The 56857-nt window shown below is 73.3% G+C and carries 53 protein-coding genes and 1 riboswitch (2 of these 54 running past the window's edge); of the genes, 38 read left to right on the top strand and 15 right to left on the bottom strand.

All coding sequences use genetic code 11. The annotated features are described in order from the left end of the window. The 13 genes from AB0F03_RS11485 to AB0F03_RS11425 form a co-directional block, all read left to right on the top strand. On the top strand, positions 1 to 4706 hold the 3' portion of the coding sequence (locus AB0F03_RS11485) for an amino acid adenylation domain-containing protein (protein ID WP_361989097.1). 2701 nt of this gene lie to the left of the window's left edge; 4706 of the gene's 7407 nt are visible here — the last part of the coding sequence; the start codon falls outside the window, past its left edge; the stop codon is at positions 4704 to 4706. Positions 4707 to 4756: 50 nt separating this feature from the next. After that, positions 4757 to 4963, top strand: coding sequence for an MbtH family protein (locus tag AB0F03_RS11480; protein ID WP_361989094.1), 207 nt, complete (start codon positions 4757 to 4759; stop codon positions 4961 to 4963). Positions 4964 to 4971: 8 nt separating this feature from the next. Next, the gene (locus tag AB0F03_RS11475) at positions 4972 to 5931 is read left to right on the top strand and encodes an ATP-binding cassette domain-containing protein (RefSeq protein WP_361989163.1); all 960 of its coding nucleotides are present in this window, start codon (positions 4972 to 4974) and stop codon (positions 5929 to 5931) included. Next, entirely contained in the window at positions 5928 to 6791 is an 864-nt protein-coding gene (locus AB0F03_RS11470; RefSeq protein WP_361989091.1) for an ABC transporter permease, read from the top strand. Before AB0F03_RS11475 ends, AB0F03_RS11470 begins: the two co-directional genes overlap by 4 nt. Positions 6792 to 6990: 199 nt before the next feature. Further along, positions 6991 to 7242, top strand: coding sequence for an acyl carrier protein (locus tag AB0F03_RS11465; protein WP_361989088.1), 252 nt, complete (start codon positions 6991 to 6993; stop codon positions 7240 to 7242). A 5-nt stretch (positions 7243 to 7247) separates the two neighbouring features. Beyond that, on the top strand, positions 7248 to 8504 hold the full coding sequence (locus AB0F03_RS11460; protein ID WP_361989086.1) for a beta-ketoacyl-[acyl-carrier-protein] synthase family protein: 1257 nt from the start codon (positions 7248 to 7250) through the stop codon (positions 8502 to 8504). Continuing rightward, positions 8501 to 9628 carry a beta-ketoacyl synthase N-terminal-like domain-containing protein gene (locus tag AB0F03_RS11455; protein ID WP_361989083.1) on the top strand — a complete coding sequence of 376 codons (1128 nt, stop codon included), beginning with the start codon at positions 8501 to 8503 and terminating at the stop codon, positions 9626 to 9628. The genes AB0F03_RS11460 and AB0F03_RS11455 overlap by 4 nt, the downstream gene beginning before the upstream one ends. Further along, complete coding sequence (gene fabG, locus AB0F03_RS11450) at positions 9625 to 10353, top strand: 3-oxoacyl-[acyl-carrier-protein] reductase (protein WP_361989080.1); 729 nt, start codon at positions 9625 to 9627, stop codon at positions 10351 to 10353. The genes AB0F03_RS11455 and fabG overlap by 4 nt, the downstream gene beginning before the upstream one ends. Continuing rightward, on the top strand, positions 10353 to 12071 hold the full coding sequence (locus AB0F03_RS11445; RefSeq protein ID WP_361989077.1) for an NAD(P)/FAD-dependent oxidoreductase: 1719 nt from the start codon (positions 10353 to 10355) through the stop codon (positions 12069 to 12071). Before fabG ends, AB0F03_RS11445 begins: the two co-directional genes overlap by 1 nt. Before the next feature lie 124 nt (positions 12072 to 12195). Continuing rightward, entirely contained in the window at positions 12196 to 13239 is a 1044-nt protein-coding gene (sbnB, locus tag AB0F03_RS11440; protein ID WP_361989074.1) for a 2,3-diaminopropionate biosynthesis protein SbnB, read from the top strand. 128 nt (positions 13240 to 13367) lie between these two features. Beyond that, the gene (locus AB0F03_RS11435; RefSeq protein ID WP_361989071.1) at positions 13368 to 13823 is read left to right on the top strand and encodes a MaoC family dehydratase; all 456 of its coding nucleotides are present in this window, start codon (positions 13368 to 13370) and stop codon (positions 13821 to 13823) included. A gap of 146 nt (positions 13824 to 13969) precedes the next feature. Next, a complete protein-coding gene (locus tag AB0F03_RS11430) occupies positions 13970 to 15292 on the top strand; it encodes a sensor domain-containing protein (RefSeq protein WP_361989068.1) in 1323 nt (440 codons plus the stop codon). Next, positions 15256 to 15900, top strand: a complete 645-nt coding sequence (locus tag AB0F03_RS11425) for a response regulator transcription factor (RefSeq protein WP_361989065.1) — start codon at positions 15256 to 15258, stop codon at positions 15898 to 15900. The genes AB0F03_RS11430 and AB0F03_RS11425 overlap by 37 nt, the downstream gene beginning before the upstream one ends. A gap of 81 nt (positions 15901 to 15981) precedes the next feature. Here AB0F03_RS11425 and AB0F03_RS11420 read toward each other — a convergent pair whose 3' ends face one another. After that, positions 15982 to 16587, bottom strand: coding sequence for a hypothetical protein (locus tag AB0F03_RS11420; protein WP_361989062.1), 606 nt, complete (start codon positions 16585 to 16587; stop codon positions 15982 to 15984). Between the two features lie 241 nt (positions 16588 to 16828). On the opposite strand from AB0F03_RS11420, the gene AB0F03_RS11415 reads away from it, so the two are divergent. The 10 genes from AB0F03_RS11415 (at position 16829) to AB0F03_RS11370 (ending at position 29595) form a co-directional block, all read left to right on the top strand. Further along, positions 16829 to 17683, top strand: coding sequence for a bifunctional methylenetetrahydrofolate dehydrogenase/methenyltetrahydrofolate cyclohydrolase (locus AB0F03_RS11415; RefSeq protein ID WP_361989059.1), 855 nt, complete (start codon positions 16829 to 16831; stop codon positions 17681 to 17683). Further along, positions 17673 to 18146: a DUF3017 domain-containing protein gene (locus tag AB0F03_RS11410; protein WP_361989056.1), complete on the top strand. Its 474-nt coding sequence runs from the start codon at positions 17673 to 17675 to the stop codon at positions 18144 to 18146. Before AB0F03_RS11415 ends, AB0F03_RS11410 begins: the two co-directional genes overlap by 11 nt. 142 nt (positions 18147 to 18288) lie before the next feature. Further along, the gene (locus tag AB0F03_RS11405; protein ID WP_361989053.1) at positions 18289 to 19860 is read left to right on the top strand and encodes a DUF2690 domain-containing protein; all 1572 of its coding nucleotides are present in this window, start codon (positions 18289 to 18291) and stop codon (positions 19858 to 19860) included. Between the two features lie 349 nt (positions 19861 to 20209). Next, the gene (locus tag AB0F03_RS11400) at positions 20210 to 21199 is read left to right on the top strand and encodes a malate dehydrogenase (protein ID WP_361989050.1); all 990 of its coding nucleotides are present in this window, start codon (positions 20210 to 20212) and stop codon (positions 21197 to 21199) included. 171 nt (positions 21200 to 21370) lie between these two features. After that, positions 21371 to 22174 (top strand): hypothetical protein, encoded by an 804-nt coding sequence (locus AB0F03_RS11395; protein WP_361989047.1) that lies wholly within the window; start codon positions 21371 to 21373, stop codon positions 22172 to 22174. A gap of 39 nt (positions 22175 to 22213) precedes the next feature. Continuing rightward, positions 22214 to 23734 (top strand): aldehyde dehydrogenase family protein, encoded by a 1521-nt coding sequence (locus AB0F03_RS11390; protein ID WP_361989044.1) that lies wholly within the window; start codon positions 22214 to 22216, stop codon positions 23732 to 23734. Between the two features lie 42 nt (positions 23735 to 23776). After that, positions 23777 to 25309: a GMC oxidoreductase gene (locus AB0F03_RS11385; RefSeq protein WP_361989042.1), complete on the top strand. Its 1533-nt coding sequence runs from the start codon at positions 23777 to 23779 to the stop codon at positions 25307 to 25309. After that, positions 25306 to 26694, top strand: coding sequence for a glycine betaine/L-proline ABC transporter ATP-binding protein (locus AB0F03_RS11380; protein ID WP_361989039.1), 1389 nt, complete (start codon positions 25306 to 25308; stop codon positions 26692 to 26694). Before AB0F03_RS11385 ends, AB0F03_RS11380 begins: the two co-directional genes overlap by 4 nt. Next, positions 26694 to 28640 carry an ABC transporter permease subunit gene (locus AB0F03_RS11375; protein ID WP_361989036.1) on the top strand — a complete coding sequence of 649 codons (1947 nt, stop codon included), beginning with the start codon at positions 26694 to 26696 and terminating at the stop codon, positions 28638 to 28640. The genes AB0F03_RS11380 and AB0F03_RS11375 overlap by 1 nt, the downstream gene beginning before the upstream one ends. A gap of 1 nt (position 28641) precedes the next feature. Beyond that, complete coding sequence (locus AB0F03_RS11370) at positions 28642 to 29595, top strand: ABC transporter substrate-binding protein (protein ID WP_361989034.1); 954 nt, start codon at positions 28642 to 28644, stop codon at positions 29593 to 29595. Positions 29596 to 29601: 6 nt separating this feature from the next. On the opposite strand, the gene AB0F03_RS11365 is transcribed toward AB0F03_RS11370, so the two are convergent. Then, positions 29602 to 30327, bottom strand: coding sequence for an isocitrate lyase/phosphoenolpyruvate mutase family protein (locus AB0F03_RS11365; protein ID WP_361989031.1), 726 nt, complete (start codon positions 30325 to 30327; stop codon positions 29602 to 29604). Positions 30328 to 30418: 91 nt separating this feature from the next. Beyond that, entirely contained in the window at positions 30419 to 30919 is a 501-nt protein-coding gene (locus AB0F03_RS11360; RefSeq protein WP_361989028.1) for a carboxymuconolactone decarboxylase family protein, read from the bottom strand. Between the two features lie 46 nt (positions 30920 to 30965). On the opposite strand from AB0F03_RS11360, the gene AB0F03_RS11355 reads away from it, so the two are divergent. Continuing rightward, positions 30966 to 32366 (top strand): PLP-dependent aminotransferase family protein, encoded by a 1401-nt coding sequence (locus tag AB0F03_RS11355; protein ID WP_361989026.1) that lies wholly within the window; start codon positions 30966 to 30968, stop codon positions 32364 to 32366. A gap of 22 nt (positions 32367 to 32388) precedes the next feature. On the opposite strand, the gene AB0F03_RS11350 is transcribed toward AB0F03_RS11355, so the two are convergent. Further along, a complete protein-coding gene (locus tag AB0F03_RS11350; protein WP_361989160.1) occupies positions 32389 to 33216 on the bottom strand; it encodes a hypothetical protein in 828 nt (275 codons plus the stop codon). A gap of 117 nt (positions 33217 to 33333) precedes the next feature. On the opposite strand from AB0F03_RS11350, the gene AB0F03_RS11345 reads away from it, so the two are divergent. From AB0F03_RS11345 to AB0F03_RS11325, 5 genes are all read left to right on the top strand, one after another. Beyond that, positions 33334 to 33741 carry a hypothetical protein gene (locus AB0F03_RS11345; protein WP_361989023.1) on the top strand — a complete coding sequence of 136 codons (408 nt, stop codon included), beginning with the start codon at positions 33334 to 33336 and terminating at the stop codon, positions 33739 to 33741. A gap of 12 nt (positions 33742 to 33753) precedes the next feature. After that, a complete protein-coding gene (locus AB0F03_RS11340; RefSeq protein WP_361989020.1) occupies positions 33754 to 34938 on the top strand; it encodes a glutathionylspermidine synthase family protein in 1185 nt (394 codons plus the stop codon). A 168-nt stretch (positions 34939 to 35106) separates the two neighbouring features. Continuing rightward, positions 35107 to 35196: riboswitch (ZMP/ZTP riboswitch) on the top strand. A 32-nt stretch (positions 35197 to 35228) separates the two neighbouring features. Further along, positions 35229 to 36683, top strand: a complete 1455-nt coding sequence (locus tag AB0F03_RS11335; protein ID WP_361989017.1) for a glycine hydroxymethyltransferase — start codon at positions 35229 to 35231, stop codon at positions 36681 to 36683. Positions 36684 to 36785: 102 nt separating this feature from the next. Then, entirely contained in the window at positions 36786 to 37799 is a 1014-nt protein-coding gene (gene trpS / locus AB0F03_RS11330; protein WP_361989015.1) for a tryptophan--tRNA ligase, read from the top strand. Between the two features lie 150 nt (positions 37800 to 37949). Further along, on the top strand, positions 37950 to 38534 hold the full coding sequence (locus AB0F03_RS11325) for a 2'-5' RNA ligase family protein (RefSeq protein ID WP_361989013.1): 585 nt from the start codon (positions 37950 to 37952) through the stop codon (positions 38532 to 38534). Positions 38535 to 38541: 7 nt separating this feature from the next. On the opposite strand, the gene AB0F03_RS11320 is transcribed toward AB0F03_RS11325, so the two are convergent. After that, positions 38542 to 39297, bottom strand: a complete 756-nt coding sequence (locus tag AB0F03_RS11320; RefSeq protein ID WP_361989010.1) for a decaprenylphospho-beta-D-erythro-pentofuranosid-2-ulose 2-reductase — start codon at positions 39295 to 39297, stop codon at positions 38542 to 38544. Between the two features lie 85 nt (positions 39298 to 39382). On the opposite strand from AB0F03_RS11320, the gene AB0F03_RS11315 reads away from it, so the two are divergent. After that, positions 39383 to 40291, top strand: coding sequence for a YihY/virulence factor BrkB family protein (locus AB0F03_RS11315; RefSeq protein ID WP_361989008.1), 909 nt, complete (start codon positions 39383 to 39385; stop codon positions 40289 to 40291). Here the strand turns inward: AB0F03_RS11315 and AB0F03_RS11310 are convergent. After that, the gene (locus tag AB0F03_RS11310) at positions 40239 to 41474 is read right to left on the bottom strand and encodes a D-alanyl-D-alanine carboxypeptidase (RefSeq protein ID WP_361989005.1); all 1236 of its coding nucleotides are present in this window, start codon (positions 41472 to 41474) and stop codon (positions 40239 to 40241) included. The two genes, AB0F03_RS11315 and AB0F03_RS11310, sit on opposite strands and share 53 nt — an antisense overlap. 91 nt (positions 41475 to 41565) lie before the next feature. Here AB0F03_RS11310 and AB0F03_RS11305 point away from each other — a divergent pair, with 91 nt between their 5' ends. Both AB0F03_RS11305 and AB0F03_RS11300 read left to right on the top strand, forming a co-directional pair. Beyond that, the gene (locus AB0F03_RS11305; protein WP_356818531.1) at positions 41566 to 41805 is read left to right on the top strand and encodes a hypothetical protein; all 240 of its coding nucleotides are present in this window, start codon (positions 41566 to 41568) and stop codon (positions 41803 to 41805) included. Positions 41806 to 41980: 175 nt separating this feature from the next. After that, the gene (locus AB0F03_RS11300; RefSeq protein ID WP_361989001.1) at positions 41981 to 43525 is read left to right on the top strand and encodes an ABC transporter substrate-binding protein; all 1545 of its coding nucleotides are present in this window, start codon (positions 41981 to 41983) and stop codon (positions 43523 to 43525) included. On the opposite strand, the gene AB0F03_RS11295 is transcribed toward AB0F03_RS11300, so the two are convergent. From AB0F03_RS11295 to AB0F03_RS11255, 9 genes are all read right to left on the bottom strand, one after another. Next, positions 43526 to 44146, bottom strand: coding sequence for a Uma2 family endonuclease (locus tag AB0F03_RS11295; protein WP_361988998.1), 621 nt, complete (start codon positions 44144 to 44146; stop codon positions 43526 to 43528). It abuts the gene before it with no gap. A 90-nt stretch (positions 44147 to 44236) separates the two neighbouring features. Further along, positions 44237 to 44977, bottom strand: coding sequence for a TetR family transcriptional regulator (locus tag AB0F03_RS11290; protein ID WP_361988995.1), 741 nt, complete (start codon positions 44975 to 44977; stop codon positions 44237 to 44239). Positions 44978 to 45020: 43 nt separating this feature from the next. Then, positions 45021 to 45431: a VOC family protein gene (locus AB0F03_RS11285; protein ID WP_361988992.1), complete on the bottom strand. Its 411-nt coding sequence runs from the start codon at positions 45429 to 45431 to the stop codon at positions 45021 to 45023. Between the two features lie 87 nt (positions 45432 to 45518). Further along, complete coding sequence (locus tag AB0F03_RS11280) at positions 45519 to 46892, bottom strand: FG-GAP and VCBS repeat-containing protein (protein WP_361988989.1); 1374 nt, start codon at positions 46890 to 46892, stop codon at positions 45519 to 45521. A gap of 122 nt (positions 46893 to 47014) precedes the next feature. Beyond that, positions 47015 to 47794 carry a succinate dehydrogenase iron-sulfur subunit gene (locus AB0F03_RS11275; RefSeq protein WP_361988986.1) on the bottom strand — a complete coding sequence of 260 codons (780 nt, stop codon included), beginning with the start codon at positions 47792 to 47794 and terminating at the stop codon, positions 47015 to 47017. Continuing rightward, positions 47794 to 49548 (bottom strand): succinate dehydrogenase flavoprotein subunit, encoded by a 1755-nt coding sequence (gene sdhA, locus AB0F03_RS11270; RefSeq protein WP_361988983.1) that lies wholly within the window; start codon positions 49546 to 49548, stop codon positions 47794 to 47796. The genes AB0F03_RS11275 and sdhA overlap by 1 nt, the downstream gene beginning before the upstream one ends. Positions 49549 to 49567: 19 nt before the next feature. Next, the gene (locus AB0F03_RS11265; protein WP_121787255.1) at positions 49568 to 50062 is read right to left on the bottom strand and encodes a succinate dehydrogenase hydrophobic membrane anchor subunit; all 495 of its coding nucleotides are present in this window, start codon (positions 50060 to 50062) and stop codon (positions 49568 to 49570) included. An 8-nt stretch (positions 50063 to 50070) separates the two neighbouring features. Continuing rightward, positions 50071 to 50451, bottom strand: coding sequence for a succinate dehydrogenase, cytochrome b556 subunit (gene sdhC / locus AB0F03_RS11260; RefSeq protein WP_361988979.1), 381 nt, complete (start codon positions 50449 to 50451; stop codon positions 50071 to 50073). A 190-nt stretch (positions 50452 to 50641) separates the two neighbouring features. Next, the gene (locus AB0F03_RS11255; RefSeq protein ID WP_361988976.1) at positions 50642 to 51190 is read right to left on the bottom strand and encodes a 2-oxo-4-hydroxy-4-carboxy-5-ureidoimidazoline decarboxylase; all 549 of its coding nucleotides are present in this window, start codon (positions 51188 to 51190) and stop codon (positions 50642 to 50644) included. A gap of 190 nt (positions 51191 to 51380) precedes the next feature. Here AB0F03_RS11255 and AB0F03_RS11250 point away from each other — a divergent pair, with 190 nt between their 5' ends. The 6 genes from AB0F03_RS11250 to AB0F03_RS11225 form a co-directional block, all read left to right on the top strand. Next, a complete protein-coding gene (locus AB0F03_RS11250; protein WP_361989158.1) occupies positions 51381 to 53024 on the top strand; it encodes a glycoside hydrolase family 20 protein in 1644 nt (547 codons plus the stop codon). Positions 53025 to 53163: 139 nt separating this feature from the next. Beyond that, positions 53164 to 53751 (top strand): hypothetical protein, encoded by a 588-nt coding sequence (locus AB0F03_RS11245; protein ID WP_361988973.1) that lies wholly within the window; start codon positions 53164 to 53166, stop codon positions 53749 to 53751. Positions 53752 to 53966: 215 nt separating this feature from the next. Beyond that, positions 53967 to 54308, top strand: a complete 342-nt coding sequence (locus AB0F03_RS11240; RefSeq protein ID WP_361989155.1) for a hypothetical protein — start codon at positions 53967 to 53969, stop codon at positions 54306 to 54308. Positions 54309 to 54444: 136 nt separating this feature from the next. Beyond that, on the top strand, positions 54445 to 55086 hold the full coding sequence (locus AB0F03_RS11235; protein WP_361988970.1) for an RNA polymerase sigma factor: 642 nt from the start codon (positions 54445 to 54447) through the stop codon (positions 55084 to 55086). 117 nt (positions 55087 to 55203) lie between these two features. Continuing rightward, entirely contained in the window at positions 55204 to 56037 is an 834-nt protein-coding gene (locus AB0F03_RS11230) for a hypothetical protein (RefSeq protein WP_361988967.1), read from the top strand. Between the two features lie 310 nt (positions 56038 to 56347). Continuing rightward, positions 56348 to 56857 carry the 5' portion of an RNA polymerase sigma factor gene (locus tag AB0F03_RS11225; RefSeq protein WP_361988964.1) on the top strand. The gene runs 153 nt beyond the window's last position, so 510 of the gene's 663 nt are visible here — the first part of the coding sequence; the start codon lies at positions 56348 to 56350; its stop codon lies off the right edge, out of view.

The following is a 56857-nucleotide window of genomic DNA, read 5'->3' as shown; positions in this document are numbered from 1 at the left end:
GGGCCGACGAACAGGTCCAGCTGCGCGGCTTCCGCATCGAACTCGGGGAGATCGCCACCGTCCTCGGCCGGCACCCACGGCTCGCCGAGGTGGCCGTGGTGGCCCGCGAGGACCGGCCCGGCGACCAGCGCCTGGTCGCCTACGTCGTCCCGCACGAACCGCACGCCGTCCCGCACGGACCGGACGGCGGCCCGCGTGACCCGCACGCCGTCCCGCATGACCGGGACCGCGGTGCCTCCGACCGTGAACTGGCCGCCGAAGTGAGGGCGTTCGCCGCCGAGCGGCTGCCCGAACACATGGTGCCCGCCGCCGTCGTACGGCTGCCCGCCCTCCCCCTGACCGCCAACGGCAAGCTCGACCGGCGGGCCCTGCCCGCACCCGCGTACACCACCTCCGCCCGTGCCCCGCGCACCCGCGAGGAGGGCGCCCTGTGCGCGGTGTTCGCCGCGGTCCTCGGACTCGAACGCATCGGCGCGGACGACGACTTCTTCGCCCTCGGCGGGCACTCGCTGCTCGCCACCCGCATCGTCAACCGGGTCCGTGCCGAACTCGGCGCGGAACTGGAGGTCCGCGACCTGTTCGAGGCGCCCAGCCCGGCCGCGCTCGCCGGCCGGCTGCGCGCCGCCGCGCCGGACCGGCCCGCGCTGACCGCCCGGCCGCGCCCGGCGGTCGTCCCCCTGTCGTACGCCCAGCAGCGGCTGTGGTTCGTCGAGCGGCTCGGCGCCCCCGGCGGCCTCTACGCCATCCCCCTCGCGGTCCGGCTCACCGGCCCGCTCGACGTCCCCGCGCTCCACACGGCACTGCACGACCTCGTCGCCCGCCACGAGGCACTGCGGACCGTGTTCCCGGCGCGCACCGACCCCGGTGCCGGGGCCACCCCCGTTCCCGGCACCGGTCCGGCGGGAGGCGTCGGACCGGCCGAGCAGCGCGTGCTCGCGCCGGCCGACGCCGTCCTGCCCCTGCCCGCCGACCACGTCACCGAGGCCGGGCTGCCCACGGCCCTGGCCGCGGAGGCGGCCCGCGGTTTCGACCTGGAGACCGAGATCCCCCTGCGGGCCCGGCTGTTCACGCTCGGCCCCGGCGAACACGTCCTGCTGCTCGTCCTGCACCACATCGCCGGCGACCGCTGGTCCCTCACCCCGCTGGTCCGGGACCTGACGGCCGCCTACGCGGCCCGCAGCGCCGGCCACGCGCCCGCGCCGGCGCCGCTGCCGGTGACGTACACCGATTTCACCCTCTGGCAGCGCGACCTCCTCGGAGCCGAGAACCGGCCGCACAGCGAACTCGCCCGCCAGCTGGCGTACTGGACGGCGGCCCTCGACGGGCTGCCCGAGGAACTGGCGCTGCCCCGGGACCACCCGCGCGGCGCCCGCACCAGCCACCGGGGCGGCACCGTGCGCGCCACCCTGCCCGAGCGGCTCGCCACCGAGCTGCGGCGGCGCGCCGCCGAGTGGAACGCCAGCCCGTTCATGGTGCTCCAGGCGGCCTTGGCCGCCCTGCTCACCCGGCTCGGCGCGGGCACCGACATCCCGCTCGGCACCCCCGTGGCGGGCCGCGGCGACGAACGCCTCCACGACGTCGTCGGCATGTTCGTCAACACCCTCGTGCTGCGCACCGACACCTCCGGCGACCCCGGCCTGCGGGACCTCGTGGACCGGGTGCGCGAGCGGGACCTGGCCGCCTACCGGCACCAGGACGTGCCGTTCGAGAAGCTGGTGGAGGTCCTCGCCCCGGAGCGCTCGATGGCCCGGCACCCCCTGTTCCAGGTGATGTTCGCCCTCCAGCAGGAGACGCCCGCCCTGACCGCCGGCCCCGCCGGCCCCGCCGGGCTCACCGTACGGCCCGAGGAAGTGCCGTCGGCCACCGCCAAATGGGACCTGTTCTTCCAGTTCTCCGAGGCGGGCCCGGACGTGGAACTGGCCCTGGAGTACAGCGCCGACCTGTTCGCGTCCGGCACCGCCCGGCGCATCGCCGACGCCTGTGTCCGGCTGCTCGGCGCCGCCCTGGCCGACCCCGAGCGCCCGCTGTCCCGGCTGGACCTGCTCGGCGCCGACGAGCGGGACGCACTGCTGGCCCGCGGCACCCGCCGCACCGGCACCCCGGCCACCACGGTCACCGACCTCGCGGCCCGGCGGGCCGCCGCCGCCCCGGACGCCGTCGCCCTGGTCCACCGGGACGCGGCAGGCCACCTCATCCGCACCAGCCACGGCGAGCTGCACCGCGCCGCCGGCCGGCTGGCCCACCTGCTGGCCGCGCGCGGCGTCGGCCGCGGCGACCTGGTCGCGCTGTGCCTGGAACGCGGCCCGGCCACCGTGACCGCGCTGCTCGCCATCGCCCAGGCCGGCGCCGCCTACCTGCCCCTGGACCCGGCCTACCCGGCCGCCCGGATGCGGGACATGCTCGCCGACGCCGGGGCCCGGCTGCTGCTCACCCAGGACTCCCTCGCCGCCCGCTGCGCCGAGGCGGCGGGCCCCGGCACCGAGCCGCTCGTGCTGGACGCCCCCGCCACCGGGGAGGCCCTGGCCGCGCTGCCCGCTCACGCGCCGGACGTGCCCGCGCCCCGCCCCGACGACCTCCTCTACGTCATCTACACCTCCGGTTCCACCGGCCGCCCCAAGGGCGTCGCCGTCTCCCACCGGGCCGCCGTACGCCTCGTGCACGGGCTGCCCGAGCTGGAGTTCACCGCCGACGACACGTTCCTGTACTTCGCGCCGGTGGCGTTCGACGCGTCCACCTTCGAGATCTGGGCGCCGCTCGTGCACGGCGCCCGGCTCGCCGTGTGCCCGCCGGGGCCGGCCGACCCCGAGGCGCTCGGCGTGTTCCTGCGGGAGGCCGGGGTGAGCGTCGCCTTCCTCACCACCCAGTTCGTCAACGCCGTCGCCGACACCCGGCCGGGCGCCCTGGCCCCGCTGCGGGCCCTGCTCACCGGCGGCGAGGCACACTCCCGGGACCACCTCGACCGGCTGCGGGCCGCCCTGCCGGACACCACCGTGCACAACGTGTACGGCCCGACCGAGACCACCACGTTCGCCACCCTCCAGGACACCGCGGACGCCATCGACGCCCCGGCGGGCGTGCCCATCGGCCTGCCCGTCGGCGACACCTGCGCCTACGTCCTCGACGAGACGCTGCGACCGGTGCCGCAGGGCGTGGTCGGCGAGCTGTACCTGGCCGGACCCGGCCTGGCCCGCGGCTACCTGGGCCGGCCCGCCCTGACCGCCGAGCGGTTCACCGCCTGCCCGTACGGGGAGCCCGGCGCGCGCATGTACCGCACCGGCGACCTGGTGCGCTGGGACGTCCGCGGCCGGCTCGACTACGTCGGCCGCGCCGACCAGCAGGTGAAGATCCGCGGCTACCGCATCGAACCCGGCGAGATCGAACGCCGCCTCACGGCCCACCCGGCGGTCGCCCGGGCCGCCGTCGTCGCCGCCGCCGACCCCGGCGACCGTGCCGACCCGGCCGGCCGGCGGCAACTGGTCGCCTACGTCGTCCCTGCACCCGGCGGCCCCGCCCCCGGGCCGGAGGAACTGCGCCGGCACCTGTCGCGGTCGCTGCCCCCGTACATGGTGCCGGGCGCGTACGTGCCGCTGCCGGACCTGCCGACGACCGTCAACGGCAAGCTCGACGTGGCCGCCCTGCCGCCCGCCCCGGCCCGGCCCGCCGGCCCCGCCGCCCGTGCGCCCCGTACCGACGCCGAACGGCGGCTGTGCGCGGCCGTCACCGAGGTGCTCGGCGTGCCGGCCGGCCCCGACGACGCGTTCTTCGCGCTCGGCGGGGACAGCCTGAAGGCGATCCGGCTGGTCAACGCCGCCGCCCGGGCCGGGCTGCGGATCGGCCTCGCCGCCGTCTTCGAACACCGCACGCTGGAGGCGCTGGCCGCGAGCGCCGCCGCCGACGGTGGCACCGTCGACCTGCTCGGACCTGTGCTGCCCCTGCGCACCACCGGCAGCCGGCCGCCGCTGTTCTGCGTGCACGGCGGGCTCGGCTTCGGCATCCCGTTCGCGGCGCTCACCGAACACCTCGACCCCGGCCAACCCGTGTACGCCCTCCAGGCCCGCGGCCTCGCCGGCACCGGCCCGCTGCCCGGGACCGTCACCGAGGTCGCGGCCGACTACCTGACCCGGATCAGGGCCGTCCAGCCGCACGGCCCGTACCACCTGCTGGGCTGGTCCTACGGCGGCATCGTCGCCCACGAGATCGCGGTCCTGCTGCACACGGCCGGCGAGGAGGTCGCCTACCTCGCCAACCTCGACGCCTACCCCGACGACGGCCGCGGCGCCCACCCCACCGACGCGGAGTTCCTCGCCGACTTCCTCACCGAGGCCGGTGCCGACGCAACCGGCCCGGACCGGCTCGACCCGCCGGCCGTCGCCGCCCACCTCCGGCGCACCGGCGGTCCGCTCGCCGGCCTCGGCCGGGCCACCCTGGAACGGCTGCTCGCCGTCATGCGCAACCACCTCGACCTGGTCCAGCGGCACACCCCGAGCCGCTTCGACGGCTGCCCGGTGACGCTGTTCCTGGCCGCCGACGGGCTCACCGGGGAGGAACGCGCCCTGAAAGCCAAGAGCTGGGAGCCGTACCTGGGCCGGCCCGCCGAGCTCCACGAAGTGCCCTGCGGCCACCAGCAGATGCTGCGGCCCGCACCGGCCGCGCTCATCGGCGCCGCCGTGGAACACCGGCTGCGCGCCCTGGCCGCCGCCCGCTGACCCGCTACCGCAGACCGTCCCACCCACCGTCCGAGATCTGGAGACCCGCCATGGCCAATCCCTTCGACAACGAAGACGGCACCTTCCTCGTCCTCGTCAACGACGAGGGGCAGCACTCCCTGTGGCCGTCCTTCGCCGCGGTGCCCGACGGCTGGCGCGTGGCCCTGGACGCCACCGACCGCGCCACCGCCGTCGCCCACGTGGAGAACCACTGGACCGACATGCGCCCGCTCAGCCTCCAGCGGCAGGCGGACTGACCGTGGCCGTGTCCGACACCGCGATCCTCGCCGAGGGCCTCAGCAGGACCTACCGCTCCCACACCGCGCTGCACGGCATCGACCTGGCGGTGCCGGCCGGCACCGTGCTGGGGGTCCTCGGACCCAACGGCGCGGGCAAGACCACCACCGTCCGCATCCTCGCCACCCTGGACCAGCCGTCCGGCGGGCGGGCCGTCGTCGCCGGGTACGACGTGCAGCGCCAGGGCCGCGAGGTGCGCCGCCGCATCGGCCTGGCCGGACAGTACGCCGCCGTCGACGAACTCCTCACCGGGCGGGAGAACCTCGTCCTGCTGGCCCGGCTGCTGAGGTTCGGGCGGCGCGGCGCCGTCCGCCGGGCCGCCGAACTGCTGGACCGGTTCGAGCTGACCGAGGCCGCCGACCGGCCCGCGGGCACCTACTCGGGCGGCATGCGCCGCCGGCTCGACCTGGCCACCTGCGTCCTCGGCGACCCCGAGGTGCTGTTCCTGGACGAACCCACCACCGGCCTCGACCCGGCCAGCCGCAACGTCCTGTGGGACGTGGTCCGTGACCTGGCCGCCGGCGGCGTGACCATCCTGCTCACCACCCAGTACCTGGAGGAGGCCGACCAGCTCGCCGACCGCGTCGCCGTCATCGACGCCGGCCGGGTCATCGCCGAAGGCACCCCGGACGCCCTGAAACGGCAGGTCGGCACCGACCGGCTGGAGGTGACCGTGGCCCGCCCCGAGCACCTCGCCGACGCGGTCGCCGCACTGGCCGTGCTCGGCGGTCCGGCCCCCGTCACCGACGAGGCCGCCCGCCGGGTCTCCGTACAGCTCGGCACGGACGGCCTGGACGACCTGGCCCGCGCCGCGCAGGCCCTGCGCGACAAGGGTGTGCCCACCGTCGACTTCGAACTGCGCAAGCCCACGCTCGACGACGTCTTCTTCGACCTCACGGGCACGGGCCGGAAAGAGGAGCCCCAGTGACGGCCACGGCCACCACCCCGACCGCCACCGAACGGCCGGCCGCCCGCCCCGGGCCGGCCGGTCCCGTCCGCGGCCACCTCGGCGACACGCTCGCCCTGGCCGGCCGCCACCTGACCCACCTGCGCCGCTCACCGGGCCGGCTGGTGCTGGTCACCATGAACCCGCTGGTGATGCTGGTCGCCGTCGGCTATCTGTTCCGCAGCTCCATGCACATCCCCGGCGGCGTCGCCTACGAGGACTTCATCATGGCCGGCATCGCCATCCAGGTCGGCCTGACCGGCGTCGGCCCCACCGCCATCGGGGTCGCCCTGGACCTGCGGCACGGACTGGTCGACCGGTTCCGTTCCCTGCCGATCGCCCCGTCGTCCGTGCTCCTCGGCCGCACCCTGTCCGACCTGCTCGTCGGCGCGGTCAGCCTGACCGCGGTCAGCCTCGTCGGACTGGGCGTGGGCTGGCGTCCGCACGAGGGCGTGCTGCGCACCGCCGCCGGCTTCGGCGTGCTGCTCGCCTTCGTGTACGTGATGACGTGGGTCGGCATCCTGCTCGGCACCACCCAGCGCAACATCGAGGCCATCGACGGCACCGGCGCCCTGGTGCTCGTCATCCTCAGCTTCCTGTCCAACGCCTACGTGCCCGTCAGCGGCCTGCCCGGCTGGCTGCGCCCCGTCGCCGAGTGGAACCCGGTCACCTCGGTCGTCACCACCTGCCGGCAGCTGTGGGGCAACGACCCCGGGGTGGCGGCCACCGGAGGCTTCCCCGGGCATCACCCGGGCCTGGTGACCGCCGTGACACTGACGGCGCTGCTGCTGGCCGCGGTGTGGGGCAGCGTCCGCGGATTCCGCCGCGCGGGCAGCCGCTGACACCGGCGCATCCCTCGGGCAACCGCCGTCAGCGGTCCGTCAGTTGGCGGTCACTGGGCAGTCATCGGCGCTGACTAGGTTTCTGACCGAGCCGCCTGGCTGCCCCTTCTTCCCGCGCAGCCGCACCGCTCTCGCGCACCGCTTCTCCCGCCTTCTTCCCGCCTCACCGACCGGCAATCCGAAAACGGAGGACCGAGCCATGACCACGGCCGCTCCCGAGCGCCTCACCCGTATCCGGGAAATCATCGCCGAGAACATCGACGTCGACCCCGGGCGTCTTTCCGACACGGCGCTCTTCATCGACGAACTCGGCGCCGACTCCCTGAAGCTCATCGACGTCCTCAGCGCGCTGGAGATGGAGTACTCCATCGTCATCGACATGAACGAACTGCCGAACATGGTCAACGTCGAGGCCACCTACCGGGTCGCCGCCGCAGCCGCCGGCTGGTGACGCCCATGTCCACAGAGCAGTGCACGGACCGGACCGGCCACCGGCGGGTCGTCGTCACCGGCTTCGGCGTGATCTCCAGCATCGGCACCGGTGTCGAGGAGTACACCGCGGGCCTGCGGGCCGGCCGGTCCGGCGCCCGGCCGATCACCCGCTTCGACACCGAGGGCTTCGGGCAGAACACCGCCTGCGAGGTCCCCGACTTCGAGCCGGAGCGCTGGATCCGCAACCTGCCGCTCGACCACGTGGGCCGCGCCGGCCGGTTCGCCGTCGCCGCGGCCCGCATGGCCGTCGAGGACGCCGGACTGGACGAGGCCGCCCTCGCCGACCGGGCCGCCGTCATCACCGTCGGCACCACCGACGGCGAGTCCCACGACATCGCCGTCCTGCTGGAACAGGAACTGGCCGCCGGTGACCCCGAGGCGATGGACCCGGTCCGCGCCCGCCGCGTGTACGCCGGCCGGCTGTCCACCGCGATCGCCCGGGAACTGCGCATGCCGAACGTGGAGGCGACCACCGTCACCACCGCCTGCGCCGCCGGTAACTACTCGATCGGCTACGGCCTGGACGCCATCCGCTCCGGCGAGGTCGACCTGGCGCTGTGCGGCGGCGCGGACGCCGTCAACCGCAAGGCGTTCGCCCTGTTCAAACGGTTCGGGGCGCTCAGCCCGGACGTGGTGCGCCCCTTCGACAAGGACCGCACGGGCATCCTCACCGGCGAGGGCGCCGGCATCCTCGTCATGGAGAGCCTGGAGTCGGCCCTGGCCCGCGGCGCGCACATCTACGCCGAGGTCCTCGGCTACGGCCTCAGCTGCGACGCCGCCCACCCCACCGCACCCAACCGGGAGGGCATCGCCCGGGGCATCCGGCTGGCCCTGGACGACGCGGGTGTCAAGGAGCGGGAGGTCGACTTCATCTCCGCGCACGGCACCGGCACCCGGGCCAACGACAGCACCGAGACAGCGGCCATCCTCGACGTGTACGGGGACGCCCCGCCGCGCACGGTCGCCGTGAAGTCGATGCTGGGCCACTCGATGGGAGCCGCCAGCGCGCTCGGCGCGATCGCCTGCGGCCTCGCCATCGAGCACGGGTTCATCCCGCCCACCATCAACCACCGCGAGACCGACCCGGAGTGCCCCCTCGACGTCGTACCCAACAAGGCGGTCGAGGCGGACGTACGGATCGTGCAGAACAACTCGAGTGCCTTCGCCGGCAACAACGCCGTGCTGATCCTGGGCACCTACGGGGAGAAGGTACGGCCATGAGCAACGCAACTGCCGTCCCGCGGGCCGCGCTGCCCCCGGACACGCCCGTCATCACCGGCTGGTCGGCGGTGTCACCGTACGGCGTGGGCCGTGCCGCGTTCGCCGCCGGCGTGCGAGCCGGAGCGAAGACGGCGGTGAAGGCGGACGCCGCTCTCGGCACCCTGCCGTCACCGGACGTCTGCACCGTGCCCGGCTTCGACGTCCAGGAGCTGCTCGGCAAGCGCGGCACCGCCAAGATGGACCGGCTCACCGCGCTCGCGCTGGTCACCTCCGACGGGCTGCTGCGCGACGCCGACGGCACGCCGGCGGTCCCCACCGACGACCGCACCGGCGTCGTCCTCGGCATCACCATGGGCAGCCTGGAGAACGTCACCGACTTCCTGCGCCAGTCCTACACCAACGAGCGGCCCTTCTACGTCGACGCCGGCCGCATCCCGTTCGGCAGCCTCAACCACGCCGCCGGCGCCTGCGCCATCCGGCACGGACTGAAGGGCCCCAACACCACCGTCGCCGGCGGCCGGGCCGCCGGACTGCTCGCCCTGAACTACGCCCGCCGGCTGCTCGGGCAGGGCCGGGCCACCAAGTACGTGGCCGGGTCGGCGGAGGAGTTCTCCGCCGCGCACGCCTGGTACGAGGCGACCGCCGCCCAACCCGGCGACCCGGCGCCGCTGCTCGGCGAGGGCTGCGGACTGTTCCTCGTCGAGCCCGCCGGCCGCGCCGCACAACCGCCGCTGGCGGCCGTCCTGGGCATCGAGACCCGCGTCGACATCGACGACGACCCGTTCGCCGCGGTCGGCGCCTGCGCCCGCCGCGCCCTGGACCGGGCCGGGGTCGGCGCCGACGAGGTCTGGGCGGCCGTACCCTGTGCGGCGCCGAGCGCCGCCGGCCGCGCCGAGCACGAGGCGCTCGCCGCGCTGGTGCCCGCCGAGGCACTGGGCCGGGTGCCGTCCATGGAACTGCTCGGCGACGCCGGCGCCGCCACCGCGTCCTTCCAGATCGCCGCGGTGCTCTCCGTCGCCGGGGCCGAACCGGCGGCCCGGGGCCGGATCGCGCTGGTGACGGCCGTGGACCGGGACGGTGCCGTGGCCGCGGCCGTGCTGCGACTGCTCGGGGAGGACGCGTGATCGCCCTGGTCAGCGGCGGTTCCCGGGGCATCGGACGGGCCGTCGTCCTGCGGCTCGCGCAGGACGGGCACGACGTGTCGTTCTGCTACCGCTCCCGGCAGGACGCCGCCGAGGAACTCGCCAAGGAAGCCGCCGAGGCGGGCACCCGGGTGCTCGCCGTGCGCTGCGACGTGGCCGACCCGGCGGACGTACGCGAGTGGTACACCCGCACCGAACGCGAACTCGGTCCCGTCGACGCCGTCGTCACCTCCGCGGGCATCACCCGCGACCGGCCGCTGGTGCTGATGGGCCAGGACGACTGGGACGGGGTGCTGCGCACCAACCTCGACGGCGTCTACCACGTGTGCCGGTCCGCCGCGTTCTCCATGAGCAAACGCCGCACCGGCGTCATCGTCAACCTGTCCTCCGTGGCGGGCATCCACGGCAACACCGGCCAGGCCAACTACGCCGCGTCCAAGGCCGGGATCATCGGTTTCACCAAGTCACTCGCCCGGGAACTGGGCCCGCGGGGCGTGCGCGCCAACGTCGTCGCCCCCGGCCTGATCGAGACCGACATGGTCGGCGGCATGCCGGAGGCGGCCCGCGAACGTCAGCTCAAGAGCGTGCCGCTGGGCCGGCTCGGCCGCGCCGAGGAGGTGGCCGACCTGGTGTCGTTCCTGGTGTCCGACCGGGCCGCCTACATCACGGGGTCGGTCGTGGAGATCCACGGGGGCGGCGTCTTCTGATGGGGGAGCAGATGCGGGGCACGGGGGCGGGGGCGGCGGAGCAGCGCTACGACGCCGTGGTGGTCGGCAGCGGGGTCGGCGGCCTGGTGACGGCCGGCTATCTGGCCGCCGACGGCCGCCGGGTCCTCGTCCTGGAACAGCACGACGTGGCGGGCGGCAACGCCCACGTCTTCCGGCGCCGGCGCCGGTACGAGTTCGACGTCGGCACGCACTACCTCGGCGACTGCGGCCCGGACGGCCTGCTGCCCGCCGTCCTGTCCGGGCTGGGCGTCGCCGACCGGGTGCGGTTCCGGCCGCTGGACAACGAGGGCGGCTTCGACCGGATCATCACGCCCACCGCACAGGTCGACGTACCGGCCGGCTGGGACCGCTACCGGGACCGCCTCGCCGCGGCCCTGCCCGCCGAGGCCGACGCCGTGCACCGCTTCGTCGACCTCGCCACGGCCGTGGCCGGCGCCGGCCGGGCCAGCCTGCTCGGCACCCCGATGGTCGAGCTGTTCCGCCGGTCGCCGCAGACCATGCGCTGGAACCGGCGCACGCTGGGCCAGGCCCTGGACCACTGCGGGCTGTCCGCCCGGGGCCGCACCCTGCTCGCCGCGCAGGCCGGCAACTACGGCGCCATGCCGGACCACGTCGGGCTCGCCGAACACGTCACGATGATGGACCACTACCTGCGCGGCGCCTACTACCCCGAGGGCGGCGGCCAGGCCCTCGTCGCCGCGTTCGTGGAGGCCCTGGAGGCGTACGGCGGCGAGCTGCGCACCCGCTGCCAGGTACGGCGCATCCTGGTGGGCGAAGGCCGTGCCACCGGCGTCGAACTCACCGACGGCACCCGGATCCTGGCCCCGCTGGTGGTGTCCAACGCCGACTACCGCAGCACCGTCCTCGACCTGTGCGGCGGCGAGGAGACCTTCCCCGCCGACCTGGTCGCCCGGACCCGCGCGGCCACCATGCGGGACGCGGTCGTCGCCGTCTACGTCGCCCTCGACACCGAGCTGCCCGGCCTGCCCAACGCCAACATCTGGTGGCACGCCACCGACGACATGGAGGGCGCGCACGCCGCGATGCTGGAGCACCACGCCCGCACCGGCACCCTGGACCGCATCCCCCAGCTCGCCTTCTCCTTCGCCTCCGTGAAGGACGCCGGCTCGCCCGCGGTGTGCCCGCCGGGCCACAGCAACTTCCAGCTGATGACGATCCTGCCGTCGGGGGACGGGTTCTGGGGCACCGGCGGCGGCCCCCTCGCGGGCGAGCCGTACCGCCGCCGTCCCGCCTACCTGGCCCGCAAGCGGGAGGTCACCGAGCTGGTCCTGGACGCCGCCGAACAGGTCCTCGGCCCCTTCCGGGACCGCGTCACCCATGTCGAGACGTCCACCCCGCTCACCAACGAGCGTTACATCCGCGCCAGCGGCGGCACCCCGTACGGCATGGCCACCTGGGGCCCGGGGCGGCAGCGGCCCGACGTGCGCACCGACGTCGAGGGGCTGTACGTGGTCGGGCAGAACACCCGGCACGGCAGCGGCATGGCCGGGGTCGCGGCCGGCGGCATGGCCGCGGTCTCCCACATCCTGGGCCGGCCGCTGCTCCCGGAGGTGTTCGCCGGCGCGGTACTCGGCGACCCGGCCCGGCTGCCCCGGCGCGAGGCCGGCTGGGACCCGCTGCGGGTGTCGCGGGGCCGGGCCCGACAGCAGGCCAAGGGCCTGGCCCGCATCGGCTGACCGGCCGCCGCCGGTTCGGCTCGCACCGGTCCCCCCGGGCCGGCGCCGCCGGCTCGCCCTCCCGGCCGTCGGCCGGTTCCGGCCGGCCTCCATCCTCCCGAACTCGTATCGGAGCAGTGTTCCCATGACCTCACAGGTGTCCCAGGTCCCGTCCTTCTCCGTGATCTCCGGTGCCCAGGTGCACCAGGTGCTCGACGGCGCCGAGGAGGAGGTCGTCTCCACGGTCGAGGCCGCCTACCGGCTGCACGGCGAGGCGCGGACCGTCAACCCCGACTCGTACTTCCTGCGCTTCCCGGACCGGCCGTCCTCCCGGATCATCGCGCTGCCCGCCTCGGTGGGCGGCGACGTCGACGTGCACGGCATCAAGTGGATCTCCAGCTTCCCGGAGAACGTGGCCGGTGGCCTGCCCCGGGCCTCGGCCGTCCTCGTCCTCAACGACGCGGACAACGGCTACCCGTTCGCCTGCCTGGAGTCCTCGATCATCAGCGCCGCGCGCACCGCCGCCTCCGCGGCCCTCGCCGCCGACCGGATCAGCCGGGCCCGCGGCACCCGGCCCACCCGGGTCGGCTTCATCGGCACCGGCCTGATCGCCCGCTACCTGCACACCTACCTGGCGGCCACCGGATTCGCCTTCGACGCCCTGGGCGTGCACGACCTGTCCGCGGAGCACGCCGAGGGCTTCACCGGGTACCTGCGGCGTGCGGCCGGCGACGCGGCGCGGATCACCGTGTACGACAAGCCCGAGGACCTGATCCGCTCCAGCGACCTCGTCGTCTTCGCCACCGTCGCGGGCGAGCCGCACGTGACCGACCCCGGCTGGTTCACGCACAACCCGCTGGTGCTGCACGTGTCGCTGCGCGACCTGGCCCCGGAGGTCGTCCTGGCCGCGTGGAACGCGGTCGACGACATCGACCACTGCCTGAAGGCCGGCACCTCGCCCCACCTGGCCGAACAGCTCACCGGCAACCGGGACTTCCTCGCCGGGACCCTGTACGACGTGCTGACCGGCGCGATCACCCCGCCCGCCGACCGGCCGGTGGTCTTCTCACCGTTCGGGCTCGGCGTGCTCGACCTGGCGGTGGCCAAGTACGTCTACGACCGGATCCGCGACACCGGCGAACTGCACACCGTGCCCGGCTTCTTCCACGAGCTGAAGCGCTACGGCTGACCCCGTGCGCGCCGGAGCCCGCCCGCCCCGGCGCGCACTGACGAACGGATGACGGCCCGCTGACCGAACGGCCGCGCGACGGGCGACCGCCTTGTCCGCCCCTCCGGCAGCCGCACAGAATCGACGCCATGAGATCTTTCGCCACTCTGGACGAGTTCTCCGCCGCCGTCGGCGAACACCTCGGCCACAGCCCGTGGTCGCGGGTCACCCAGGAGCAGGTGGACCAGTTCGCGGGCGCGACCGGCGACCTCCAATGGATCCACACCGATCCGGAGCGCGCGGCGACCGGCCCGTTCGGCGGAACCATCCTGCACGGCTATATGACCCTGGCCCTGCTGCCCACCATGATGCGTGCCATCTTCGACATCGAGAAGATCGAGATGGGCGTCAACTTCGGCCTGGACAAGGTGCGTTTCCCGCACCCGGTGCCGGTCGGCTCCCGGGTGCGGGGCGGCGCGAAGCTCACCGGGGTGCGGGAGACGCCCGTCGGCCATCTGGCCGCCGTCCGCATGACGGTGGAGGTCGAGGGGCAGCCCCGGGCCGCCTGCGTGGCCGACACGCTGTCGTTGTTCGTCGGCCCCTGACGGCCGCGGCCTCAAGAGGGGTGTTTTTACCACCGATTTCGCCACCCCTTCGCCACCACAATGAGGGGGAGGGCGCTTCGGCCCACGACGAACGTACGACACCGGCACCGCGTACGGCGGAGCGGGGCGAGGAAGGAGCGAGTCGCATGGACGACCGCACGATGCAGCTCGGCGGGGGCCGCCAGCCGGCGGCGATCCAGGGGTTCTCGGTGCCCGCCGGCATGACGGGACTGCGGCGGGCGATGGCGCTGTGCTGGATGTCGATGGCGGCTTTCGGCCGTTCCCTCGCCGTGTCCGGTGCGATCAGCCTGGTCGGTCCGGGCCTGGGCATGGTGCCACGGGCCATGGAGGGGGTGCGCTCCCTGGCCGCGCACCAGCGCGAACTCGCCCGGCGCTGGGCGGGGGTGGAGATCCCGGGCCCGCCCGGACCACTGCCGCCCGCGCCCGCGGGTGCCTCCGGTGCGGTCGCCCGCTACCGCTGGATCATGAGCGACCCGCAGACGCGGCGTGAGTACGTCTGGGTCCTCGCCGACCCGCTCGCCGGCGGCTTCCTGGCCTTCTTCCCGCTCGCGCTGATCCTCAGCGGCCTATGGGGCGTCTTCCTCGCCTTCTTCGGGGTTCCGCTGTCCACCGAGTGGGACGGCCTGTGGTACCAGTTCATCCCGATCGAGGGCCAGACGACGGCGGTCCTCGCCGGTGTCCTGGGGTTGCTCCAGCTGCCGCTGGCCCTGTGGGCGGCGCCGCGCGCGGTGCGCCGGCACGCCCTGTACACGAGGGCCATGCTCGCGCCGAGCGAGAGCGAGATCATGGCCAGCCGGATCCAGCACCTGGCCGCCACCCGCTCCGACGCGGTGGACACGCAGATGGCCGAGATCCGCCGGATCGAGCGGGACCTCCACGACGGCGCCCAGGCCCGCCTGGTTGCCATGGGCATGACCTTGGACGCGGCCGAGCACCTGCTGGAGACCAACCCCGAGGCCGTCCGCGCCCTGCTCATCGAGGCCCGCCAGTCCTCCTCCGCGGCCCTGGAGGAACTGCGCAACCTGGTCCGCGGCATCCACCCACCCGTCCTCGCCGACCGGGGACTCGCCGACGCCGTACGGGCGTTGGCGATGGTCTGCCCGGTACGCACCGAGGTACAGGTCGACCTGCCGGGCCGCCCGGAGATGCCGGTGGAGTCCGCCGCCTACTTCGCCATCTCCGAGATCCTCACCAATGTCGCAAAGCATGCGCGGGCCGACCGGGCGTGGATCGATCTTCGTTACGATCGCGGCATGCTCCACATCACCGTCACCGACGACGGTCACGGCGGCGCCGACGCCTCCCGCGGCACCGGCCTGCGGGGCATCGAGCGGCGGCTCGCCACCTTCGACGGCGTGCTGGCCCTGAGCAGTCCGGTCAACGGGCCGACGATGGTGACGATGGAGATCCCGTGCGTATTGTCCTCGCCGAAGACCACTTCCTCCTGAGGGACGGGCTGATCCGCCTGCTGGGGGCCTACGGCCACGACGTGGTGGCCGCCGTGGACAACGGCACCGACCTGCTCGAGGCGCTGGGCCGGGAACAGCCGGACGTCGCCGTCGTCGACGTCCGGCTGCCGCCGAACTTCACCGACGAGGGCCTGCGCGCCGTCCTGGCCGCGCGCAAGGAGAATCCGGACCTCGCGGTGCTCCTGCTCTCCCAGTACGTCGAACCCCTCTACGCCCGCGAGCTGCTCACCAGCGGCGGCCGGGGCGTCGGCTACATGCTCAAGGACCGCGTCACCAACGGTGCCCAGTTCCTGGACTCCATCCAGCGGGTCGCCGCGGGCGGCACGGCCATGGACCCCGACGTCATCTCCCAGCTGCTGGTCCGCAAGGAGCGCGACGAGTCCGTCGGGAGTCTGACCGAACGGGAGCGCGAGGTGCTCGAACTCCTCGCCCAGGGCCGCTCCAACGCCGGCATCGCGGCGGGCCTGTTCGTCACCGAGAAGGCCGTCGCCAAGCACATCAGCAACATCTTCACCAAGCTGGGCCTGCTCCCGACGGACGGCGACAACCGCCGGGTGCTGGCCGTCCTGACCTACCTGGACCAGTGACCCGGCGGCCCGGGAGACACAGCGGGCCGCGCCCCGTCCGGCCGGACGGGACACGGCCCCGGGGTGCCGGGCCCTGGCGGATCAGTACCGCGGGCGGTTGAACCACGCCGACGCGGCGCCGGTGACCATCGACGCCAGGATGATGCCGGCCATGGCCAGCGAGATCAGCCCGAAGAAGGTCGCGGAGCCGTTCCCCCCGTTGACCATGTTGGTGATGCCGCCGAGGATCATCAGACCCGCGTAGACGATCGTCGTGATGCGGATGCCGCTGCCACCGTTCTTGAACTTCACGCCCAGGAAGATCGACAGCGCGCCCAGACCGACCAGCAGGGCCGCGAACAGGTAGCCAAGACCGGCCAGGCCGTCGGTGCTGTCACCGGAGCCGACGCCGTTGGACACGTCCTGGACGGCGCCGACCGTCGCACCGATGATGAAACCGGCCAGGATCTGGAAACCGGACAGGACGAACAGCAGCACCCGGGCGGTCTTCATCAGGCCGGGCATCTCCATCGGGACGCCGTAGCCGGGCTGCTGGAACGGCGGCGCGGCCGGGTAGCCGTAACCGGGCTGGCCCTGCGGCGCGGCCGGGTAGCCGTAGCCGGGCTGGCCCTGCGGGGGCTGGGGCGGGTATCCGGGCTGCTGGCCCTGCGGCGCGCCGTAGGGGTTGTTCGGGTCGCCAAAGCTCATGGCGGTCTTTCCTCCGTTTGCTCAAGTGCGGGGACGACGCGCGGCACGGTGCGGAGGAAAGTTCTACAGATGCGGTCCGTCCCCCCGGTACTGCCCGCGGCACTGTGAGCTCATCGTCTTTTAACAGGCTCTTACTTGTCCAGCCGCAAGCCCCGGGCGTTGTGCAAGTGCAACATCGATGATCACGGGAAACACCCACCGGATTGGTACCGAGGCCGGGTCATCCGCGAGGATGGGACCCATGACCGCCCAGATTCTCGATGGCAAGGCCACCGCAGCCGCGATCAAGTCCGATCTGACCGCCCGCGTGGCGGCGCTGAAGGAGAAGGGCGTCACGCCCGGCCTCGGCACGATCCTGGTCGGGGACGACCCCGGCAGCCAGAAGTACGTCGCCGGCAAGCACCGCGACTGCGCCCAGGTGGGCATCGCCTCCATCCAGCGCGAGCTGCCGGCCACCGCCACCCAGGAGGAGATCGAGGCGGTCGTCCGCGAGCTGAACGAGGACCCCGCCTGCACCGGTTACATCGTCCAGCTGCCGCTGCCCAAGGGCATCGACGAGAACCGCGTCCTGGAACTCATGGACCCGGCCAAGGACGCCGACGGCCTGCACCCCACCAACCTCGGCCGCCTCGTGCTGAACGAGCCGGCCCCGCTGCCCTGCACCCCCAACGGCATCCTCACCCTGCTGCGGGCCCACGGCGTGGAGATCAAGGGCGCCGAGGTCGTGGTCGTCGGCCGCGGTGTCACCATCGGCCGCCCGATGCCGCTGCTGCTCACCCGGCGCAGCGAGAACGCGACCGTCACCCAGTGCCACACCGGCACCCGTGACCTCTCCGCCCACCTGAAGCGGGCCGACATCATCATCGCCGCGGCCGGGTCCCCGCACCTGATCCGCGCCGAGGACGTCAAGCCGGGCGCCGCCGTCCTGGACGTCGGCGTCTCCCGCAACGCCGAGGGCAAGATCGTCGGCGATGTCCACCCGGACGTGGCCGGCGTGGCCGCGTGGATCTCCCCCAACCCCGGCGGAGTCGGCCCGATGACCCGGGCGCTGCTGCTGGTCAACGTGGTCGAGGCGGCGGAGCGCAGTGCCGGCTGAGGACACCCGCGAGCCCGCGGAACCGACCGTGCGTGACGCGATCAGCGCCCCCGACGCCGAGGGGCGCCCGCGTCGCGTCACCCGCCGATTCCCGCTGTTCACGCGGGACACCGCCCGGCCGGAGGGCGGCGGCCGGGCCGCGCCCGGCGACGCCCCGGCGCCCGCCCGCCAGTGGCCCCTGCTCGTGGTGCTGTCGGCGGTCGCGCTCGGCCTGCTGCTGACCGCGCTGGACCTGTTCCGGGTCGGCACCCTGCTGATCGGCGCCGCCCTGCTGGCCGGCGCGGTCATACGCTGGGCACTGCCCAGCGTGGGCATGCTCGCCGTCCGCTCCCGCTTCACGGACATCGCCACCTACGGCATCCTCGGCCTGGCGATCGTGCTGCTGGCGATGATGGCCCAGCCCAAACCGTGGCTGGAGATCCCGTTCCTGAAGGACACCCTGCACCTCACGGTCACCAAATAGCGCCGTCCGCACGTCAGGTGGCCCGCGCCCCCCGGGGGACGCGGGCCACGCCCGTATCCCCTGCCGACGATCACGCCCAGGGAACTGGGATCCTTGGACGCGTGTACGGAACACGGGGGGAAGAGGGGAGGAGGGGGAAGCGATGCCTCGCTGGAAAACCCTGCCGAAGGACATGGATCCGCAGATCACGGAGTTCACCGAGCGGATGCGGCGGCTCGTGGACCACAGCGGCCTGAGCGTCGCGGAGCTGGCCGACAGTACGGGGTACAGCAGGACGTCCTGGGAGCGGTACCTGGGCGGCCGGCTCCTCGCACCCAAGGGCGCGGTCGTCGCGCTGGCCGAGACCACCGGCGCCCACACCGTCGACCTGACCACCCTGTGGGAGCTGGCCGAACGCGCCTGGAGCCGGGCGGAGTCGGGGCATGACAGCACGATGGAGGCGATCCGCGTCGCCCGGACCCGGGCCGCGCACGACGGCCTCACCCCGACGGCCGACCCGACCACGGGCACGGGGACCGGCGACGGCGGGACGGGGCGCCGCGGTGGCGCCGCCCCGGGGGGCCGCGGCGGTTCCGGTACGAGCGCCGGTGGCGGCCCGGGCGCTGGGGCGAGCGGTGGTTCCGCGCCGGGAGCCGACAGCGACGCCGGGACCGGAGCCCGTGACGGCTCCGGCGCGGCGGCCGATGGTGTTCCCGCGTCCGGCAGTAACTCCTGGGGGCTGGCCGGGTACCGGGGGCCGTCGAAGGCGACCGTCCGCCCGGGGAGCGGCTCCCCGACCCGCCCGGCCGGCCTCACCGGCCCGTCGGGCACCGCCGCCCTGACCTTGGGCACCGCGGCCCCGGGCACGCCCACCGGCACCCCGGGCACGCCCACCGGCAACCCGGGCACGCCCACCGGCACCCCGGGGGCCCCCGCCGCCCCGAAGCGGCCCGTGTCCACCGGCACCCCGGGCGCTCCCGCCGGGACGCCAGGCACCGCCGCCCCGAAGTGGCCCGTGTCCACCGGCACCCCGGGCGCCCCCGCCGGAACACCAGGCACCGCCGTCCCGACCCCGCCCACCGGCACCTCGGTCACCCCGAACGGCACCCCGGCCACTCCCATCCCGAACCCGCCGGGCACCCCCGGCCGTACGCGGGCCCCCCGCGGTGGGCAGCCGGCGACCGGGCACTCGGACCCGGCGAGCCCGACCGGCCCGGCGAGCGCCTCGAGCCCCGTGCCCCCCAAGCGGCAGCAAGTGCTGATGTTCTTCGCGGGGATGGCCGGCGTGCTCGTCATCATCGCCGGTGTCTTCCTGCTGACCCACCGGGACGGCGGCGGTCACCGGGGCAAGGGCGCGGCCCCGTCGGCCCCGTCGGCCCGTACCCGGCCGAGCCTGCCGCCGGGCGTGAAGTGCGCCGGCTCCGCCTGCACCGGCAAGGACGCCGAGGCGATGGGGTGCAGCGGCGACCTGGTGACGACCGCGAAGTCCGTCACCCTCGGCACCACCGTCCTGGAGGTCCGCTACAGCAGGACGTGCGGCACGGTCTGGGGCCGGATCACCGGCGGCGCGCCCGGCGACACCGTGCGGCTCACCGTGGGCGGGGTCCGGCAGTCGGGTGACATCACCGCGGCCGGGGACACCATCGCGTACACCCCGATGGCCGCCGTGCGGGACCCGGCGCGGTCGCGGGCCTGCGCCACACTCGCCTCGGGACGCTCGGGCTGCACCAACTAGCCGCGCACCAGGGCGGAGGAGGAAATTCCGCGCCGGTACGCATGCCGTGAGCGCAACCGGGGCAGGTGTGCGATACCCCCACGGGAGTCCGGCCCACCGGTACCCCCATCGGCGGCCGTCCTGGTTCACCCCCCCCCCGAACGGACGGCCGCCTTTTCACGTGCCTCACCGGCCGCGCTCCCGGTGAGGCGTACACCCGGTGAATCCTGTGGGCTGAGCCACACAGCCCCGTACGTCTCGCATGCCGGATGCGCGATAGCCTGACCGCTGGATCTCTCTTGATGCCAAGAGATCGATCATCCGCCCGGGGCAGGGACGCCCCACCGCCAGCTGTCATACGGAGAACGCCATGACCCGCACTCCCGTGAACGTCACCGTCACCGGCGCGGCCGGCCAGATCGGTTACGCCCTGCTCTTCCGCATCGCCTCCGGCCAGCTGCTCGGCGCGGACGTGCCGGTCAAGCTGCGCCTGCTGGAGATCACCCCGGCGCTCAAGGCGGCCGAGGGCACGGCCATGGAGCTGGACGACTGCGCCTTCCCGCTGCTCCAGGGCATCGACATCACCGACGACCCGAACGTCGCCTTCGACGGCGCCAACGTGGCCCTCCTGGTGGGTGCCCGCCCGCGCACGAAGGGCATGGAGCGCGGCGATCTGCTGGAGGCCAACGGCGGCATCTTCAAGCCGCAGGGCAAGGCCATCAACGACCACGCGGCGGACGACATCAAGGTTCTCGTCGTCGGCAACCCGGCCAACACCAACGCGCTCATCGCGCAGGCCGCCGCGCCGGACGTACCGGCCGAGCGCTTCACCGCGATGACCCGTCTGGACCACAACCGCGCGCTGACCCAGCTCGCGAAGAAGACGGGCACCGCGGTCGCCGACATCAAGCGCCTGACCATCTGGGGCAACCACTCCGCGACCCAGTACCCGGACATCTTCCACGCCACGGTCGCCGGCAAGAACGCCGCCGAGGCCGTGAACGACGAGAAGTGGCTGGCCGAGGACTTCATCCCGACCGTCGCCAAGCGCGGTGCCGCGATCATCGAGGCCCGGGGCGCGTCCTCCGCCGCCTCCGCCGCCAACGCGGCCATCGACCACGTGTACACCTGGGTCAACGGCACCGCCGAGGGCGACTGGACCTCCATGGGCATCCCGTCGGACGGCTCCTACGGCGTCCCGGAGGGCCTGATCTCCTCGTTCCCGGTCACCACCGAGAACGGCACGTACAAGATCGTCCAGGGCCTGGACATCAACGAGTTCTCCCGTGCCCGCATCGACGCCTCCGTCAAGGAGCTGGCGGAGGAGCGCGAGGCGGTCCGCGGTCTCGGCCTCCTCTGATCCGACGTGGTGCGACCCGGCGGCCGTAGGCTATAGTTGATCACGCACCGGCCGCCGGGAAACCGGCACCAGGTGATGCGTTGGTGGTCCAAGGAAAGACGCCCCGCTTCCTGCGGGGAGATGCAGGTGCAAGGCCTGCCCGGCGCTCCACACACGAGGTCCCCTTCCGCGATGAGCGGGAGGGGACCTCGTCGTTCCGGCCCGGCCGTCACCCCCGGCCGTCACCTCTCCCGCCGGAGCACCTCGGCCGCGGGCCGGTCGGTGTCCTCGCACCGCCCGTTCAGCCGGTGCACGACCACCCACCGCCCGTCCTCCCTCGCCCCGGCGAACACCGACGCGCCCCCCCGGTGGCGCCGTTGTGCCACCGCTGCGGCCCGGCCGACTGCCGGCTCACCGGGGCTCGCCCAGCCGTCGCTCCACCAGCAGCCGTACGACGGGAGCAGCCGTACGACGAGAGCGCCGACGGCGCGCGGCGTCGCCCACGGGCCGCTCGCCGGGAGGATCGCGCCGCGCGGCCGGCTGCGCGGCCCGGTCGACGACGCCCTCGCCGCGCTCGGTCCGGACCGCCTGGTGGGTGGCGTCGGCATCTATCCGTCCTCCCTGTTCCTGCTGCGCGACACCGAGCTGATCGGGCTGTCAGCCCGATGGGGCCGCCCGTTGGCCGATTCCCTCGGCCTGCTCACCTTCGCGATCCCGCTCCCGCTGCGGGCCGTCCCGATCGGCTTCGCCTGGCGTCCGCGGCACGACGCCGACCCGGCCGCTGCCTGGCTGCGGGGCCGTGCCAGGGAGGCGATCCGCCAGGATCCGGCCGCCGATCAGACCGTCCCGGCCCCTTCCAGGCCCCTGTCGAGGCCCGCCTTTGTCACCTTTTCATACACATTGTCAGTGACGCGGAGCACTTTCGGCCATCGATTGCGCATGCGTGGCAGGCGTCTGGGCAGGCGACCGCGGTCCCCGAGCGTGACCTGCGTGTGACACAGGGGTACCGAACAGGAACGGAAGGCAACACCGATCATGGCGGACAGAACGGAACGACACCCTCAGGCGACCGTCCACGCGGGCGGCGAGTGGCTGGAAGCGATCTCCGGCGCGACCCGCGAGATCCTCGACCCCGCGGACGCCCGGCCCTTCGCCGTGGTCGCGGAGGGCGACGAGAAGGACGCCGAACGTGCGGTGGCCGCCGCCCGGCAAGCCTTCGACCACGGCCCCTGGCCCCGTACCCCGGTCGCCGACCGCGCCGCCCTGCTGCGCCGCGTCGCCGGTCTCCTCGTCCGCGACCGCGAGGAACTCGGCCTGCTGGAGAGCCGGGACGCGGGCAAGACCGTCGAGGAGGGCCGCGTCGACATCGACTGCGTCGCCGACGCCTTCCGCTACTTCGCCGACCTGGTCGCCGCCGAGGCACCCGGCCGGGTCGTCGACGCCGGCTCGCCCGACATCCACAGCGTGGTCGTCCACGAACCGGTCGGCGTCTGCGCGCTGATCACCCCCTGGAACTACCCGCTCCTCCAGGCCAGCTGGAAGATCGCCCCGGCGCTCGCCGCCGGCAACACCTTCGTGATCAAGCCCAGCGAGATCACCCCGATGACCACGATCGCGCTGATCGGACTGCTGGCCGAGGCCGGACTGCCCGAGGGCGTCGCCAACCTCGTCACCGGCCCCGGCCACACCGTCGGCGCCCGGCTCGCCGAACACCCCGGCGTCGACCTCGTCTCCTTCACCGGCGGTCTCGCCAGCGGCATCAAGGTCGCCCAGGCCGCCGCGCCCACCGTCAAGAAGGTCGCCCTGGAACTCGGCGGCAAGAATCCCAACGTGGTCTTCGCCGACGCCTGCGCCACCGAGGAGGGCTTCGACACCGCCGTCGACCAGGCCCTCAACGCGGCCTTCATCCACAGCGGCCAGGTCTGCTCGGCCGGTGCCCGCCTCATCGTCGAGGAACCGGTCCGCGAGCGCTTCGTCGCCGAACTCGCCCGCCGCGCCACGAAGATCCGCCTGGGCCGCGGCACCGAGGACGGCGTCGAGTGCGGCCCGCTCGTCTCCGAGCAGCAGCGCACCAAGACCGAGTCGTACGTCGCCTCCGCGCTGGCGGAGGGTGCGGTGCTGCGCTGCGGAGGGAAGCGGCCCGCACCGTCGCCGGCCCGCCCGGAGACCGGCTACTTCTACGAGCCGACCGTCCTCGACGCCTGTCACCGCGAGATGAAGGTCGTCCGCGAGGAGGTGTTCGGCCCGGTCCTCACCGTCGAGACCTTCCGGACGGAGGAGGAGGCGGTGTTCCTCGCCAACGACACCGAGTACGGCCTCGCCGGCGCCGTCTGGACCACCGACCCCGGCCGCGCCCGGCGCGTCGCCGCCCGGCTGCGTCACGGCACCGTCTGGATCAACGACTTCCACCCCTATCTGCCGCAGGCGGAGTGGGGCGGCTTCGGCAGGAGCGGCACCGGCCGCGAACTCGGCCCCGCCGGGCTCGCCGAGTACCGCGAGAGCAAGCACGTCTACCAGAACCTGGCGCCCGCGCCGGTCCGCTGGTTCGCCGGCTGAGCCCCCGCCCGACCCCTTCCACACCTCCGGAGCAGCACCCCCATGTCCCACACCCCCCACCTCTACGACTACGTCGTCATCGGCGGCGGCACCGCGGGCTCCGTCATCGCCTCCCGCCTCACCGAGAACCCGGACGTCACCGTCGCCGTCATCGAGGGCGGCCCGAGCGACGTCGGCCGCGACGACGTCCTCACCCTGCGCCGCTGGATGGGCCTGCTCGGCGGCGAACTCGACTACGACTACCCGACGGTGGAGCAGCCCCGCGGCAACTCCCACATCCGGCACAGCCGCGCCCGCGTCCTGGGCGGCTGCTCCTCGCACAACACCCTCATCTCGTTCAAGCCCCTGCCCTCCGACTGGGACGAGTGGGAGGCGGCCGGCGCCAAGGGCTGGGGCGCCGTCCCCATGGAGGCCTACTTCGCCCGCCTCAAGAACAACATCGTCTCCGTCGACGAGAAGGACCGGAACGCCATCGCCCGCGACTTCGTGGACGCCGCCCGGTCCGCACTCGGGGTACCCGAGGTCGAGGGCTTCAACCGCGCGCCCTTCACCGAAGGCGCGGGCTTCTTCGACCTCGCCTACCACCCCGAGGACAACAAGCGCTCCTCCGCCTCCGTGGCCTACCTGCACCCCGTCCTGGACGAGCGCCCCAACCTCCACCTCTTCCTGGAGACCTGGGCGTACCGGCTGGAACTGGACGGCACCCGCGCCGAGGGCGTCCACGTGCGCACCAAGGACGGCGAGGAACTGCTGATCCGGGCCCGCCACGAGGTCGTCCTGTGCGCGGGCGCCGTCGACACCCCGCGACTGCTGCTCCACTCGGGCATCGGCCCCGCCGAGGACCTCACGGCGCTCGGCATCCCGGTCGCGCACGACCTGCCGGGCGTCGGCGAGAATCTGCTCGACCACCCGGAGTCGGTGATCGTCTGGGAGACCCACGGCCCGATCCCGGAGAACTCCGCGATGGACTCCGACGCGGGCCTGTTCGTGCGCCGCGACCCCGGGCACGCGGGCCCGGACCTGATGTTCCACTTCTACCAGATCCCGTTCACCGACAACCCCGAGCGCCTCGGCTACGAACGCCCGGCGTACGGGGTCTCGATGACCCCCAACATCCCCAAGCCGAAGAGCCGCGGCCGGCTCTACCTCACCAGCGCCGACCCGTCGGTGAAGCCCGCGCTGGACTTCCGGTACTTCACCGACGAGGACGACTACGACGCCCGGACCCTCGTCGACGGCATCCGCATCGCCCGTGAGATCGCCAAGGCCGAGCCGCTGGCCGGCTGGCTCAAGCGCGAGGTCTGCCCCGGCCCGGAGATCCTCGGCGACGCGGAGCTGAGCAAGTACGCCCGCAAGGCCGCGCACACCGTCTACCACCCGGCCGGCACCTGCAAGATGGGCGCCGCCGACGACGAACTCGCCGTGGTCGACCCGGAACTGAGGATCCGCGGTCTGTCCGGCATTCGCATCGCCGACGCGTCCGTCTTCCCCACCATGACCGCCGTGAACCCGATGATCGGGGTGCTCATGGTCGGGGAGAAGGCCGTCGACCTGATCGGAGGCGATCCCCGATGACTCCCACCGTCCCCACCCGCAAGCCCCCCACCACCGACGCTCCCGTCTTCTCGGTCTCCGGCCTGTGGAAGGTGTTCGGGCCCAAGTCCGACCGCGTCCCGGCCGACCCCGAGCTCAATCAGCTGAACCCGGCCGACCTGCGCGCCCGCACCGGCTGCACGGCCGCCGTCCGCGACGTCTCCTTCGACGTCCGCAAGGGCGAGGTCTTCGTCGTGATGGGCCTGTCCGGCTCCGGCAAGTCCACGCTGGTCCGCTGCCTGACCCGGCTGATCGAACCCACCGCCGGCGCCATCGCCATCGACGGCGAGGACGTCCGCGCGATGGACCGCACCCGCCTGCGCGAACTGCGCCGCCACCGCGCCGCGATGGTCTTCCAGCACTTCGGACTGCTCCCGCACCGCACGGTCCTCGACAACGTCGCCTACGGCCTGGAGATCCAGGGCGTAGGCCGAGCCGAACGCCGCGAGCGGGCCGCCGAGTTCGTCGCCAAGGTCGGCCTCGACGGCATGGAGAAGCGCCGCCCCGGCCAGCTCTCCGGCGGCCAGCGCCAGCGTGTGGGCCTGGCCCGGGCCCTGGCCGTGGACCCCGAGGTCCTGCTCTTCGACGAGCCGTTCAGCGCCCTCGACCCGCTCATCCGCCGCGACATGCAGGACGAGGTGGCCCGCCTGCACCGCGAGGAGGGCCGCACGATGGTCTTCATCACCCACGACCTGAGCGAGGCGCTGAAACTCGGCGACCGCATCGCCCTCATGCGCGACGGCCGGGTGGTCCAGCTGGGCACACCCGAGGAGATCGTGGGCTCTCCCGCCGACGACTACGTCCGCGAGTTCGTCCGCGAGGTCCCGCGCGAACAGGTGATGACGGTGCGTACGGCGATGCGGCCCGCGTCCGCGGAGGAGGCCGGCAGCGGTCCCGCGCTCCGCCCGGAGGCCACGGTGGCGGAGGCGATCGAGGCGGTGGCCAGGGCGGGCGCCCCGGCCCGGGTCATGAACGCGGGCGCGTGCATGGGCGTGGTCGACCACGAGCAGCTCCTCGGTGTCGTCGCCGGCATACCGACGGCAGCCGACACGGCCGGCCCGACGCCGACCGACATGCCCGGCAGCCCGGCCGCCACCGACATGCCCGGCACCCCGGCCGCCACCGGCACGTCAGGCGCCCCGGCCGGCGGCGGCGCCCCCGGCTTCGGCGGCACCACCGGCACCGGCACCGGCATCAACGCCTCCCGTACCGCCGACGCCGCCCCGGACCCCCGTGCCGCCGGGCCGGCGTCCGTCCCCGGCAGGACGGCGCCCGGCCGGCACCGGCAGGCGGCACCGCCCGGTGCCCGTACCAGCCCGGAGGCCACGCCCCCGCCCGGTGCCCGTACCAGCCCGGAGGCCGTGTGATGGCAACGCTCACCGTCCCCACCTCCCGCACCGGCACCCCCCGCCTTCTGAGGAGCAGAGCCGCCGGCAAGCTCCTCCTGCTCGCCGTCCTCGCCGCCGTCCTCGCTCCCTGGGCCGCCACCCACTGGCCCGGCGCCGCCTGGCCCCACGAGCTGACGGTCAGCCTCACCAAGCCCCTCGCCACGGCCAGCGACTGGGTCATGGACAACCGGGACAGCCACCCGCTGTTCCTCTACTTCTTCGGCTACATCAGCAACGCCGTCATCTGGGCCGTCCGCGCCGTCTACCTCACCCTGCTCGCCGCGGGCTGGGCCGGCGTCACCGCGTTGGGGGCGCTCACCGCCTGGCGTCTGGGCGGCGCCCGTCTCGCCGCCGGTACCGCGGTCGCCGTCCTGGCCTGCGGAGCGCTCGGCATGTGGGTGCCGACGATGCAGACCCTCGCCCTGATGGTGGTCGCCGTGCTCGCCTCCGTCGCCGTGGGCACCGTCCTCGGTCTCGGCGCCGGCCTCTCCGACCGGCTGGACCGCGCCCTGCGCCCGGTCCTGGACACCATGCAGGTGCTCCCCGCGTTCGCCTACCTCCTCCCCGTCGTCCTGGTCTTCGGCATCGGCGTCCCCGCGGCCGTCCTCGCCACCGTCGTCTACGCCGCCCCGCCGATGGCCCGCCTCACCTCGCTCGGCCTGCGCGGCGCCGACCCCGAAGTCCTGGAGGCCGTGGAGTCGCTCGGCTCCACCTCGCGTCAGCGGCTGCTGACCGCCCGGGTCCCGCTGGCCCGCAAGGAGCTCCTCCTCGGCCTCAACCAGACGATCATGATGGCGCTGTCCATGGCCGTCATCGCCGCGGTCATCGGCGCCGGCGGCCTCGGCGACCGCGTCTACCAGGCCCTCGCCTCGGTCGACGTCGGCGCGGCCCTCGCGGCCGGCATCCCGATCGTGCTGCTGGCGGTGGTCCTGGACCGCGTCACCGGCGCCGCCGGCGCCGGCACCCCGGCCACCGGCCGCACCCGCACGATCGGCTGGCCGTACGCCCTGGCCGTCACCGTCGCCGCGGCCCTCGCCGCCCGCCTCCTCGGCGCGCTCGACTGGCCCTCCGGGTGGACGCTGGCCATCGCCGGGCCGGTCAACCGCTGCGTCGACTGGATGACCTCCCACCTGTACTCCGGCGTCCCGGTCATCGGCGGCACGGCCGACTGGGCGGGCCACTTCACCACCTGGGTCCTGGACCCCGTACGCGACGGCCTCCAGTGGCTGCCCTGGTGGTCGGTGCTGCTCGTCGTCGCCGCCCTGGCCTGGCTGATCGGCACCTGGCGGACCGCGCTGACCGCCGTCCTCGCCATGGCGGCGATCGGTGTGCTCGGCGTGTGGGAACCGTCCCTGGACACCCTCTCGCAGGTGCTCGCCGCGGTCGCCGTGACCCTCGTCCTGGGCTTCGCCACCGGCATCGCCGCGGCCCGCAGCGACCGGGTCGAGCGGGCCCTGCGACCCGTGCTGGACGTGTGCCAGACGATGCCGCAGTTCGTGTACCTCATCCCGGTCGTCGCCCTGTTCGGCGTCGGCCGCGCCCCCGCCGTCGCGGCGGCCGTCGTCTACGCCCTCCCGGCCGTCGTCCGGATCACCGCGCAGGGCCTGCGCCAGGTCGACGAGGCCGCGCTGGAGTCCGCGCGCTCGCTCGGCGCGACCGGCCGCCAGCAACTGTGGCAGGTCCAGCTCCCGCTGGCCCGGCGCTCACTGCTGCTCGCCGTCAACCAGGGCGTCGTCCTGGTGCTGGCCGTGGTCATCATCGGCGGCCTGGTCGGCGGCGGCGCCCTCGGCTACGACGTCGCCTTCGGCCTCGCCCAGGGCGACCTGGCGACCGGCCTGGTCGCCGGCGCCGCGATCGTCTGCCTGGGCCTGATGCTGGACCGGGTGACGCAGCCGACCGAGCGGCCCGTGCGGAAGGGAGCCTGACATGCGACGACGTACGACCGCCCTGGTGGGCGCGCTGACGCTGCTGACCGCGACCGGCTGCGGCGCCGCCGACATGACGAAGCAGGCCAGTCCGTTCGCCAACGCCAAGGGCTCGAAGACGGTCACCCTGTCCGTGCAGTCCTGGGTGGGCGCGCAGGCCGACGTGGCCGTCGCCCAGTACCTTCTCGAACACAAGCTGGGCTACCGCGTCGACACCGTCCAGGTCGACGAGGTGCCCGCATGGGACGCGCTCAGCCAGGGCCGGGTCGACGCCCTGCTGGAGGACTGGGGCCACCCGGACCAGGAGAAGCGGTACGTCCACGACAAGAGGACGATCGCCCCCGGCGGCGGCCTCGGGGTGACCGGTCACATCGGCTGGTACGTGCCGACGTACCTCGTCAAGCAGCACCCGGACATCACCGACTGGAAGAACCTGAACAAGTACGCGTCCCTCTTCCGCACCGCGGAGAGCGGCGGCAAGGGCCAGCTGATGGACGGCTCCCCGTCCTACGTCACCAACGACAAGGCGCTGGTGAAGAACCTGAAGCTGGACTACCAGGTCGTCTTCGCCGGGTCCGAGGCGGCGCAGATCACGCAGATCAAGCAGTTCGCCAAGGACAAGAAACCGTTCCTGACGTACTGGTACGCGCCCCAGTGGCTGTTCGAGAAGGTCCCCATGACGGAGGTGAAGCTGCCGCCGTACAAGGAGGGCTGCGACGCGGACGCGGCGAAGGTCGCCTGCGCCTACCCGCACACCCCGCTCCAGAAGTACCTCAACGCCGGATTCGCGAGGGACGGCGGCCGGGCCGCGGCCTTCCTGAAGAAGTTCCGGTGGACCACCGAGGACCAGAACCAGGTCTCGCTGATGATCGCCGAGCAGAAGATGGACCCGGCCCAGGCGGCGCGGAAGTGGGTGGACAGCCACCCCGACGTGTGGAAGCGGTGGCTGTCCTGACCCTCCTCAGCCGCGCAGACCGCGGGCGATCTCGCCCAGTGCGGCGTACGCCCGGTGCTGGAATCCCGGCCCGAACGTGACGCGGGTGGCCCCGAGTTCGCCGAGCGCGGCGGGCGAGGGGCCGTCCCCGTCCAGCCGGGCCAGGGCGTTCAGCGGACCCTGGATGCCGGAGCGCAGCAGCGGCAGCACGGCGGGCGGGGCCATGATCGGATAGACGCAGTCCGCGCCCGCCGCCACGTACGACGCGGCCCGTTCGATGGCCCGTTCGGGGTCGCCGTCGCCGTGGAGGAAGACGTCGACGCGGGCGTTGACGAAGAGCCGGTCCGCGGCGGCCGAGCGGACCTCGGCGAGGTACTCGGCGTGCGCGTGCCGGTCCTTGAGGACACCCCCGGCGTCCGAGTCCTCAAGGTTGCACCCCACCGCCCCCGCCTCGAGCAGCCGCTCCACCAGTTCCTTCGGCGCGAGCCCGTACCCGTCCTCGACGTCCGCCGACACCGGCACGTCCACCGCCCGCGTGATCCGGGCGACAGCCGCGAACATCTCGCCGGCCGGGGTGGCCCCGTCCTCGTACCCGAGCGCGGCGGCCACCCCGGCGCTCGGCGTGGCCAGCGCCGGGAACCCGGCCGCCGCGAACACCCGCGCGCCGGCCGCGTCCCAGGGGCCGGGCAGCACCAGCGGCGCACCCGGCGCGCGCCTGACGTGCAGGGCGCGGAACTCGTCCACCTTGCTCACGGCCGGTGCCCCCCCGATCCGCCGCGGCGGCCGGCCCTCGGCTGGTTCCGGCCGTTGCTGAGGGTGACCAGCCGCGGCAGCTGTGCACGGCTCACCCGTGCTGCCCCGGCCGGTAGTGGCCCGGGGTCATCCGGGTGGTCACGCCGAACCGGTTCCAGGCGTTGATCACCGTGATCGCGGCGATCAGCTGGGCCAGTTCGGCCTCCTGGAAGTGCTCGGCGGCCCGGCCGTACACCTCGTCCGGGACGAAGCCGTCGGTCAGTACGGTGACCGCCTCCGTCAGCTCGATCGCGGCCAGTTCCTTCTCCGTGTAGAAGTGCCGCGACTCCTGCCAGGCGCTGAGCTGCACGATCCGCTCGACGCTCTCCCCGGCCGCGAGGGCGTCCTTGGTGTGCATGTCGAGGCAGAACGCGCAGTGGTTGATCTGCGAGGCGCGGATCTTCACCAGCTCGTACAGCGCCGGGTCCAGGCCCTTCCTGGCGGCGGTCTCCAGTCGGATCATCGCCTTGTAGACCTCGGGTGCGTGCTCGGCCCAGCCCAGCCGCGGGGCCTCCTCGGCGGCGTAGACGCCGCTCTCCTGCGTAGTGCTCATACCTCGACCCTAGAAGCGAGGCAGCCCAGGAGTATGGTCCATTTCCATGGCAGAATCCTGGGCCACTCTGGGCGTCGACCTGCACCTCGAACCCGCCCGCTCCGGCGGGCTGCGCCGCGGCCTGACCGACGCCCTGCGGGACGCCGTCCGCACCGGCCGCCTCGCCCCCGGCACCCGCCTGCCGTCCTCCCGCACCCTCGCCGCCGACCTCGGCATCGCCCGCAACACCGTCGCCGAGACCTACGCCGACCTGGTCGCCGAGGGCTGGCTCACCGCCCGGCAGGGCTCCGGCACCCGCGTGGCCACCGGCGTGCCCCACAGCACCCCGTCCACCTCCGCCACCCGCCCGGCGCCCCGCCGCGCCACCGCGGCTCCGGTCCACGACCTCACCCCCGGTTCCCCCGACCTCGCCGCCTTCCCGCGCGCCGAATGGCTCCGGGCCGCCCGCCGCGCCCTGGCCACCGCCCCCTTCCAGGCCCTCGGCTACGGCGACCCGCGCGGCCGACCCGAACTGCGCACCGCCCTCGCCGGCTACCTCGCCCGCGCCCGGGGTGTCCGCGCCACCCCGGAGACCGTCGTGATCACCGCCGGCTTCTCGCACGCCCTGGGCATCCTCGGCAAGGCGCTGCGGGCCCGCGGAGTACGGACGGTGGCGGTCGAGTCGTACGGCCTCGACGTGTACTGGCGGCTGCTGCGGGACGCCGGCCTCACCACGCCCGCGCTGCCCTACGACGAACTCGGCACCGACCCGCGGGCACCGGGCGACGCGGGCGCGGTACTGCTCACCCCCGCGCACCAGTTCCCCATGGGCACCGCTCTGCACCCCGACCGCCGGGCCGCCGTCGTCGACTGGGCGCGCCGCACCGGCGGACTGGTCCTGGAGGACGACTACGACGGCGAGTTCCGCTACGACCGCCAGCCCGTCGGCGCCCTCCAGGGCCTGGACCCCGACCGGGTCGTCTACCTCGGCACCGCCAGCAAGTCCCTCGCACCCGGACTGCGCCTGGGCTGGATGGTGCTGCCGCCGTCCCTGGCCCAGGAGGCGACCGCGGTGAAGGGCCGTATCGACACGGTGGGCGCCCTGGACCAGCTCACCCTCGCCGAGTTCCTCACCTCCGGCGCGTACGACCGCCACGTCCGCTCCGCCCGCCTGCGCTACCGGCGCCGCCGCGACGCCCTGGCCCGGGCCGTCACCGGCCACGCGCCCGACGTGCGGGTGACGGGCATCGCGGCCGGCCTGCACGCGGTGCTGCGCCTGCCGCCGGACACGGAACAGTCGGTGGTCGAGGCCGCCGTCTGGCAGGGCCTGGCCCTCCACGGCCTCGCCCACCACCGCCACCCCCAGGCCCGCACGGCCCCCCTGGACGCCCTGGTCGTCGGCTACGGCACCCCACCGGACAGCACCTGGACGACCACCCTGCAAGCCCTGTGCCGGGTACTGCCGTAGGGACCGCGCCGGCCCCCCGTCCTCACCCCTCCTCCGCCGCCGGGGCCTCGCCGAAGCGGGCCAGCAGCAGGGCTCCCGCGACCGCCACCGCGAAGCCCAGGGCCGCCAGCCAGCCCAGGCCCTCCCGGGTGCGGTCGCCGAGCCAGACCACGCCCACCGCGGCGGGGCCGAGTGTCTCGCCGATGACTATGCCGGCGGTGGCGGTCGTCACCGAGCCCCGCTGGAGGGCCGAGGTGAGGAGCAGGAACGCGGCGCCGCCGCCGAGCAGCAGGGCGTACGTCGCCGGGTTGGTGAGCAGGTCGGCCGGGTGCAGCGAGTCGATCAGCCGTACCGCCACCTCCACCACCCCGAACCCGAACCCGGCGCCGAGTCCCAGGAGCAGGGCGCGGGCCCGGCCCGACAGGCGCCCGCCGGCCGCGCCGAGCAGCAGCACGCACACCGCCGCCGCCACCATCGCGTACCGCAGCCAGTCCGGTCCCTCCCGCTCGCCCTCCGCGCCCGAGGCCAGCCCCAGCAGGGCGAGGCCCGCGCACACCACGCCCACGGCGGCCCACTCCACCCCGCTCAGCCGGACCCGCAGCAGCCGCGCCGCCACCACCGCCGTCACCGCGAGGCTCGCCGCGAGCGCCGCGCCCACGGCGTAGATGGGCAGTGACCGCAGCGCCGCGATCTGGAGCAGGAACCCGAGTCCGTCCAGCGCGAGCCCGGCCAGGTACCGCCACTGCCGCAGCGCCCGCAGCAGCAGCGCCGCGTCCCCGCCGCCCCCGTCGGCGACGGCCGCCCGCGCGGCCACCGCCTGCAACACCGTCGCCGTACCGAAGCAGACCGCCGCGCCGAGGGCGCACACCATTCCGAGAAGCACGGGGTGACTCTAGGCGAGCGCGGACCGAGGGGGTGCCTGGAGGGCCGCCCGCACCGGTCCCTAGGCTGTCGGCCGGACAGCACGGCGGACGGGGGAGGCACCACCATGGCGGACACACGACGGCGACTGCGCTCGGGCACGGTCGTCCTCGGCGGCATGGGCCTGCTGGCCGCCGCCCTGTCGGCCTGCTCGTCCGAGCCGGACAAGCGCTGCGTCGACCGCGACAGCTACAGCCTCACCAAGGGCTACCGGGTCGTCTCCGACAAGAACTGCAGGACCGGCGTCACGTCGCCGAGGACGGGCGCGAGGAAGAAGGCGCCCGGGAAGTCCCTCAGGAAGACGGCCGACGCCGCCTGGTACTACGAGGGCGACGAGAAGCACGGCTGGGTCGACGGCGGCTCCTTCACCGAGCCCGGCAAGGGCGGCGGCGGTTCCTCGGACGACGACGGCCACCACGGCACAGGGGTGCACCGCGGCGGCTTCGGCGGCGGCAAGGGCAGCTCCGGCGGCTGACGGGACACGCGCATGGAACGCCGCACCATCACCCCCCGCCCCGGCTGGCAGCGGACCGTCGAGGCGCAGGGCCTGATCTATCCGCTCACCCGCCACCCCGACGGCTCCCTGCGCCCCTACTGGGACGAGAGCGCCTACTACGCCTTCACCCTGGACGAGGTCGAGGCGCTGGAGGAGACCGTCGGTGAACTGCACCGCATGTGCCTCGCGGCGGCCGGGCACATCGTGGCCGAGGACCGGTTCGCCGACCTCGGCATCACCGACCCGCGAGTGGCCGCGGCCGTCGCCGAGTCCTGGCACCGCCGCGACGAACTCCCCTCCCTCTACGGCCGTTTCGACCTGCGCTACGACGGCACCGGCCCGGCCGAGCTGCTGGAGTACAACGCCGACACCCCGACCTCCCTGGTGGAGGCCGCCTCGGCGCAGTGGTTCTGGATGGAGGACCGCTTCCCCGGCGCCGACCAGTGGAACTCCCTGCACGAGCGGCTGGTCGACGCCTGGCGCGCGCAGGCCGCGCTCCTGCCGCCCGGCAGCCCCCTGCACTTCGCGCACTCCTGCGCCGACGAACTCGGCGAGGACCTGATGACGGTCGCCTATCTGAAGGAGACCGCCGAACAGGCCGGTCTGGCCACCGACTGGCTCGCCATGGAGGAGATCGGCTGGGACAGCCTCTCCGGCCGCTTCGTCGACAACCGGCTCGGCTTCATCCGCGCCCTGTTCAAGCTCTACCCCTGGGAATGGCTCACCACCGACGCCTTCGGCCGGCACGTCCTGGACACCCTCGACAACGGCGGCGGCACCGGCAGCACCCTGTGGATCGAACCCGCCTGGAAGATGCTGCTGAGCAACAAGGCCCTGCTGGCGGTGCTCTGGGAGCTGTACCCCGGCCACCCCAATCTCCTGCCCGCCTACCTGGACGGCCCCCGCGAGCTGGCCGGGTCCGCCGGCTACGTCGCCAAGCCCCTCCTCGGCCGCGAGGGCGAGGGCGTCACCGTGCACCGACCCGGCGCGCCCGCGGCCGTAGGGGATGAGCCCTGCTGCTACCAGCGGCTCGCCCCCCTCCCCGCCTTCGACGGCAACCACGTCGTCCTCGGGGCCTGGGTCGTCCGGGACGAGCCGGCCGGTCTCGGCCTGCGCGAGTCCTCGGGCCTGATCACGGACGAGTACGCCCGCTTCCTGCCCCACGTGATCCGCTAGGACCTCCCGTCCGGATCAAGCCGGCTGAGGGAGCGGGGTCCGGTGCCGCCCCCGGCCCGCCGGCGAGCACGGGAGGGACCTCCCGCTCCGCTGACGGCCACCGGGCCACACCACTCGTTCGCATGGTGGACGCGCGCCCGTCCCCGTCCGGCGCGCCGGGTAGGCTGACGAGCGGGCCGTGACTGGCGCGCTGGGATGGGACGGACCATCGGGGAGCGGCCCGAGCCGGAAAGAGTGCCGTGCGCCTGGGCCGAACGTGAACGCTGTACGCACGCCGTCCGGAGGTCCCGATGCCCGAGAATTCCGCCCCCCTCTCCACCGAGTCCACGGCCTTCCGCGCCGCCCTCGACGTGATCCGCGCCGTCGAGCCGCGCGTCGCCGACGCCATCGGCCAGGAGGTCGCCGACCAGCGCGAGATGCTCAAGCTGATCGCCTCCGAGAACTACGCCTCCCCGGCGACCCTCCTCGCCATGGGCAACTGGTTCAGCGACAAGTACGCCGAGGGGACCGTCGGCCGCCGCTTCTACGCCGGCTGCCGCAACGTCGACACGGTCGAGTCGCTCGCCGCCGAGCACGCCCGCGAACTCTTCGGCGCCCGCCACGCCTACGTCCAGCCGCACTCCGGCATCGACGCCAACCTCGTCGCCTTCTGGGCCGTCCTCGCCGACCGCGTCGAGGCGCCCTTCCTGGAGAAGACCGGCGTCCGCCAGGTCAACGACCTGACCGAGGCCGACTGGGCCGAGCTGCGCCAGGCCTTCGGCAACCAGCGCATGCTGGGCATGTCCCTGGACGCCGGCGGCCACCTCACCCACGGCTTCCGTCCGAACATCTCCGGCAAGATGTTCGACCAGCGCTCCTACGGCACCGACCCGGCCACCGGCCTCATCGACTACGACGCCCTGCGCGCCCAGGCCCGCGAGTTCAAGCCGCTGATCATCGTCGCCGGCTACTCCGCGTACCCCCGGCTGGTGAACTTCCGGCTCATGCGCGAGATCGCCGACGAGGTCGGCGCCACCCTCATGGTCGACATGGCGCACTTCGCCGGCCTGGTCGCGGGCAAGGTCCTCACCGGCGACTTCGACCCGGTCCCGCACGCCCAGATCGTCACCACGACCACCCACAAGTCCCTGCGCGGCCCGCGCGGCGGCATGGTCCTGTGCGACGACTCCCTCAAGGACCAGGTCGACCGGGGCTGCCCGATGGTCCTGGGCGGCCCGCTGCCGCACGTCATGGCCGCCAAGGCCGTCGCCCTGGCCGAGGCCCGCCGGCCGTCCTTCCAGGACTACGCCCAGCGCATCGTGGACAACTCCCGCGCCCTGGCCGAGGGCCTGATGCGCCGCGGCGCCACCCTGGTCACGGGCGGCACGGACAACCACCTCAACCTGATCGACGTCGCCACCTCCTACGGCCTCACCGGCCGCCAGGCCGAGGCGGCGCTCCTCGACTCGGGCATCGTCACCAACCGCAACGCCATCCCGGCCGACCCGAACGGCGCCTGGTACACCTCCGGCATCCGCGTCGGCACCCCCGCGCTCACCACCCGCGGCCTGGGCACGGCGGAGATGGACGAGGTGGCGGGTCTGATCGACCGCGTCCTGACCACCACCGAGCCGGGCACCACCAAGTCGGGCGCCCCCTCCCGGGCCGCCCACGTCCTGGACGAGAAGACCGCCGAGGAGATCGCCGGGCGGGCCACCGACCTGGTGGCGGGCTTCCCGCTGTACCCGGAGGTCGACCTGGGCTGAGAGGCCCCGGCACCGGCACGGGGAACCGCGCGGCCGGCCCGTCAGGGGCCCGCGGTTCCCCACCGCACCGAAGCTCCCGCACTCTCTGCGAGAATGAAGTACATGGCCACTGACCGACCCCGCGTGCTCTCCGGAATCCAGCCCACCGCAGGCTCGTTCCACCTCGGCAACTACCTCGGCGCCGTCCGCCAGTGGGTGGCCCTCCAGGAGTCCCACGACGCGTTCTACATGGTCGTCGACCTGCACGCGATCACGGTGCCGCAGGACCCGGCCGAGCTGCGGGCCAACACCCGCCTCGCCGCCGCACAGCTGCTGGCCGCCGGCCTGGACGCGGACCGCTGCACGCTCTTCGTGCAGAGCCACGTGCCCGAGCACGCCCAGCTGGCCTGGGTCATGAACTGCCTCACCGGTTTCGGCGAGGCCAGCCGGATGACCCAGTTCAAGGACAAGTCCGCCCGGCAGGGCGCCGACCGCGCCTCCGTCGGCCTGTTCACCTACCCGGTGCTCCAGGTCGCCGACATCCTGCTGTACCAGGCGAACGAGGTGCCGGTCGGCGAGGACCAGCGCCAGCACATCGAACTGACCCGCGACCTCGCCGAGCGGTTCAACGGCCGGTTCGGCGCGACGTTCACGATCCCGGAGCCGTACATCCTCCGCGAGACGGCCAAGATCTACGACCTCCAGGACCCGACGGTCAAGATGAGCAAGTCGGCGTCCACGCCGAAGGGCCTCATCAACCTCCTCGACGAGCCGAAGGCCACGGCCAAGAAGGTCAAGAGCGCGGTCACCGACACCGACACGGTGATCCGCTACGACGCCGAGAACAAGCCGGGCGTGTCCAACCTCCTCACCATCTACTCCACGCTCACCGGCAAGCCGGTCGCCGAGCTGGAGCGGGAGTACGAGGGCAAGATGTACGGCGCGCTCAAGACCGACCTCGCCGAGATCATGGTCGGGTTCGTGACGCCGTTCCGCGAGCGCACCCAGCAGTACCTGGACGACGCCGAGACGCTGGACTCCATCCTGGCCAAGGGCGCCGAGAAGGCACGCGCCGTCGCCGCCGAGACACTCGCTCAGGCGTACGACCGCGTGGGGTTCCTCCCGGCCAAGCACTGAGGCGTACGACCGCACACGGGTCCTGCCGGGCGGAGCGCTGCACATCACTCGCGGTGCGCCTGCCGACAGGACATCCGTGGCCGTACAGTCGATAGCCGACGGCCGGGACGGGACGGCCGGGAAAACGACAGACGCGACGAAGGAGACGACGTGGGGACCGTAACGATCGGCGTGTCGATCGCGGTCCCGGAGCCTCACGGCAGCCTGCTCCAGGAGCGGCGCACGGGCTTCGGCGACGCCGCGGCTCACGGCATCCCCACGCACGTCACGCTGCTGCCGCCGACCGAGGTGGACGAGGCCGGCCTGCCGGCCGTCGACGCGCACCTCGGCGAGGTCGCCGCGGCCGCCCGGCCGTTCCCGATGCGGCTGTCCGGCACCGGCACCTTCCGGCCCCTGTCGCCGGTGGTCTACGTCCGCGTCGTCCGGGGCGCCAGGACCTGCGCCCGGCTGCAGCAGCGGATCCGGGACGCCTCCGGCCCGGTGGCGCGCGAGCTCCAGTTCCCCTACCACCCGCACGTCACCGTGGCCCACGGCATCGACGACGCGGCGATGGACCGCGCCTTCGAGGAACTGGCGGGCTTCGACGCCGAGTGGCCGTGCACCGGCTTCGCGCTCTACGAGCAGGGCGCCGACGGGGTGTGGCGCAAGCTGCGCGAGTACCCCTTCGGCGGCGCGGTGGTACCGCCCCAGGCCGGCCACGCGGACGTCGGACACGGCACGCCCGCGGGCCGCTAGCCGTACGTCAGACCTCCAGCCGGCGGTACACCGCGCGCGGCGCGTGCCGCAGTGCCCACATCACCGGGCGGAGCGCCCCCGGCACCCACACCGTCTCCGAGCGGCGGCGCAGGCCGAGTTCGACGGCGGTGGCGACCGCCTCCGGCGTCGTGGCGAGCGGGGGCCGGTGCCGGCCGGCCGTCCCGCGGGTCCTGACGAACCCGGGGCGTACGACCATGACGCGCACGCCGGTGCCGTGCAGGGCGTCGCCCAGGCCCTGGGCGAAGGTGTCCAGGCCGGCCTTGCTGGAGCCGTAGATGAAGTCGGCGCGGCGGGCGCGTTCGGCGGCGACGGAGGACAGGACGACGAGGGAGCCGTGCCCCTGCGTCTGGAGGGCGCGGCCGGTGATCAGCCCCACCGAGACGGCCCCGGTGTAGTTGGTCTGGGCGACCCGCACCGCGCGGACCGGGTCGCGTTCGTCGTGCGCCTGGTCGCCGAGGATTCCGAACGCGAGCAGCACCATGTCGACGGCTCCCTCGGCGAACACCTTGCCGAGGACGGTCTCGTGGGACCCGGGGTCGAGCGCGTCGAAGGCGACGGTGTGCACGTCGGCGCCGAGCGCGCGCAGGCTTCCGGCGGCGTTCTCCAGGGCGACGGAGGGGCGGCCCGCCAGCCACACCGTGCGGGTGCGGCGGGCGATCAGCCGGCGGGCGGTGGCCAGCGCGATCTCGGACGTGCCGCCGAGGACGAGCAGGGAACGGGGCAGTGCGGTGGCATCCTTCATGACAGCTGACCGTATCGCCCGGTTATGACCGTTCTGGCGAAGAAACGCGGTGTTCACGCTCTCGCGGAGCGGGCATGGTCGGATCATGGACTGGCTGAAGAAGCTCCCCGGCATCGGGCCGGCGGTCACCCGGCTGACGGCCACGCACGCGTGGCGGTCGTACGAGCGGCTGGACCGGGTGAAGTGGACCCGGCTGGCCGCCGCCATGACGTTCGTCAGCTTCGTGGCCCTGTTCCCGCTGCTGACCGTGGCCGCCGCGGTCACCGCCGCCACGCTCAGCCCCGCCAGCGAGAGGACCGTCGAACACAAGATCGCCGAGCAGTTCCCGGGTCTCTCCGACCAGCTGGACCTGACCTCACTGGTGGAGAACGCCGGCACCGTCGGCGTCATCGCGGGCGCGGTGCTGCTGTTCACCGGCATCGGCTGGGTCGGCCAGGTCCGGGACTGCCTGCGCGCGGTGTGGGAGCTGCCGGACCGTGAGGAGAACCCCCTCGTCACCAAGGCCAAGGACGCCGGCATCCTGTTCGGCTTCGGCGGCGCCCTGCTGGTCACCCTCGCCATCTCCATCCTCGCCTCGGCCGCCGTCGGCCGGCTGTCCCGGCTGATCGGCCTGGACGAGCACGGCTGGGGCAGCGTGCTGCTCCAGGTCGTCGCGTTCGCCGTCGCCGTCCTCGCCGACTTCCTGGTCCTGCTCTACGTCCTGACCCTGCTGCCCGGGGTCGAGCCGCCGCGCCGCCGCCTGCTGGTGTCCGCCCTCCTCGGGGCGGTCGGCTTCGAACTGCTGAAGCTGCTGCTCAGCGGCTACGTCCAGGGAGTCGCCGCGAAGAGCATGTACGGCGCGTTCGGCGTCCCCGTGGCCCTGCTGCTGTGGATCAACTTCACGGCCAAGCTGGTGCTGTTCTGCGCCTCCTGGACGGCGACCCCGAGCAAGGAGGCCGCACTCAGTGACGTGCCCGGCGCCGCATCAGATCGGGCAGCGGCCACCGGCGGTTGACCAGGAACGCCCCGCCGCCGAGCAGCACCAGCAGACCGCCCGCGACGGCCAGCGCGATCCCGGCGCCGCCGGCACGCGACCCGGTGGAGGCGCTCACCACCGGCTGCGAACCGGACCCGCCGATGCCGGACCCCTGCCCGGCGCGCGCGCCGGTGTCCGGCTGCCCGGTGGCCGGCACGGCGCCCTTCGGCGGCACCAGCTCGCCCACCGCGTTGACCTTGCCGGCCGCCTGGAACCCCCAGTCGAGGAGCTTCGCGCTCTCCTTGTAGACCTCGTTGTGCTCGTGCTTCTCCGGATTCATCATCGTGACCAGCAGCACCTTGCCGCCCCGTTCGGCGACCGCGGTGAGGGTGGCGCCCGCGTGCGTGGTGTTGCCGTTCTTCACACCGGCGATCCCCGGGTAGACGGGGACGTCGGTGTCGCCGCTCAGCAGCCGGTTGGTGTTCTGGATCGTGGCGGACCCGAACGTCGCCCGCACGGTGGAGCAGTACTCACGGAAGTCCTTCTTCTGGAGCCCGGACCGGGCGAACAGCGACAGGTCGTACGCCGACGACACCTGCCCCGGCGCGTCGTAGCCGTCGGGGGAGACCACGTGCGTGTCCAGGGCCTGGAGCTGTCCGGCGTGCTCCTGCATGTCCTGCACGGTCCGCGCGATGCCGCCGTTCATCGCGGACAGGGTGCGCACGGCGTCGTTGCCCGAGCGCAGGAACACCCCCAGCCACAGGTCGTGGACGGTGTAGGTGCGCCCCTCCCGCATCCCGACCACGCTGGAGCCGATGCCCATGCCCGCGAGGTCCGACGGGGCGACCGTGTGGTGCGTCCCCTTGGGGAAGCGGGGCAGCACGGTGTCCGCGAACAGCATCTTCAGTGTGCTCGCCGGGGGCAGCCGCCAGTGCGCGTTGTGCGCGGCCAGCACCTCACCCGACTCGGCGTCCGAGACGATCCAGGACCGGGCGGTGAGGTCCTTGGGCAGCACGGGCACACCCGGGGCGAGGTTGACCTGGGTGCCGGGCTGCCCCAGCCGGGCGCCGCCCAGGGTGGACATCCGGGCCGGCGGGGTGGCCGTCGGGCTCGGCGCCGGGGCCGGCGAGGCGAGGGCGGCGGGGGCGGTGACGGACAGGGACAGCAGGGTGGCGGAGGCCACCAGCAGGGGTCGCCGGCCGGTCCTCTTCGGTGCGGGCACGGTCGAGAACGTACCCGTACCGAAACGGGAAGTCCCGCTTCGCACCCCACCCCCGACACGGAACCGGACACGGGACGGCGATACTGGGGACATGAAGCTCAGCCGCCCGGTCTCCTGGTTCCTGCTCGCCTTCGGGGTGTGGAGCTGGGTCATCTGGGTCACTTTCGTCAAGAACCTCGTCAAGGACAGCAGCGGGCTCGCCTTCGACGACGGTCACCCGACCGCGTACTTCTGGGTGCACCTGCTGCTGGCGGTCGTTTCCTTCGTACTGGGGACGGTCATCGGGGTCATCGGGTTGCGTGGCCTGCGCGCACTGCGCCGGACGTCATAACGGGAGACCGCCGCGCTCGGTAAGTTCTTCCCCATCTGGTCAGAAAGCCCTTCCCCGGGCGAAACCCCTGTGATTAGGTGAGCCGCGCCACTTGAGGGGAAGTGGCCGATTCGTGCTGGGCCAGGGGTAGGGCCCTGACGGGCCTGGGGAGGGCACCACCATGCGATCTGTTCGCATGCGCATTCTCGTGACGCTGCTCGTACTCGCCGTCGTGGGGATCGGCGGCTGGCAGCTGCTGCCGTCGCAGCAGTACAAGAACAGGACCATCACCGTCGGCACCACCGACGCCGTCACCGCGCTCGACCCGGCCGGCGCCTACGACGCCGGCTCCTGGGCGCTGTTCAGCAACGTCTTCCAGTCCCTGCTGACGTTCGAGCCGGCCGGCACCGAGCCGGTCCCGGACGCGGCGAAGAGCTGCGCCTTCACGGGCAGCGGGCTGCGGACCTACCGGTGCGCGCTGCGTTCCGGGATCACCTTCCCGAGCGGGCGCGCGATGACGGCCGAGGACGTGAAGTTCTCCTTCGACCGGGTCAGGAGGATCAACGACACGGTCGGCCCGGCGTCCCTGTTCGGCACGCTCGCCTCGGTGACCGCCGACAGCGCGGACACCGTCACCTTCCACCTGTCGTCCTCCGACGCCACCTTCCCGCTGAAGGTGGCCACCGGCGCCGGCTCCATCGTGGACAAGGAGAAGTACCCGGCCGGCCGCCTGCGCGAGGACACCGCCGTCGACGGCACCGGGCCGTACCGGCTGACGGCGTACACCAAGGACCACAAGGCCGACCTCGCGCCGAACACCCACTACAAGGGCTACCTCAGCGGCACCGGCCGCCCGGTCGAGCTGCGCTACTACGCCGACTCCCACAAGCTCGACCGCGCCTGGAAGGGCCGCCAGGTCGACGTCGCCACGCGGACCCTGCCGCCCGAGGTGCTCTCCGCGCTCAATCCGAGCGACCCCGGGCAGCGGGTCACCGAGTCCGACAGCGCCGAGACCCGCAACCTGTACCTCAACACCCGCGCCGCCTCCCCGCTGCACGACGTACGGGTGCGCCGCGCGATGGCCTGGCTGGTCAACCGCGAGAAGCTGGCGGCGACCGTGTACGAGGGCACCGTCGACCCGCTGTACTCGCTGATCCCCACCGGTATCACCGGCCACACCACGTCGTTCTTCGACCGGTACCCGGAGCAGAGCACCAGGAAGGCGCGGCAACTGCTCACCGAGGCCGGGGTGAGCCTGCCGGTGCGCTTCACCTTCGGTTACGGCGTCGGCCGGGGCGCGAGCGCGGAGGAGGCCAGGGCGCTGAAGAAGCAGCTGGAGGCGAGCGGCCTGTTCACCGTGGACCTCAAGGGCTACGAATGGACCGACTTCCAGAAGCGCTGGGCCGCCGGGGCGATCGACGCCTGGGCGGTCGGCTGGGTTGCCGACTACCCCGACCCGGACACCTTCGGCGCCGCGCTCGTCGGCACCGGTTCCACGATGAGCACCGGCTACAGCAGCAAGGCCGTCGACCACCTCGTCCTGGACAGCCAGCAGTTCGCCGACCGCAGCCGCGCCGCGAACGACTTCCGCGACATCCAGGCCGATGTGGCCGAGGACGTCCCGCTGATCCCGCTGTGGCAGCGCAAGGAGTACGTGGTCAGCACGGAGGACGTCGGCGGCGGCCAGTACCTGACGGACGGAACGGGCGTGTTCCGGCTGTGGCGGCTGGGGTGGATCTGATCAGTCGGTCTTCCGCTGCCCGGCCTTGATGATCTGCTCGACGTCGAGTGTGACCCCGGTGCCGATCGAGTCGGGCAACGTGATCGTCTCGCCGGCCGCGTGGACGCGGTGGCTCGCGTACTCGTTCCCTTCGGGTTCCGTGAGCACGTGCAGGCGCTGGTGCTTGCGGTCGACCACGAGGTAGACGGGCACCTTCGCCTCGGCGTACGCGCCGACCTTGGTCTTCAGGTCGTCCCGCCAGTTGCTGGAGGTGACCTCCAGGACGAGGCGGAAGCAGATCGGGTCGTAGGCGTTGTTCTCGATGAAGTGGTCGTCGATGTCGGCGTCCACGATCACCAGGTCGGGGATGCAGTAGTCCTCGGCACCGGTGGGGAGCTTGATCGCGACGCTCTGGAGAACCTCGGTCTCGCCGTCGTCCAGGCCCGCGGCGATGAAGGGACGCATGAGCTTGGTCAGAGCACGGGCGTGGGGGGCATCCGGTGAAGGGGTCACGAGGAGGTGGCCTCCGATGATCTCGACGCGGTAGCCCGGATGGCGCTCCATGATCTCGTCGGCGATGGCCGTGAGGGAGAACGGCTCATCGTCGTAGAAGGGCGGCTGCTCGACGGATGCAGCGGACATCGCGTGCCTCCCAGGGGCTGGTGTCGAGAACATCATCGTAAGCAGAGCGGGGGCCAGGCGGCCCGATTCCACGCGTTCACCCGAAAGTGATCACGCGTCCCGCTTGCGGTCCGGGGACGGGAGTGCCTTCGTCATGCCGGGCAGGAAGTCCGTGAACAGTTCGTGGATCTCCAGGACGAGGGGGCGCAGGACGCGGAAGCGGGCCAGGGACACGCCGCGCGCGGTCAGCCGGGCGCCCCGGCGGGCCAGGCGGTAGCTGCGCTCGCGGTCCTCCGTGCGGTCGAAGATCCAGTACAGGACCAGGCCCATCTGGGCGAGCCACATCAGCTCCGGGAGCACGTCCCGCAGTTCGGGCGCCACCTTGGACCTGGAACCGGCCAGGACCTCCCGGTGCACGCTGATCGCGGCCTCGCGCGCGTGCTCGCTCTCCGGGGAGAAGGGGCTGAGCGGGCTGTCGGGGTCGGCGGCGTTCTTGAAGAACTGGACCGCGAACTCGTGGTACGGCCGGGCGATGTCCAGCCACACGGTGAGGACGCCCGCGAGCCGCGCCTCCAGCTCGGTCTCCCGGTCCAGCACCTGGCGGACCGCCGCCCGGTGCTCCTCGGCGATCCGGTCGTAGAACCCCTGGATCAGGTGTTCCTTGCCCTCGAAGTAGTAGTAGGCGTTGCCGACGGACACCCCGGCCTCCGTGGCGATGGCCCGCATGGTCGTCTTGTCGTACCCGCGCTCCTGGAACAACCGCATCGCGGTCTCCAGGATCAGCGCACGGGTCTGCTCGGACTTGCTGCTTCGGGGGCCGGCCGCACCGGGGCCGTCGTTCTTCGCTGGCACGGAAGGAGCCTAACGAGTGACGGGGGCGGTCCATGGCGGCGCCTCAGCCCCGGCGGCCCAGCTGGGGGCGCTTGGTGTAGTCCGTGAAGCCCAGGACGTTGCCCCAGGGGTCGGTGATCTCCACGGTCCAGCCGGTGGCCACCTGGGACACCTCGTCCAGCGGTGTGATCCCCGCGGCGGCCAGCTCCCGGGCCGCGGCCCGCGCGTCCGGCACCTCCAGCCAGATCCGTGCCGACGGCCACGGCGGCGAGCGGTGCCCCAGCTGCTCCTCGGCCTGGAGCAGGATGCCCGGTGTCTCGGCCCCGACCCTCAGCTGGGCGAGCCCGCCCTCGTCGAACCGGAAGCCCACGGTGAACCCGGCCCGCTCGTAGAAGGCGACCGCCTCGCCGAGGTCACCGACGGGGAGCAGCACGTTGTCGAAACCGAGCAGTTCGTACGACCCTTGGTCTGACATGTCGTCACATTAGGAGTCCTTCTCCCCGGATGCGAGGAGCCCCACCGCAGCGGACCGCGGTGGGGCTCTCCGGGGGACGGGCAGCCGTCACTGCGGGAAGTTCGGGTCCAGGTCGGTCGCCGAGGCGCCGCTGGTCGTGATGCCGCCGGCGGACGCGCGCAGCAGCACGCTCTCGCGGTACAGGTCGCCGGAGACCAGCAGGTCGGCGTCGCCGTCCCGGTCGAGGTCGCGCAGGCGGACGAAGAGGCCGAGCATCTCGTCCGGTGTGGCGCTGCCCGGCACGCCCGCCGTGGCGCGGGTGAACCACTGGGAGCCGGTGCCGGTCAGGCCCTTGCTCCCGCCGCGCAGGACGTGCACGCCGCCCGCGTTGTGGACCGTGCCGGACTCCTCCTCGGGGACGCCGACGGCGAGGTCCGGGTAGCCGTCGCGGTCGGTGTCGCCGGCGGAGAGGGAGTAGCCGAAGCGGTCGTTCTTCGTGGCCGCCGTCGCCACCCCCGCGGTGGACTGCGTCAGGCGGTAGGAGGTGCCCGGACCGCTCGCGCCGCCGCGCAGGACCAGCACGGAACCCGCGCCGCTGTTGTACGGCGTGTCGCTGACGGCGAGGTCCCCGTAGCCGTTCTTGTCGAAGTCGGCGATCACTCCGGTGGCGTTGTAGTCCGCGTGCGAGGCGTCGTACGTCGTGTACGTGCCGCGCTTGATGGTGGAGCCGCCCTGCACGAACCACGCGGCCTGCGTCACCCGGCCGTTCTTGTAGCCCTGGCCCAGTACGTACAGGTCGGTGGCCTTGTCCTTGGTGACCTTGCCGGCGACGATCGCGGTCGGCTCCAGCACCTGGGCGCCGCTGGGGCTCACCTCCAGCTTGGTCACGCTGCCCGTCGTACCGGACTGGGAGAAGCCGCCCCGGTAGACGTAGAGGGTGCCGGTGACGTCGGCGACGGCCAGGTCCGGCTTGCCGTCGCCGTTGAAGTCACCGGAGGCGAGGGCCGCGCCGAACGCCAGCTTGGACCGGGCGGGGATGCGGGTGGCCTTGGTGCCGAGGCCGGACCTGGCGCCCCACAGCACGGTGACGGCGCCCGCGTCGGCCGTCGTACCGCTCTTCTCGCTGCTGTCGGCGACGGCGAGGTCGGCGTATCCGTCGCCGTTGAGGTCGGCCTGGGCGAGCTGGTTGCCGAAGCTGTCGGCATAGCCGCCGGCGTCGCCCGCCGTGCCGGGGATGCCGGGGCTGTCCTGGGTGAAGCGGACCGTCTTCGGGCCCGGCCCGGTCGCCGTGCCGTAGGTGACGGTGACCTCGCCGCCCCAGCCGGACGCGTAGTCCCGGTAGCCGTCGCCGTTGAAGTCGTCGGCGTACTTGGCGGGGGTGGCCGCGGCGGCCGGACCGGCCGCGAGGGCGAGCAGTCCGCCGGTCAGCGAGGCGGCCGTGGCCGTCGCGAGGGCGACGGCGAGCTTTCTGTGCGTGCGCATGTGTCTCCTTGATCGCGTGCACACAGCAGACCCGTGGCGGCGGGGAACGGTTGTACGGCGAGGGCCCCGCCCCCGGTACGTGACCGGGGACGGGGCCCGAAGAACCGCAGGCGTACGGCGGATCAGTAGCGACGCGTGATCAGCGCGCGCTTGACCTCCTGGATCGCCTTCGTGACCTCGATACCGCGCGGGCAGGCGTCCGTGCAGTTGAAGGTCGTGCGGCAGCGCCACACGCCGTCGCGGTCGTTGAGGATCTCCAGGCGCTGCTCGCCCGCCTCGTCACGGCTGTCGAAGATGAAGCGGTGGGCGTTCACGATCGCGGCCGGACCGAAGTACTGGCCGTCGTTCCAGAACACCGGGCAGGACGACGTGCACGCGGCGCACAGGATGCACTTGGTGGTGTCGTCGAAGCGCTCGCGGTCCTCGGCGGACTGCAACCGCTCCCGGGTCGGCTCGTTGGTGTCGTTCGTGATCAGGAACGGCATCACGTCCCGGTACGCCTGGAAGAACGGCTCCATGTCGACGACCAGGTCCTTCAGGACCGTGAGGCCCTTTATGGGCTCGACCGTGATCGGCTTCTCGGGGTTGATGTCCTTGATCAGCGTCTTGCAGGCGAGGCGGTTCTTGCCGTTGATCCGCATCGCGTCCGAGCCGCAGATGCCGTGCGCGCACGAGCGGCGGAACGTGAGGGTGCCGTCGACGTCCCACTTGATCTTGTGGAGGGCGTCGAGGACACGTTCCTTCGGGTCGATCTCCAGCTGGAAGTCTTCCCAGGTCGCCTCGGCCGAGACCTCCGGGTTGAACCGGCGGACGCGGACGGTGACGGTGATGTAGGGGGAGTCGGCGAAGCCGGGCTCGGGCCGGCCGGCCGCGTCCGCCTTGTCCAGAACAGGGGTAGCCATCAGTACTTACGCTCCATCGGCTGGTAGCGGGTCTGGACGACCGGCTTGTAGTCGAGACGGACGGTTTCCGAGCCGTCGGCGCCGACCTCGCGGTACGCCATGGTGTGGCGCATGAAGTTGACGTCGTCGCGGTTCGGGTAGTCCTCGCGGTAGTGACCGCCGCGGGACTCCTTGCGGGCCAGGGCCGACACCGCCATGACCTCGGCCAGGTCGAGCAGGTTGCCCAGCTCGATCGCCTCGAGGAGGTCGGTGTTGAACCGCTTGCCCTTGTCCTGGATCGCCACGTTGCGGTAGCGCTCGCGCAGCTCGGCGATCTTCTCGACGGCCGTCTTGATCGTCTGCTCGGTGCGGAAGACCATGACGTTGGCGTCCATGGTCTCCTGGAGCTCGCGGCGCAGCGTGGCCACCCGCTCGCTGCCGGTGGAGTTGCGCAGCCGCTCGATCTGCTCGACGACGAAGGACTCCGGGGCCTCCGGAAGCTCGACGTAGTCGGCCTTCGCGGAGTACTCGGCGGCGGCGATGCCCGCGCGGCGGCCGAAGACGTTGATGTCCAGCAGCGAGTTGGTGCCCAGGCGGTTGGCGCCGTGCACGGAGACACAGGCGACCTCGCCGGCCGCGTACAGACCCGGGACGACGGTGGTGTTGTCCGCCAGGACCTCACCCTCGACGTTCGTCGGGATGCCGCCCATCGCGTAGTGCGCGGTCGGCTGGATCGGGATCGGGTCCGTGTAGGGCTCGATGCCGAGGTACGTCCGCGCGAACTCGGTGATGTCCGGGAGCTTGGCGTCCAGCTGCTCCGGCGGCAGGTGGGTGAGGTCCAGGTAGACGTGGTCGCCCTCGGGACCGCAGCCGCGGCCCTCGCGGATCTCCGTGTAGATGGAGCGCGAGACGACGTCACGGGAGGCGAGGTCCTTCATGACCGGCGCGTACTTCTCCATGAAGCGCTCGCCGTCCTTGTTGCGCAGGATGCCGCCCTCACCACGGGCGCCCTCCGTCAGCAGGATGCCCATGCGCCAGATGCCGGTCGGGTGGAACTGGAAGAACTCCATGTCCTCCAGCGGGAGCCCGCGCCGGTAGACCGCCGCCTGACCGTCACCGGTCAGCGTGTGGGCGTTCGACGTCACCTTGAAGAACTTGCCGGTGCCGCCGGAGGCGTAGATGACGGCCTTGGCCTGGAAGATGTGGATCTCGCCGGTGGCCAGCTCGTACGCCACCACACCGGCCGACCGCTTCACGCCGTCGACCTCGGTCATCAGCTGGTCGAGGACGTAGAACTCGTTGAAGAACTCCACGCCCTCCTTGACGCAGTTCTGGTACAGCGTCTGGAGGATCATGTGGCCGGTGCGGTCCGCGGCGTAGCAGGACCGGCGGACCGGGGCCTCGCCGTGGTTGCGGCTGTGGCCGCCGAAGCGGCGCTGGTCGATGGTGCCGTCCGGGGTCCGGTTGAACGGCAGGCCCATCTTCTCCAGGTCGAGGACGGCGTCGATGGCCTCCTTCGCCAGGATCTCGGCGGCGTCCTGGTCGACCAGGTAGTCACCGCCCTTGACCGTGTCGAAGGTGTGCCACTCCCAGTTGTCCTCCTCCACGTTGGCCAGCGCGGCGGCCATGCCGCCCTGCGCGGCGCCCGTGTGGGAGCGGGTGGGGTAGAGCTTGGTCAGGACCGCGGTGCGGCTGCGCTTCGTCGCCTCGATGGCGGCGCGCATGCCCGCGCCGCCGGCGCCGACGATGACGGTGTCGTACTTGTGGATCTTCATATCTCTCGCAGCCCCGTGCCTAGCGGATGTTCGGGTCGAAGGTGAAGATCACCAGCGTGCCCAGCAGGATGGTGAACACCGTGGCGGTGTAGAGCAGGCCCTTGAGCCACAGGCGGCTGTTCGGCCGCTCGGCGTAGTCGTTGATGACCGTGCGCAGGCCGTTGGCGCCGTGCAGCATCGCCAGCCACAGCATCAGCAGATCCCAGACCTGCCAGAACGGGGACGCCCAGCGGCCGGCCACGAAGGCGAAGCCGATCTTGGAGACACCGCCGTCCAGCACGAGCTGGATCAGCAGGTGGCCCAGGACCAGGACGACCAGCACGATGCCGGACAGGCGCATGAAGACCCACGCCGCCAGCTCGAAGTTGCCCCGGGTCGACTTGGGGGACTTCTTGGTCCGCTTGCGCGGCGCCTCGATCAGCGGGGCCGGGTTGTCGACGGTGTAGACAGGGGCACCCTCGACGGGGCCGACCCCGGACGCGGCGGTTTCAGTCGTGACTGAGTTATTCGACATCGGCGGCGTCAGCTCCCAAAGAGGACACGGGCGGCGTGGCCGAGGACCGGGTACAGCGCCCCGGCCATCAGGACCAACCAGACGACCATCACGGCCCAGAACATCTGCTTCTGGTAGCGCGTGCCCTTCGACCAGAAGTCGACGGCGATGACACGCAGGCCGTTGAGCGCGTGGAAGAGGATGGCGGCGACGAGGCCGTACTCCAGCAGCGCGACGATCGGCGTCTTGTACGTGGCTACGACCTTGTCGTAGTCCTCGGGGGAGACACGCACGAGAGCGGTGTCCAGCACATGAACGAACAGGAAGAAGAAGATGAGGACGCCGGTGACTCGGTGAGCCACCCAGGACCACATTCCTTCCCGGCCGCGGTACAGCGTTCCAGCCGGCACGGAAGAACCCTCCGGGAGCGGGGATTAGGGCCGCGCCGGCTTCACTGTCGGTCGGGCCCGGCCGGGTACGGTCCACCGGCCCCCAGCATCGTAGCGAGGCGCCGCGCCGTGGCTGACGGGGGGCCTGGCTGTGTGATCAAACTGGCACGCGGTTGGGCTAGCGGGGCACCCGCCGGTGCGGGTGATGCGGTCATTTGCCGGATAAGGGGGCGTTTGCGCTGGTCGCACAGCTTCCCGCGGCCCCGAGGAACTGGTCCAGACGCCCCCGGGCGAGGCGTCGCAGCTCCTCCGCCGCGGTGACCCGCTCCTCCTCCGGATCGTTCGTCAATCGTGACCGGATCGCTTCGAGGATGCGGTCGAGCGCCTCCTCCGGGGGTACGTCACCCAGATAGATGACGAACGCGTGTCCGAATCGAGCCTCGTAGGCCGCCTGCGCCGCGCTCAGCGCCATGTGGGCCGCCGAATACGTGTCCTCGGGCAGCTCGGGGAGGGACTCGCCCGCCAGCGCCTCCGCCAGATCGCCCGGCGACAGGTCGTACGCCGCCTCGTCCGCCGCCGCCAGCAGGGCGTCCAGGTCGGGGTACGGGCGGTGGTCCGCGAGCCGGCGGGACCACCGGGGGCTGCGCAGGCAGCGCAGGAGGAGGGCGTGGGCCTCCTCGGCGGCGGCCGTGTTGAAGGCGTCGAGAGGCCTGGGGAGATACGGCAGGCGGTGGGCGGGCAGCGTAAATCCTCGCGTCACAGGTGGTGTGGCAGGGGAGGTTGTGAAAGTTGTGGTCAGGTTATCGAGAGTGGTCACGGTGTGTCCCCGCGATGCCTGATTTTCACTCGAACGGAAGAGTTTCCGAACACCTCGATGACCGGTGCGCCGGAGAGAGCCGTACGGTGGCAGGGTGACCCAGCAGCACAGGCGCCGGGGATCGGCGCGGCAGGTGATACCGAAACGCGCGGTGGTGGCCGCCGCGTTCGTCGGGACGGTCGCGCTCGGTACGGGCGTCGGCGTGTGGGCCTCCGACGGCGGCGGAAAACCGGACGGGAGCGCGCCACGGGCGTCGGCCGGGCGGGTGTCCGGCGCGGACCCCACCGGCGCCGACGCCGGCGGCGCGGGCACCGCCCCGTCGGCGAGTCCGACGCCCAGCCGGTCCTACCCGCTGTCACAGGCGCCGCGCACGATACCCGCGGTGCGCTCCCACACCCCGGCGCGCGGACCCGGCTGGCAGCCGCGGCACGGGGAGCGGGTGGTGGTGAGCGACCCCGGGCTGGCCGACGAGGGCCGGCTCATAGCCGGGGAACTGGGGCTGACGTACGCCGGGCGGAAGAACACGGGCGACGTACGGGCCGGGGACGTCCGGCTCACGCTCGGCGGCGGGGGCGGGAACCAGGAGTCGTACACCCTCACCGTCCGCGGCGGGCGGGTCGACATCAGCGGGCCCGGCGAGGCCGGGGTCTTCTACGGCACCCGGACCCTGAAGCAGGAGGTCCACGGCGGCGGTACGGCGCCGGAGGGCGTCGTCCGGGACCAGCCGGCCAAGCCGGACCGCGGGTTCATGCTCGACATCGCGCGCAAACCGTTCTCCGAGACCTGGATCGAGGACCGGATACGCGAGCTGGGGGACCTGAAGTTCAACGAGCTGGGACTGCACTTCTCCGACGACCAGGCCTTCCGGATCGAGTCCAGCACCCACCCGGAGATCGTCTCCCCGGACCACCTGACCAAGGCTCAGGTCAAACGGATCGTGGACCTCGCGGCCGCCCGGCACATCACCGTCGTGCCGGAGATCGACTCGCCGGGGCACCTCGGGGCCGTCATCGCCGCCCACCCGGACCTCCAGCTGCGCAACGCGAGCGGGGTCCCCACCAGGGGTGCCGTCGACATCTCCAAGGACGCGTCCGCGCGGATCGTCGACGACCTGCTGAACGAGCACGCGGTGCTCTTCCCCGGCGGCCGGTGGCATCTGGGCGGTGACGAGTACCAGGCGCTCACCGTGAAGGACCCGCAGGCCTCGTACCCGCAGCTGGCCGCCGCCGCCCGGCAGACCCACGGCTCCGGCGGCACCGTCGCCGACCTCGCCACCGACTGGCTGAACGACCGCTACGCCACCGTCCGTGCCCACGGCAAGACCGTCCGCGCCTGGAACGACGGCTTCTTCCGGAACACCTCCGTCCAGCCCGATCCGGGCCTCCAGGTCGCCTACTGGACCGGCAAGGAGATCGGCGCCCGGCAGCCGGCGGAGTACCTGAGCGCGGGGCGGAAGGTCCTCAACTACAACGACGAGTTCCTCTACTACGTCCTCGGCCAGCCGCAAACCTTCGTCTACCCGACGGGGCAGCGGATCTACGAGCAGTGGAACCCGCGGGTGCTGCGCGGCACGACCGCCGTACCGGCCCGCTACGACGCGCAGATCCTCGGCGGCTCGTTCGCGGTGTGGTGCGACATCGCCGGCGCGCAGACCGAGGCCCAGGTCGCCGCGGGCATCCGGATGCCGCTGCGGGCCACCGTGCAGAAGCTGTGGGACCCCGGCACGCCCGCGCTGTCCTGGGCCGACTTCAGGAAGCTGGCCGACCGGCTGGGCTGAGGGGCGGTGGCCGGCGCCGCCGCCCGGCCCGGCTTGCCATTGGCTGAAAATCTATGAATGTGACACTCCCGCGCCGTCGCACGCAGTAAGGGGAAGTGCGGGCTCCGTACCGGTCGGCGCCCTGGCGAGGGAGATATTCATGAGCCTGGTGGAACTGATCGCACAGGCCGACGCACGCGGACTGGCCGCCAGCGGATTGGCTTGTATAGATCGGTGTCTGCCGCTGCTCGGCGGCGACGACGAACTGCTGCGCCCGCTCTGGGCGAGCCTCGCCGACGGCTCCGACTGGGGCGGGAGCCTGGAGAAGGCCCGCGCGGCGCTCGGGTCCGACGGGTCCGCCGTTCCCGTCGGGGACGTCGGGGACGTCGGGGACGACGCCGCGCGGCTCGCCCGCCGCATGCTGGACGCGGCCCCCGCCGAGCGCACCGCCGACGCCGTACGCCCCTGGGCCGACGCCTGCTCGGCCGCCTCGCTGCGCATCCACCGGCTGCTCGACCCCGCCGCGGACGCCACCACGGACCCGGGCGCCGCGCCTGCGGAGGACACGGCGGACCTGTCCCCGCTCGTCGCCGCCGAGCTGCGCCGCCAGACGGCGGTGCTGGAACTCCTCGCCGGGCACGGCGTGAACGGGCTGCGCGGGGCGCTGGAGGTGTCCGTCGAGGGCCGGCGCGTGCTGCGCGCGGTGGTCTCCCGCCGGGCGCGGGGCGCCACCGGACCGGGGGCCTGAGAGGGTTTCGTGCCCGTACCGCGGCGGACGCGGGGCGGTCCTGCGACGGTTGGCGGCACACCGCGGAACCGGGTGACGGAAATCCCGCCCGGCTCGCTCTTCCCTATGTGACAGCCCATACGACAGACCACGTGACAGGCCGGGTGACAGAGCGGGCGACGGACCCGTACGCGACGACGCGACAGGAGACCAGGCCGCAGGCCGCGGCGAAGCCCGTGCGGTGGGCGGCGGACGCGGTGGCCACGATGCGCGAGGGCGCCCGCGTCCGGCTCGACTACTCGGCGCAGAGCCTGTGGCGCGTCGACCGGATGATCGAGGAGATACGCCGTGAGGAACCGCCGTACGCGGCCGTCGAGAACGTGCTGCGCGGCCTCGGCGCCTACGCCGGCGAAGTGATCGTCCGGCAGACCGGCGCCGAGTGGTGGGCGAGCGGCGGCGAGCACTGGCTGCGCACCCCCGACGGGCGGCTGTGGGACCCCGTCGACGAGGCCCGCCGCTGCTTCGACGGCCACGGCTCCCTCCGGCTGCTGTGCCGCGACGCGACCGCCCGCGGCTGACCGGCCCCGCCCCGCTGTGACACTTCCGTCCGGACCGACGCTGATGATCGTGGAGGGCGGTGACACGGCCGGACGTGTCGGACCGTGAGGCAGGCGCCACGCAGTGGCCAGGAACTCGGCACGAACGAGGACGGTCTTGGGCCAGGGAGGGGAACCCCGCCGCCCGCAGCCGCGGGACGGGGAGCTGGGCGCGGCCGTCGCGCGGGCCCAGGACGGTGACGAGAGCGCCTTCGCGGTGGCCTACCGGATCGTGCAGCCCGGCCTGCTGGGCTATCTGCGCGGCCTGGTCGGCGAGGACGCGGAGGACGTCGCGTCCGACGCCTGGCTGGAGATCGCCCGGGACCTCGGCCGGTTCCGCGGCGACGGCGCCGGCTTCCGCGGCTGGACCGCGACCATCGCCCGGCACCGGGCCCTGGACCATCTGCGCCGGCAGCGGGTACGGCCCCGGGCGGCGCAGCTCGGACCGGACGCCCTGGAGCTGCCCGGCCCGCACAGCACCCACGACCAGGCCCTGGAGTCGCTGTCCACCGCACGCGCGCTGGAACTGGTGCGGGCGCTGCCCCGGGACCAGGCCGAGGCGGTGCTGCTGCGGGTGGTCGTCGGCCTCGACGGACCGGCCGCCGCCCGCGTCCTGGGCAAGCGGCCCGGCGCGGTCCGCACGGCCGCTTACCGGGGCCTGCGCGGCCTGGCCCGCCGGCTCGGCGCGTCCCGCCCGGCGGACGGCACGGGCGGCGGTGTGACGGATGGCGACGCCCCGGCGCTGGGGGAGTCGGGATGAACGCCTCGGCACGCGGGACGTATGAACAGGCGAACGGCGTGTGCGGGCCGGTCTGCGGGTCTCCGGACGGGCCGCACGAGCGCGGGAACGGCACCCGGAACAGGAACAGGAACGGGCATGGGTGAACGGCACAGCGGCGAGTGGCTGCCCGGCCGCGGGTCCGCGCACCCTCACACCGGCGCCACCGTCTCCGCGCCCGAGCGGACGGACGCCCCGCGGCCGGACCCCGGGTTCGAGACCCGGTTCACCGCCGCGCTGCGCCCGGACGCCGTCGACCCCGAGGCCGAGCGCAGCGCCGTCGCCGCCTTCCGGGCCGCCCATGCGGCGGGCGCGCACGGCGCGCGGACCCGGGCGCGGGACGACTGGCGGCCCGGCCGGCCGCACCGTGCCCGCCGCTCGCTGCGGACCACGCTCTCGCTGGCGCTGGCGAGCCTGACGCTGGGCGGGGTCGCCGTCGCGGCGATCGGCTCCGCCGGGTCCGGCCCGGACGCCCCGCGCCCCGCGCACCCGTCACCGGCCGCCCCGCGCACCCCGGCCGCCTCGGGCGCGTCGGCCGACGGATCGGCAGCCCGATCGACAGCCGGGCGGGCGGACGCCGGATCCGCCGGCCCCGCCACGCCACCCGGGCACCCGGCCACCGCCCGGGACACCCTGGCCCACTGCCGTGCCTACGCACAGGCCGGGAAGCGGGGCGGTGCCCTGGCGGCGACGGCCTGGCAGCGGCTGGTCACGGCGGCGGGCGGCCCGGGGAAGGTCGCGGCCTACTGCGCCGCCCGGACGGCACGCGCGCAGCAGGGGACCGCCGGGAAGGCGGGCGGTACGGGCGCCACCGGCAAGGGCCAGAACCAGGGCCACGGCCAGGATGAGGGCCGCACCCGGACCCGGAGCCCGGACAAGGGCGGGAACGGCGGCGGGGGGAAGCCGGCCGGCTCGGCGGGCGGCAAGCGGTAGGCACGGCCGGCCCCGCGAAGGCCGAAGGCAACGGCCGGGGCCGCCACCCCCCACAGGAGAGGCCCCGGCCGTCGCGCGGACGGGCCGCGCACGGCCCGTACTTTCCTCAGCGCCGTGCACACGGTTTCTGTCACACCCCGCCACACCCCGGGCACAGTCCGCCCCGGCCGGACCTCACCCTGTGCACAGGCCTGTGCACAGAGGAACCCGGTCACGAGTTAGTTGCATCTTCTACAGACATGGACGAGAGACGGTTTCACGCCGTAACGTGCCATTCGCGCCGACCGAAGCCAGGCGTAAAGGGAGTGCGGTGCTGGGGGACGACGCGGAGCTGACCGCCGCGGTGCGTGCGGCACAGACCGGGGACGAGACCGCGTTCCGTGCGGTGTACCGCGCGGTGCAGCCCCGGCTGCTCGGATACGTACGCACGCTGGTCGGTGATCCGGATGCCGAGGACGTGGCCTCCGAGGCCTGGCTCCAGATCGCCCGCGACCTGGACCGGTTCGAAGGTGACGCCGACCGGTTCCGCGGCTGGGCCGCCCGGATCGCCCGCAACCGCGCGCTGGACCACATACGCATGCGGGGCCGCCGCCCCGCCATCGGCGGTGACGAGACGGAGCTGACCGGCCGGGCCGCCGAGTCCGACACGGCCGGTGAGGCCATCGAGGCCCTGACCACCGACAGCACCCTCTCCCTGATCGCCCGCCTCCCGCAGGACCAGGCCGAGGCGGTCGTCCTGCGCGTGGTCGTGGGCCTGGACGCCAAGACCGCCGCCGAGACGCTCGGCAAGCGCGCGGGTGCCGTCCGCACCGCGGCGCAC

Origin of the sequence: Streptomyces sp. NPDC028722 (assembly GCF_040637655.1) — a bacterium.
Lineage (GTDB): Bacteria > Actinomycetota > Actinomycetes > Streptomycetales > Streptomycetaceae > Streptomyces.
Note: the sequence above shows the minus strand (reverse complement) of the source record. Positions and strands in the feature narration are given on the sequence as shown.

Coding starts and splice junctions, on each gene's coding strand:
- AB0F03_RS11285 (WP_361988992.1), bottom strand. CDS start 45,431: ATGTCAGACCAAGGGTCGTACGAACTGCTCGGTTTCGACAACGTGCTG.
- AB0F03_RS11395 (WP_361989047.1), top strand. CDS start 21,371: ATGAGCGGGAGGGGACCTCGTCGTTCCGGCCCGGCCGTCACCCCCGGC.
- sbnB (WP_361989074.1), top strand. CDS start 12,196: ATGACCTCACAGGTGTCCCAGGTCCCGTCCTTCTCCGTGATCTCCGGT.
- AB0F03_RS11275 (WP_361988986.1), bottom strand. CDS start 47,794: ATGGCTACCCCTGTTCTGGACAAGGCGGACGCGGCCGGCCGGCCCGAG.
- AB0F03_RS11345 (WP_361989023.1), top strand. CDS start 33,334: ATGGCGGACACACGACGGCGACTGCGCTCGGGCACGGTCGTCCTCGGC.
- AB0F03_RS11305 (WP_356818531.1), top strand. CDS start 41,566: ATGAAGCTCAGCCGCCCGGTCTCCTGGTTCCTGCTCGCCTTCGGGGTG.
- AB0F03_RS11420 (WP_361989062.1), bottom strand. CDS start 16,587: ATGAGCTTTGGCGACCCGAACAACCCCTACGGCGCGCCGCAGGGCCAG.
- AB0F03_RS11415 (WP_361989059.1), top strand. CDS start 16,829: ATGACCGCCCAGATTCTCGATGGCAAGGCCACCGCAGCCGCGATCAAG.
- AB0F03_RS11315 (WP_361989008.1), top strand. CDS start 39,383: ATGGACTGGCTGAAGAAGCTCCCCGGCATCGGGCCGGCGGTCACCCGG.
- AB0F03_RS11405 (WP_361989053.1), top strand. CDS start 18,289: ATGCCTCGCTGGAAAACCCTGCCGAAGGACATGGATCCGCAGATCACG.
- AB0F03_RS11340 (WP_361989020.1), top strand. CDS start 33,754: ATGGAACGCCGCACCATCACCCCCCGCCCCGGCTGGCAGCGGACCGTC.
- AB0F03_RS11400 (WP_361989050.1), top strand. CDS start 20,210: ATGACCCGCACTCCCGTGAACGTCACCGTCACCGGCGCGGCCGGCCAG.
- AB0F03_RS11380 (WP_361989039.1), top strand. CDS start 25,306: ATGACTCCCACCGTCCCCACCCGCAAGCCCCCCACCACCGACGCTCCC.
- AB0F03_RS11435 (WP_361989071.1), top strand. CDS start 13,368: ATGAGATCTTTCGCCACTCTGGACGAGTTCTCCGCCGCCGTCGGCGAA.
- AB0F03_RS11455 (WP_361989083.1), top strand. CDS start 8,501: ATGAGCAACGCAACTGCCGTCCCGCGGGCCGCGCTGCCCCCGGACACG.
- AB0F03_RS11320 (WP_361989010.1), bottom strand. CDS start 39,297: ATGAAGGATGCCACCGCACTGCCCCGTTCCCTGCTCGTCCTCGGCGGC.
- AB0F03_RS11300 (WP_361989001.1), top strand. CDS start 41,981: ATGCGCATTCTCGTGACGCTGCTCGTACTCGCCGTCGTGGGGATCGGC.
- AB0F03_RS11460 (WP_361989086.1), top strand. CDS start 7,248: ATGTCCACAGAGCAGTGCACGGACCGGACCGGCCACCGGCGGGTCGTC.
- AB0F03_RS11390 (WP_361989044.1), top strand. CDS start 22,214: ATGGCGGACAGAACGGAACGACACCCTCAGGCGACCGTCCACGCGGGC.
- AB0F03_RS11430 (WP_361989068.1), top strand. CDS start 13,970: ATGGACGACCGCACGATGCAGCTCGGCGGGGGCCGCCAGCCGGCGGCG.
- AB0F03_RS11295 (WP_361988998.1), bottom strand. CDS start 44,146: ATGTCCGCTGCATCCGTCGAGCAGCCGCCCTTCTACGACGATGAGCCG.
- AB0F03_RS11265 (WP_121787255.1), bottom strand. CDS start 50,062: ATGTCGAATAACTCAGTCACGACTGAAACCGCCGCGTCCGGGGTCGGC.
- AB0F03_RS11335 (WP_361989017.1), top strand. CDS start 35,229: ATGCCCGAGAATTCCGCCCCCCTCTCCACCGAGTCCACGGCCTTCCGC.
- AB0F03_RS11465 (WP_361989088.1), top strand. CDS start 6,991: ATGACCACGGCCGCTCCCGAGCGCCTCACCCGTATCCGGGAAATCATC.
- AB0F03_RS11280 (WP_361988989.1), bottom strand. CDS start 46,892: ATGCGCACGCACAGAAAGCTCGCCGTCGCCCTCGCGACGGCCACGGCC.
- AB0F03_RS11370 (WP_361989034.1), top strand. CDS start 28,642: ATGCGACGACGTACGACCGCCCTGGTGGGCGCGCTGACGCTGCTGACC.
- AB0F03_RS11445 (WP_361989077.1), top strand. CDS start 10,353: ATGGGGGAGCAGATGCGGGGCACGGGGGCGGGGGCGGCGGAGCAGCGC.
- AB0F03_RS11245 (WP_361988973.1), top strand. CDS start 53,164: ATGAGCCTGGTGGAACTGATCGCACAGGCCGACGCACGCGGACTGGCC.
- AB0F03_RS11230 (WP_361988967.1), top strand. CDS start 55,204: ATGGGTGAACGGCACAGCGGCGAGTGGCTGCCCGGCCGCGGGTCCGCG.
- AB0F03_RS11480 (WP_361989094.1), top strand. CDS start 4,757: ATGGCCAATCCCTTCGACAACGAAGACGGCACCTTCCTCGTCCTCGTC.
- AB0F03_RS11350 (WP_361989160.1), bottom strand. CDS start 33,216: ATGGTGTGCGCCCTCGGCGCGGCGGTCTGCTTCGGTACGGCGACGGTG.
- AB0F03_RS11355 (WP_361989026.1), top strand. CDS start 30,966: ATGGCAGAATCCTGGGCCACTCTGGGCGTCGACCTGCACCTCGAACCC.
- AB0F03_RS11385 (WP_361989042.1), top strand. CDS start 23,777: ATGTCCCACACCCCCCACCTCTACGACTACGTCGTCATCGGCGGCGGC.
- AB0F03_RS11375 (WP_361989036.1), top strand. CDS start 26,694: ATGGCAACGCTCACCGTCCCCACCTCCCGCACCGGCACCCCCCGCCTT.
- AB0F03_RS11360 (WP_361989028.1), bottom strand. CDS start 30,919: ATGAGCACTACGCAGGAGAGCGGCGTCTACGCCGCCGAGGAGGCCCCG.
- sdhA (WP_361988983.1), bottom strand. CDS start 49,548: ATGAAGATCCACAAGTACGACACCGTCATCGTCGGCGCCGGCGGCGCG.
- trpS (WP_361989015.1), top strand. CDS start 36,786: ATGGCCACTGACCGACCCCGCGTGCTCTCCGGAATCCAGCCCACCGCA.